Origin of the sequence: Bradyrhizobium sp. CCGUVB14 (assembly GCF_024199935.1) — a bacterium.
Classification (GTDB): domain Bacteria; phylum Pseudomonadota; class Alphaproteobacteria; order Rhizobiales; family Xanthobacteraceae; genus Bradyrhizobium.
On record NZ_JANADS010000001.1, the window covers coordinates 1,699,434 to 1,756,009 of the forward strand.

The window sequence follows — 56,576 nt, forward strand, 5'->3', positions numbered from 1 at the left end:
CGCCGTGTCGGATGTCCACACCGTGGTGTTTGGCAAGATACCAGCCACATAGGTCAACGCCAACGCGCTGATGCTGGTCCGCAGGTCCGTGTTGCAGCCATATCCGGCATCCATCAGCACCACGCCGCGAGGAAGCCCGGTTCTGCAGGCTGCTTCGATCTGTTCAAGCGCGATCTCTGGCTTGGTCTTAAAGCTGATCTCCTTGGGCACGCCCGCTTTGCGCCGACGTTTCTTATCTGCCGCCCATTCCTGCGGCAGATAGAGACGATACATCGCCGGCAGACTGGCGTGGTGATTGGCAAGCGACAGGGATACCGCGACTTGGCAGTTATCCTGCTTGCCGAGCTGCCCGCAATATTGACGCGCCACACCGACCGAGTGCGCTCCCTTCTTGGGAAAACCGGTGTCATCGATGATCCACGCTTCGATCGGTCCATGGCGCTCTATCGCCGGCAGTACCATCTCACCCACTTTGGCCAAAACACCCTCGTCAGACCAAGGCGATTGGCCGACGAAGTGCAGCAGCGACTGATGCTGCGCCGCCGTCCGATCAGGTGCCGTTACCGCTGCCATAGGCTCAACGCTTTTACGCTCCCCCGGCATGATTAAGCCGATGCAATAATCAAACAACGGCTGGGCCCGGTCCGCATGTCCGATCACACTCACAAGTTTCTCGACAAAAGCCGAAAATCGCGATTCACTGCCGCCTGATGTCCGGAGATCCATATCAGCCCCCGTTGCCGATGCCTGAATCTCAACAGGTAACTGATTCTCACAGGATCTCGCCCGCGATCTTTTGAATCAGACACTTTTTCTGACTCAGTAGTACTAGCAGGCTGCTGAAAAAGTCGCTTCGCGCGACGCGCGGATTGTGATTCCCTGCATTTGCTTGATTCCTTGGGGCTGGGGATTGCGATGCGCGGGGCAGATCAGCGGTCGGAAGGCATATTCAGCTACGTGCGATTGGAGCAGCGTGTTCCGGCGGATCATCCGCTGCGTGCGATCCGCGACCTGGTCGACGCTGCGCTGAAAGAGTTGTCGCGCGATTTTAGCAGGCTTTACTCGCGCGAAGGTCGGCCGTCGATCCCGCCGGAGCGGCTTTTGCGAGCGCTGCTGCTGCAAGCCTTCTATACGGTGCGTTCGGAACGGCAGTTGATGGAGCAGCTCGACTATAATCTGCTGTTTCGCTGGTTCGTCGGTCTTTCGATGGATGACGCGGTGTGGAATCCGACCGTGTTCTGCAAGAACAGGGATCGGCTGCTCGACGGCGACATCGCCGCCAAGTTCTTCGTCGCCGTGCTGAACCTGCCGCAGGTGCGAGGACTGCTGTCCAGCGAGCACTTTTCGGTTGACGGTACGCTGATCGAGGCCTGGGCCAGCATGAAGAGCTTCGTGCCGAAGGACGCTGGCGATCCGCCCGCGGGAAAGGATCGCGGCTCCCGCAATGCCGAGCGCGACTTCCATGGCGAGAAGCGCAAGAACGCCACGCATTCCTCGACGACGGACCCCGACGCCCGCCTGTTCCGCAAGGGTGCTGGCAAGGAGGCCAAGCTCTGCCACATGGGGCATCTGATGACGGAGAATCGCAACGGACTCATCGTCGATGCGCGGTTGACCGAGGCCAACGGCACCGCCGAGCGCGCGACTGCGCTCGACATGATCGAGGACAATGCCCGGCCCGGTAGCACGGTCGGCGGCGACAAGAACTACGACACTGCCGACTTCGTCGCCGGCTGCCGCGAGCGCGGCTGCACGCCGCATGTCTCGCAGAACGACACCAACCGCCGCTCGGCGATCGACGCGCGCACCACCCGCCATCCCGGCTATCGGATCAGCACCATCAAACGCAAGCTGATCGAGGAGCCGTTCGGGTGGATCAAGACGGTTGGCGGCCTGCGCAAGACGCGCCATCGCGGCCGCGGCCTGGTCGAGTGGTTCTTCGTGTTCACCGCCGCAGCCTACAACCTCGTTCGCATCCCAAAGCTGCTGGCCGCGACGGGATGAATCCGTCTGGAGCGTCAAAAATGAGCCACCAACCCCACCTATACAGCGCATGCGGAGCTCATCGAGGCCCATCGCTGGCTTCGTTTTCAAGCCGCATATTACGAAAATCATCATCCAAGGCATCTTTTTCAGCAGCCTGCTAGTGTTTAATGGCGGCGTCATCGCCGAGCAGGGTACGCATGCTGCTTTGACCAAGCGGCCCGGCGGGATCTATCGGCGCCTCTTGGAGAGTCAAGCTACCGAGCTCGGCCGAGTCTCTGCGGCAGGCTAGCGAACAGGGGGGCGCTGGGACATCGGTCGTTGAATCGACGCGCAAATTGAAGGTTCAGCCGACGGGAGAGGCGCAATCACGAAAGGCTCTACACGGCCGAAGCTCAAACAGAATCGGTGACGTTAGGCAGGGATACAGATGGCGAGCGCGACTGGCTAGGACCTCGTCGCAGAGGATTTGACACTTTGAGCTCGGCCTAGCTTGGTGATAGGTTTTGGGTAGGTACGGCCCATTTTGTGCGCGGGCTTTCTCGGTTGTGAACATCTATTTTGTCCAGGGCGCGTTCCGCTATGGCGCAGCCCTCAGGATGAGAGCGTCTCACCTTGATCGTCGCCGCCCACAATGCGTTGATCGAGGGTATTTGCGGACCAGAAACGCTGATCTCATTCTCCGCGATGAGATCCAGCTGGCGCGCTTGGGGCCGTAGCGGAACGAGACCGTCACCCTGCGCCAAAGGCTGTTTACATCCAAGATCACGAACACGCTCGCGGTGCCCTTGTGCCGGTACTCACAGTCGTAAGGCTCGATCTGCCCCGGTTTGGGTCTGATCGGCGGGCGCACTTCGCCGATCAGCAAGCACGAACTCCAATCGAGGGGGGCGCCACTTCTGCAACAACCGCTACTTTCTGCCCCCGTCAGCTTCTCGAAAGCTAACGATCGTAGTTTGATAATGTTGGATCTTTCGGTGCCGATACTGCCTTGAGCAGCATGCAACAGCTCGAACGGATATTCATCCGAGCTACGTCAAGCAGCTCGGAATAGTTTGTCTCTCGCAGGTTAGATGAGGATAGAAATGGGCGGATGCATCTCTCGGTTGAGCGGAAGTCATGACACCTCTCAGCACGATCAATACGTTCAGGAGACCGAGTTTGCCGCTCACGTCCGGTCCTTACGGCCAAGCCAGTCTCGATCCATTCAACGCCAGTCGCCAGGGTCATCTCGCCCCACCGACGACGGGACTACATCGACCGCTGATGAGGCCCCGCGCATTGGCGAGAAGCTCCAATTGCTCTCCCAAACGCTGCAGCGTGCGAGGCAAGCGCACCTTTCATCTGGCCTGATCGAATACGGTCAGCAGGTCGCTTCCTATTTGTCTGCCAACAGACAGCCCGACGACCAACTCCTGTCGTTGGACATTGACAATTTTCATCAATTGGCGGCCAGCTATAATCAGCGCTCCTCGGACCTTAACCTTAGGCACATGGATTCGCCCGCCCAGTTTCTCGCTGCGCTGGCCCACCAGTCCTCAGATTGCGCCTGGCGCGCCGTCGTGCGACTGAAGGACGGTGAAATGCACCACGTTTCCGCCGATGTTCGGATGCGCGCGGGTGCAGCTCCGACCATCATCGTGATGGAGCCTGCCAACCTTTATACGTTCATTACTTTCTATTTGGGACTGCGGCAGCAATCGATACAACAGCTTGGAACGGAGCCGAAGTGGGCCTTTATCGATGTCGGTGCCCAGAAGTCTGCTGCAGACTGCGTAATTTTTAGTATGCAGTTTGCGCTAGCCTCATACAGGCATGCGCAAACCTTCGACCAGTGGCATGACAACCTTTATCGGCATGGAACGATAGCGGACAATAGCGGCGATCGCAGCGCCTACATGCCTTCGCCCGACGCCATGCTGGAGTATGCCCAAATCAACTTGTTCCACGGCGAAAGGTTTCTTCCGGCATTGTTTTACAAGCACTCGCACTCCAGCGGAGCAATTGAAGACGTCGCAGTTCATCAACCCCGCATCAAAGAAATAGACTTGAGCACTAGCAGGCGAGCCCCAAAAACGGAGCCATTGAGCGAACGCCTCGAAGCCTTTGCCGTTAGACGGGACTCCCGCCAATATAGCGCATCTATAGAGACGTCGAGAGCAACGAAAATCCGCACCGCGCTGGACGGGATGATGCTACCCGATAGTCCAACATAGGCCGCGGGGAATTACTCTTGATAGGTCGGCGCTAGAGAACTCGTTCTCGGCCTGGCTTGGGCTCACCGTCTCGCACGACAGGCTCTTACGAGCGCTCAGTTTGACCATTTGCCTGCAGCAGTTCCAACGGGAGCGGCCGGCTTGGAGGATTCGAGCAGGCGTTTGTCACCAGCAGTGCTTCTTCCTTGCCCGTGAGGGCCCGGGCCGAAAGCGAGATGCAGGACTATACTATTTTCGCGGAGCTATGGCCGAAACTGGGTGATGACGGGTTGAGAGAGGCGGCGTATCGAGGCGGGTGTCCAGCCTGCCAGAAACCTCTCAAGGAGAGCGATACGCCATGACCGAGACTACCAACGTTCTTGCTTTTCGTCAGCCCTCCACGGTTGACGATCCACTGACCGATATCCTCCGCGCTGGGGCGCGCGAGCTGCTTGCCAGGGCGATCGAGATCGAGGTCGACACGTTTCTGGCCAGCACGTCCGAGCTGACACTGCCGGACGGTCGGGCCCGGCTGGTCCGGCACGGCTATGGACCGGCGCGACAAATTCAGACCGGCATCGGCCCCGTGGAGGTCGCCCGGCCGAAGGTTCGGGACCGCGGCGCCTGCGGGGCCAATCGGATCCGCTTCAGCTCGGCGATCCTGCCGCTGTGGGCGCGGCGCACCAAGAGCCTGGATGCCCTGCTGCCAGTGCTCTACCTGCGCGGCATCTCGACTGGCGACTTCCAGGACGCGCTGTCGGCGCTGCTCGGCAAGGATGCGCCGAACCTGTCGGCGTCGGTGATTGCACGCCTGACGGCCGACTGGCAGGCCGAGTACGAGCGTTGGCAGCGACGTGACCTGTCGGCGCGGCGCTACGTCTATCTCTGGGCCGATGGCGTTTATTTGCAGGCCCGGATGGAGGATCACAGCGAATGTATCCTGGTGCTGGTCGGCGCGACGCCGGAGGGCCGCAAGGAATTGGTCGGCTTCCAGGTGGGCGCCCGCGAGAGCGCCCAGAGTTGGCGTGAGCTCTTGATCGATGTGAAGCAGCGCGGCCTGCGGATCGCTCCTGAAGTGGCGGTCGGTGACGGCGCTCTGGGGTTCTGGAAGGCTCTCGACGAGGTCTTCCCTGGCACGCGACACCAGCGGTGCTGGTGCCACAAAGTCAGCAACGTGCTCGACAAGGTCGCCAAATCCGTGCAGGGCGCAATGAAGAACGACCTGCGGAACGTCTATCTGGCGCCGAGCCGGGCGAAAGCCGAAACCGCGATCGACACCTTCGTCGAGAAATACCGTGCCAAATACGGGCCTGCGGTCGAGTGCTTGATCAAGGATCGTGAGGCGCTGCTCGCGTTCTTCGACTTCCCTGCCGAGCATTGGGCTCATCTGCGCACCTCGAATCCGATCGAGAGTGTGTTCGCCACGGTGCGGCACCGGACGGTGCGAACGAAAGGATCGCTCTCGCCGAAAACCGCGAAGCTGATGGTGTTCAAGTTGATCGACGCCGCATCGAAGACATGGCGCCGACTGAAAGGAACAAATCAGTTGCCGAAGGTCATCGCCGGTGTAAAGTTTACCGACGGCATCGAGGTCACTCCGACCACTGAAAGCCACGCCGCCTGATCAGGCCGCGTCACCCAGAATCGGCCATAGCTCATTTTCGCGTCAGCCCCCTTGGTTCACCAAATGGTGCTGATGCTGGAACGAACTGGCGCCATCAGAAGGCAGCCGAGGACAGCTCGCAGCATCGAGGCCCTCATTGATCCCAAAAGCCTGCTGGAGCCAATCTGACCGCCCTGGACGCAACCCGTCAAAATCACTGTGACGAGCCACTAACAGCTCCCCAACCTCGGCGATCCGTCGCCAGGCCTAGAAAGGCGCGCCTGAAGGATGATGATGCAGAGATCGACACCCTTGGTCTGAGAGCGATATTGCAGTTCGACTTCATCAAATGATCAGCGGTGAGGCAATGACCAGTCGGCGACACAAAGAAGTGGCCGAACATCCCGCGAGACGGCAACGCCGGATCGGCTGCAAGTCAGCGGCCTCGGCGAATGGCTTCATGCTCGCCTGGCATCCGGCGCTTCGGGGAGTTGCCGCATGCGTCGCTGAAATCCGATAGAGGTACGCATGAGTGGAAATCCGTCTAAATGCGCATTCTGCGCCGAATTTCAGCGCCAATATGCGAACCATTGCATCAATAAACATTGTCAATTGGCTACGGTGCAGCGGCAAACGGACGCGCGCTGATTTCGAGGCATGTAGAAGGCGATGTGCCGCTATGGCTTTCTGATCCCAGAAAGTCGAATCGGCTTGAGCCGGTAGGGCAAGACGTTGACGCGCTTTCTGCTGAACTCGTTCGTCGTATTTTTCCTCCCGCGACGAACACACTGGCCGCCCCGTTTTGGGGCGGCTCTTTTTTTTTCTGGGTCTTCGTGAAGTCGTGTGGGTGGATTTCATGCAAATTCAACCGCGAAAGGCATCAAAGCGCTGGCAGCATGCAGGTAAGGATTTTGAGGCGAAGGTACTCTTCGTCGCGTATCCCATAGGCCCGTCGTTGGATAACTCGGATCTTGTTGTTGAGCCCCTCGACGAAGCCCAGCGAGACATTGTTCTCCTGCTTGCGATATGCGGCGATGCCATCCCAATGACGATCGATCATGTCGGCGAACTTCTCGTAGGGTTTCAACCTCTGCCATTTGAGCGAGGCGCGCCATTGCTCGAAGAAGCGCCGTGCCCAGCCCTCGTGCTCATAGCTCCAGAGCTGACCAAAGGATTCCTTGAGCAGGTAGGCGGTATGGAGTCGTTTGTTGGCCCGCAGCAATGTCTGCAAAGCTTGTCGGCCCTGCAACGTCAGATTCTCCTTGCGCGACAGCAGCGTATATTTCTGTCCCTTGATGAAGCGACGGTTCTTTCCCGACAGCCGCGCATACTCGCTCTTGCGAACCTGATCGAGGGCTTCGCCGAGGTGGCGAATGATATGGAACTTGTCGAACAGGATCGCGGCCTGCGGGGCATGCGCGGTCGCGGCGTTGCGAAACGGCTTCCACATGTCCATCACGGCGAGCCGGATACGACCGCTCTTGTTCGGGCCAAGCCATTGATAAAACTGGGTCATACTGGCTTCCGAGCGATCGTTGCCGCCAAACCAGATCGGGCGTTCGCGAATGAGGTCGCTGACCACGATCCGATAGGTGTGGCCCTTGCGGACCGAGATCTCGTCGATGCCGATCACCATCGGTGCCGGCGTTCCAGCCTTGGCGAGCTGAGCGCGCATGGACTGCTTGTCGAGCTCCTTGACCGTGTGCCAATCCAGCTTGAGCTCCTTTGCAATATCCTGGATCGGAGAGCTGCGGCAGCGCCGGCCGACATAGAACGCAAACCGCTTGGTGTAGAGCGGATTGTCCGCCAGGAATTCCAATCGCTCGCGCTTCCTTGTCGCAATGCCGGCACCTGATGCGCCGCACCTCGAACTCCAGAAATATGCGCAAGCCGGCGGTCGGAAGATCCCGAACGCGGCGAAGCTTGCGATCGTACCATCCGGAATGCTCTCGCCCGCATGTGCCGCAGCTGGTTTTTTTGAGCGCCGAACCAGCGTGACAATCCGCGCATGCGGATCGCCAAACACACCACGGATCTGTTCGATTGGTCGAAAGCCGGCAAACCGATATGCATCACGCAACCGCCGCCGCTTCGTTGCAGTAACCAAAATTCTTCCCCCGACGCTGCCAATACCTCGCCTGCGGAATCATCTCCGATTCGCGAACGAAATCCGAGCACCGGTCAAAATCCAAAAAGCCGCTATCCACGGGCCTTTCGCGGTTGAATTTGCATGAAATCCACCCACACGACTTCACGAAGACCCTTTATTTTCGCTACCTTGAGTTTTCGCTTTATTCCTGCTTTTGGAGCATTGGACGTTAGCCAACGCAGCAGCTCGGGTGATATCCCCGTGACGCAGGCAGCCTCGTGTTCACTTAGCTTTTTCTAGTTGGCCGTCACTGTCTCATGTCGTAGTCAATGGCCACCACGTGGACTGCAAAAGTCTATCAGTAGAGTAATGTTGCCTGCGTCGGCAGCTTTGAGCGCCACAATGTAGGTGGTGCGGCGATCATTCATCTTTTGAAGATCGTAGCCGCCCGCCCAGTCGATAGGCTTCGCTCCGTAGACGCGCTCAAGCATCGTATCCGCCATGATCCGGGAATGCCGTCCGTTTCCGTTTGGAAATGGATGAATCTGAACAAGCCGGTGATGAAACCGGGCCGCTGCCTCTAACTCAGGATAAGTCTCATTCTTTGACCAGTACTGCGCGTCATCCATCAGCGTCCGCAGCTGAACTGGGATGTGAATGGGATCGACGCCGATATTCTTGCCTGTCTTTCGGAACGTACCTGCCCAATCCCACACGTCACCGAACAGGCGCTTGTGAAGGGCAACTGCAAAATCGTCCGTCAGAACATCGCCGCGATGGCGACCAAGCCATTGCAGGGCAGACTCAATATTCGCCTGCTCAAGCTCGTCCAGCTCTTCGCGGGTCGTAATGTGCTTGAACCTCACCCCCCCGAGTTCATTGGGATCTAAGGGTGTCGCGCCCTCCGGATATTCTGTCAGTCCGGTCATTTGTCGCTCCAGAAATCAGACGGCATCTCCCGCACAAGATTGGCTGCGATGCGCTCCACTTCCGCAGCCATCTTGTCTTTTGAGAGCGCTTGGTCTTCGAGCGCCATATGTGTGCTTGCCCGACGAACCAACGCCTGCGCCTTTTTTAGCGCTTGAGCAGCTATTGCATCTTGGATGGTTCCGACGGGAAGGACGGCGTAGACAAATCGGCATCCCATTGCTTCGGCTGCAGCCTGCATCGACTTCAGGGTGGCTGCCCCCGAAAGCTCGGCTTGCTCAATTTGGGGAATGCGGGCGCGTGTGACGCCCAACTTCTTCGCTAGCTGGGAGCCGGACATGCCGAGGGCGTTTCGAACCGTGCGAAGCCAGCCCTCCGGGGGTGTCCGTAGGACCGTGTGGCTTGCCGCGCTGTCGACAAGCCGTTGATATTGCTTTTGAACTACGTCTTTGACACCCATTTGTATACTCATAGCTTTGCAAACGGATCATTTCTGTATATCTATAGATATACGAGAATAAGGTATTTGTAAATTTATAGATTTACATGTCAAGTTAAATGTAAAGATTAAACTATACATTCGTCAGAAGCGGTCGTCCCGTCCTATGCGGCAGCCCAGCTTCTGATCGGCCGGTTTGAGTTTCCTCTAGGATCCCTGTGTTCAAGTGCGTCTATCAGGTTGTGGCTGCACCGCAATGAGGTCGCGTCCTAAGTCGGGAGTTCAAAAAGAGCTCTCAGCCCACCGCCACTCCGATTCTTGAGCGTGACATCCCCGCCATGTTCGCGAGCGACCGTTCGGGCAATGCTTAGACCCAAGCCGACCCCCGCCTTTGTCGGATCGCGCGCGGGCTCGCGCCGATAGAACGGTGCGAAAACCTTCTCCTGCTCTCCTTCCGGAATGCCGGGCCCGTCGTCATCGACGACAATGACTAAGCGATCGGCCTCGTGAACGATCTTGACGCGCGCTCCAACTTCGTACCGAATCGCCTCCTACGTTTTGAGGCGATCAACTGCAAGAGGTTTTTCCCGATGAGCAATAACAAGGACAAGATGTACGTTGAGCGCCGCGATCAGGGTGATTACGCGGTTCGCCGCGGTGGCTCCGAGCGCGCCAGCGATGTGTTGCCGACCCAGCGCGAGGCCATCGAGCGTGCCCGTGAACTAAATCCCGGTCACAGCCCCGTCGTTGAACGGGTCAAGCACACCAATGTTGGTAAGCCGGATCAGTGGCGTAAGGCCTAAGTTTCTCAACAAGATGGGCGTGACCGAGATGGTCGGGCTTTAGGCGTTGCCCGGAGCCGCGCGGATCTCCGTTGGAGATATGCTTCGTCTCCGCCCATGCGGGTAACAATCCCTCACGCTGGAGGCCTCCGGCCTACTACGCGCGCATAGATCGCGATATTGCGTCCCGGAAGCTCGCTTACGAGCGAGCTCGCTTTAAGGCCTCAGCCGTCGTACAGGCCAAAATTGAGATCGTGAATAAATTCGCGAGGATCGGCATTAGTCGCCTCGCAAAATAGCAATATCTCTATCCAAGGATTGTCGCCGTCCTTACGGCTCCAAAGTGAAACGTTCCATGTCCGGTACCCGGTCCCTTCGTCGATGCTTCCGAGGCCGTGGTGATCCAATATGCCCATCCTGCGCTTCAGTGCCTCGGCGCCAATATTGAAGGCTCCTTGCACGTCGTCAGTGGGCAGAACGTCGACTCCGCGTCGTTTCATACGTTCGGCTAAGCTTAGTGCAAATTCTCGCTCCGAAAGCGGGACTTCTCGAAGCTTATCGATGAACGCGTGAATTCCCTTGATTTGCTTAGGGTCCTTGTACATCGAATCCCACTGCAACGCAGCAGCCAAAGCCTTTAGATGCTTCGGATACGCTCGGCTGAGCGATCTGTGTTGAATCAACGAACTGGTCAATGAGCTGACGTTCGGCCTTCTTGAACCGATTTTCGTGGTCTCTCTTATGTTGTCTAAGAAGGTCGGGTGGCCAGCCCGGCTCGTTCTTTTTGTCGTCGATGATATCATGATGCTTGCTGCAGATGATGAATAGGTTGGCTTCCGCTCGTCGATCCTCGTCGGTCATCGTGGTTTCGTAACGAGCGCCGCCCGGCTCTGCGGCGCAGATATGCGCGATCTTTCCGAGCATCGGAAGGATCAACAAGCAGTTCTGTACAGTTCGGCATCGCGCACTGGTTGCCGGTGTACGCAAAAAGCTTCTTAATCGTACTGGGGGGGGGGGGGTGGTAGCCGAGCCATTTGGAGATCATCAAAAAAAGAACCCCATTGGGGCTGTCGCAATACACGTACTATTTCAAACCATCGCTTTGCGTGCAATCGCCGGAAGAAGAAACCACAGAAAATAGATCGCGTCCCGTGCTAGCGCGATCGATCTCTAGTACCTCAGCACAGTGATTATGACTCTTTGGAAGGGTTTGGGTAGGCGCGACCCATTTTGGCGCGGGCCTTTTCGGTTGTGAACATCCATTTGATGCGGGAGCGTGCGGCATTTCTCTGCCGTTCCCAGGCGGAGATTTCGCGCCGCAGTCGCTTGGGGTCGTCGATCCTGCGGTCGAGGCACTGTCCCCGCAGGACGCCGATCTCGATCTCGACCATGTTGAGCCAGCTTGCGTGCTTTGGAGTGTAGTGGAACTCGATCCGCCGCAGGATGCGCCGTGCTTCGGCGGGCGGGAACGCCTGATACAGGGCGCCGGCGGAGTGGGTCGATAAATTGTCTTGGACGAGGCGGATGATCTCGGCATCGGGATAATGGATGTCGACGAGATCGCGCATGCATTGGGCATAGTCTTTTGCGGCTCGCCGTTCGGTGACTTTGACCTTGCGCCAGGGGCGATGCACGTCGAGGAGGACGAAGAGATTGACCGTCCCATTGCGACGATACTCGTAATCGTAACGCTCGAGCTGGCCCGGCTTGGCCGGGATGGGCTGACGGACCTCGCCGATGAGCTGCACCGGGCTTTCATCGAAGCACACCACCGGTCGCTTGGAATCGGGTGCCTCGGCGTAGAGATCGAGCACGTCTTCCATGCGGGCGACGTATTCGCCATCGACCTGCGGAATGCACCACATGTCCTTGCGCCAGGGCTTGAGGTCGTTCTCCGCCAGACGTCGCCGGACCGTCTCGCGCGACAGGCTTTTGTGTTCAGTGAGCTTGACGAGCGCACCCGCCAACAGATCGAGCGTCCAGCGGGCACGGCCCTTTGGAGGGGCCGCACAGGCGGTCGCCACCAGCAAGGCTTCTTCCTTGCCGGTGAGTTTGCGCTCCGCCCCGGGACGCGGCTCCTCGCTCAGCGCCCGTTCCAGATTGCCTTCCACGAAGCGGCGTTTGGTCCGGTACACGGTCGAGCCGCTCACGCCGACGCTCCTGGCGATCTCCTCGTCGCCGGCCCCGGCATTGGCAGCCAGCAAAATCTGCGCCCGCTTGAGCTTGCGGGACGCATGCTTGCCGCCGCTGAGCAGCGCCTTGAGTTCGCCGCGCTCGACTTGGCTGAGTTCGACCCGATAGCGTACATTCATGCCTGCCTCCCTGAGAGGCACGCACGAACAACTGAATCGGATGGCCGGCGTGAGTCCTTCGGCAAAAACCTTCACGCCCAAGCAGGGGCAATACCTCGCCTTCATCCACCTCTATACGAGGCTTCACCGAAGGCCTCCGGCAGAAGCCGACATGCAGGAATATTTCCGCGTCAGCCCGCCTTCGATTCACCAAATGGTGCTGGCGCTCGAACGAGCGGGCCTCATCACAAGGCAGCCAAGGATGCCTCGCAGCATCGAGGTCCTCGTTGATCCCAAGTGTCTGCCGGAGCTAACCTGACTGCCGCACGACGCAACCCGTCAAAATCACTGTGCTGAGGTACTAGCACTACTCTGGCAGTTTAGTTTTGCTTGGATCGACGAGGAGTTTCTCACAGTGCGGGCATCGCCGGGGTGGAGGCTGCGCGAAGAGGTCGAGGATGGCTTGCCTGACGGCCGGCATGCTCGGCTGTGGCGGCGGTCCGGCGATTCTTTTTTTTTCGTCCCGCTGCTTTGAGGCGGCGGGATTGGAGGAAGGCGTAGGCGATCATGGTCATCAAGGCGTGTCGGTGTAACCCCGTCCAGGATCTCCCTTCGAAGTGGTCGAGGCCAAGCTCCTCCTTGAGCTGCTGATGGGCCTGCTCACAGACCCATCTGGCTTTGATCGTGGCGACGAGCATCTTGAGGCTCGCATCGGCCGGTAGGTTCGACACATAGTATTTTTGCTCGCCAGTCGACCGGCGTTCGCCGACGAGCCAGACCTCGTCGCCCGGCATGCACTGCACCCGATTATCGAGCATGCGGTGCTTATGGCCATCCGCAACGCGGACACGGCGGGCCGCGAAGAGACATGTCAGTCGACCTTTGGTGCCCCGCCGCCAACTGACCCTTCGCCATTTTCCTTTGGCCAACATCGCTTCAGCAGCGACAGGGGGCTGATCTGGAATGTGGTATTTGCGGCGCTTTCCGGCCTTCGCGACAGGGAAGATCAAGGCAACGTCGGTGGGATAAACGTTCTGGCGTCGCGACAGACCCACCGCCCACAACAGACCGCGCTCGCTCAAAGCCTGACGGAAAGTCCCGCTGGAGCCGTACCCTGAATCGGCAAGCACACAGCCAAAACGTGCACCGGAGGCGATGACGCGGTCGATCTCCGCGATCGCGATTTCCGGCTTTGTCAGTGCAGTCTGTCTATCCTTCGGCACACCGGCCCGCGCCATGCGCTCACGATCATCTGTCCAACTCTCGGGTAGGAATAGCCGCAGGCCCACCATCACGGGTACCTCGCGCGACGCCAACGTTACCGAGACCAGCGACTGGCAGTTGGCCGTCTTTCCGAGCGACGAGGCATATTGGGGTGCCACGCCAACCGAGTGAGATCCCTTCTTGGGCAACGCCGTGTCATCGATGACAAGAAACCCCGCCTCATCACCAACCAGGCCATCTGCCTTCTTCAGCAAAACGGCTTCAAGCGAGGCACTGTCCCAAACTCCGGCGGTGACGAAATGATGCAGCTGATCGTAGCCGACTTCGCGAGCGCGCGTCGCCATCGGCTGAATGCTCTTGCGGTCTCCTGGACCAATCAGCCCGGCGATATAGGCTGGACACATCCGCGCTCTAGTCTTGTGCCGTAGCGCCGCGACAAACGGCGCAAGCCAGCGATCGAGATCAGCCTGCCAGTTTACGTCCATTGATCGGCCCTCCATGAGCCGACCTCCCATGAGTCACAGAAAAACTGATTTGGGAATCTGGAGGGTTCTGTGAGGTCGCGCTCACGCGAGGGCGCGGCAAGCGCTTATAACGCGACCTCATTGAAGCCGGATTGAACGAAGGCGCGGGAGATCATGCACGGTGGTGCGGCTATGGGGATAGTTTGAGATCGCGGGTTGCTATCGGCAGACTGCGGAGCTGACGCGGCGACGTTTTGGTTGCGCAATGGCGGCAACTTGAGACAGAGAGCATTTTACAGGCGGTCGTGGTCGAGGGCCCGCTGCGTCGAATAATCTTCATCGCGCTGTTTGGCCGCACGGATTCGGCAGCGTCTGCGATGATCGAGACGATGGGATCATAATGACGAATGATGATCGTCGTGCACGGCATGAATTGGCTCACGATGTGTCGCACCGGAACGATTGGGTTGGAGCGCCGGAACGATTGAAGCTGTGTCGAAAGCGCTCGATGATGCGCATGACGCCACCACAATCAGGACAGGCGGGAACCTTGGCCCACGTCGGAGCGTCCGAATCCACAGGCGACGGCTCGCCATCGTTTGGCGCTGTCCGCTCAGACTCGAGAAGTTTGCGGCAGAGGGCAAGTTTGATAGCGCGATGGCCGTTGGCCATGAAGCCGAAGTGGCGGATGCGATGGAAGCCATCGGGCAGCGTGTGAAGAAGGAAGCGGCGGATGAACTCGTCGGGCTTGAGCTTCATGATCTTTGTCGCGCCGTTCTGGCGGTAGTCCTTCCAGGTGAAGGCGACGTGATCCTCGTCGAGGGCGACGAGCCGGCTGTTGGCGATTGCAACGCGATGGGTATAGCGGCCGAGATAGGCCAGCACCTGCGCGGGGCCGCCGAACGGCCGTTTGGCGTAGACGACCCAGCTGATGCGCCGCATGGCGACGAGGTGAGCTGCGAAGGCGGCAGGCTCGGCCAGGGATGCGAGATCGCTGAAGAAGTTCAGGGTGCCAGCGTCGAAGGCGGCGGTCAGACGTTCGAGGAACAGGCGTCTGAACAGCCGGGCGAGCGGTTTGATGGCCAGGAAGAAGTTTGGTCGGCTGGCGATCCAGCGCGCGCCATCGGGCGAGAGGCCGCCGCCCGGCACGACGCAGTGGACGTGGGGATGGTGCGTCAGCGCCTGCCCCCAGGTGTGGAGGACGGCGACGACGCCGATCTCGGCACCGAGCCGGCGTGGATTGGCGGCGAGCGTCGACATCGCCTCGGCGGCGGCTTTGAACAGGATCGCATAAACGATGGCCTTGTTCTGAAAGGCGATCGCGGCGATCGGAGCCGGCAGTGTGAAGACGACGTGGAAATAGGGAACCGGCAGCAGGTCGGCTTCTCGCGCGGCGAGCCACGCGGCTCGGGCCGGCCCCTGACACTTCGGACAGTGCCGGTTGCGGCAAGAATTATAGGCGACGCGTGTCGTGCCGCAGTCGTCGCAAGCCTCCATGTGGCCGCCGAGCGCCTCGGTCCGGCACGCCACGATCGCGCTCATCACGCGCCGCTCGACCCGACCGAGATGACCGGCATGTACACGGCGATAGGTGTCGCCATGCTGGCGCAGAATATCGGCAATCTCGATGGCGGGCCTGTTGCAGCGGCTGTCGGGGCGGATCATCACCCGCATCCCGCCGCGGATCATCTAGGTGGCGTCACCTCCAGCGACAGGCGATCGAGCGGGCTCTGCGTTGCCCGGATCGTATCGGTGGCGACCTGCGTGTAGCGCGCTGTCGACGACAAATTATTGTGCCCGAGCAAGACCTGGATGATCCGGATATCGGTTCCGTTCTCGAGAAGATGCGTCGCGAAGCTGTGGCGCAGCGTGTGGAGCGTGACGCGCTTGGTCAGGCCCGCAGCCTTCACCGCCGACCGACAGGCGGCGTGCAACACGGTCTGATCGATCGGATGATCTTGGTCACGACCCGGGAACAGATAAAGCCGCGGCCGGGCAAGCCGCCAGTAGGTGCGCAGGATGCCCAGCAGCTGGGGCGACAGCATCACGTTGCGATCCTTCGCGCCCTTGCCGTGGCGCACCTGGATGACGCCGCGGGCGCTGTCGATGTCTTCGATCCGCAGTCCCGCGACTTCGGAGGCCCTGAGTCCGGCCGCATAGGCCGTGGTGAGCGCGGCGCGGCTCTTCAGGCTGGACACGGCCTCGAGGAACTGAACCACTTCGTCGGCGCTGAGCACGACCGGCAGCTTGCGCGGTTCTCGCGCATAGGGAATGCGCTCCGGGATGAGCGCCTCGCCAAGTGTGACGCCGTAGAAAAACCGTAGCGCACAGACGATCTGGTTCAGCGCCGGCCATGAGATGCCGGTCGAGACCAGATGCACCTGGAAGGCGCGGACATCTTCCAGCTCCAACCGATCCGGAGATTTGCCGAAATAGCGGCTGAACTTCGAAACCGCGCTGATGTAGGATCGTTGCGTCGCCGGCGACAGATTGCGGACGGTCATGTCTTCGATCATGCGGCGGCGAAGAGGGCTCAAATCGGCCATCTCAATACTCCTGTCTGAGGGGGTGGGCTCCAACACCCACATCCTCTCAGCCAGGGGGCGATCTACGCCACCTTGCCCCTCGCGCCGCGGCAGCGGCTTCGTTCAATCCCGCGCCGCTAAAAATCTGCCAAGGTAGTGCTAGACGACCGATTCCATGAAACCGGCACGGAACTGGAAGTGTGTTCGTGGATTCCTCGTTTTGAGATTGTCCGAACGAGGGTTGGTATCATGGCGACATGGCGGCAAGCAGTCGAGTTGGCGATGACTGAGAAGGAAATTGAAACGTTGACGGCTCTTTCGCGGTCTCGAACCGAGCCGGCGAGCCGGGTGTCACGGGCAGCAATGCTGCTGGCCTATCGCGAGAACCCGTCGTTCTTTGCCGTGGGACGAAGACTTGGTGTGCATCATCAGACGGTTCAGCGCTGCGTCGAGCGGGCGGTAGCCTATGGTGCGGTGGCGGCACTCGACGACCGACCGCGACCGGGCAAGGAGCCGGTGATCACGCCGGAGGCCAAGGCCTGGCTGGTGTCTTTGGCGTGCGACAAGGCCAAGGAGCACGGCTACCCGCACGAGCTGTGGACGACGCGGCTGCTGGCACGCCATGCGCGTGAGCATGGCCCGTCGGCGGGGCACCAATGCGTTGCCAACCTGGTCCAGGGCACGGTGTGCAAGATTCTCGGCCAAGAGGAAATCAAGCCGCACAAGGTGCGCTACTATCTGGAGCGTCGCGATGCCGAGTTCGAGCAGAAAATGGCGGAGGTCTTGTGTGTCTATCGCGAGGTCCAGATCCTGAAGAAGAGCGCAGCCAGGTCGAAGAAATCGGGCAAGCGGGTGGCGATCGTCTCCTACGACGAGAAGCCCGGAATCCAGGCGATCGCGACGACGGCGCCGGATTTGCCCCCTGTGCCAGGCGTCTATCCGGCCTTTGCGCGCGATTTTGAGTATCGACGTCATGGCACGCTCAGCTTGTTGGCTGGAATCGATCTGCTGACCGGCAAGGTCCACGCTCTCGTCAAAGACCGCCACCGCAGCCGCGAGTTCATCGAATTCCTCAAACTTATCGATGCTGCCTATCCGGCCGGTACCGCGATCAAGTTGATTCTCGACAATCACTCCGCACACATCTCGAAAGAAACCAGAGCCTGGCTCGATACACAACCGGCAGGCCGCTTCGAGTTTACGTTCACGCCCAAGCACGGCTCCTGGCTCAACCTCATCGAGGGCTTCTTCTCCAAATTCGCCCGCTCCGTCCTGCGCCACATCCGGGTGACCTCAAAACACGAACTCAAGGAGCGTATCATGGCCGGCATCGACGACGTCAATCGGTATCCAGTCATCCACACCTGGTCCTACAAGCTCGCCGAGGCCGCTTGATATGATTCGAACCACGAAAACGCTGACCTAGGTCATGTCGATGAATGGGCCCGATGAGCCCCACGCCAGCCAGGTTATCGGTGAGCATGGGGCGTGGCCTTCGGTCGGGCTTTAGGCGTTGCCCGGAGCCGCGCGGATCTCCATTGGAGATGTGCTTCGTCTCCGCCCATGTGGGTAACAATCCCTCACGCTCGACAATGTACCGCTCGCCGGAGGCACTCGGTCACGCATTTGCCTGCGGGCATCGCTATCACTAATGCGCGCGCCGGGTGCCTTCTTTACCGGTCTCGCGGTTGCACTCGGTCCAGCATCCGCCTGCGGCTATCGCTATCACTGATGCTGTCCGGGTGCATATTCCGGCTCCGCGTTGCTTCGCTGTTTGATAGGCGAGAGCCACACCGGTCCCGACCGCATCAAGGCCAAGCCCTGCGGGCGCTACGCGGCCTTGACCCGGCCGTGCCGGTGAGGCGAGGGGCTTTCCATCGGCTTTAAGCCGGATTCCGGCATGAGCCGGTCAAGGTGAACTAAGCACTCGCGTGACGCTGCAAATAGCGCTCCCGAGTGCGGGCGAAGCCCCAGGGCGCTTTTGCGACCACACCGACCGCATCGGCGCGATGAACAATCCTCACGGGGCCCCTACTTATTTGGCGCGAGTATATCTAAGTAAGAAGCTACAAATTGCTGGAGGGTTGAATGCCGCACAAGCTGAAGGGGCGCGACGGGGTATCGGTCACTATTCCAGACGGCGGCCATGGGCTCCAAGGTCGCGACGGTCACATGGTGGCGATCCCAAAGGGAGGTCATGGCTTGGAGGGGCGCGATGGCCGGATGGCCGCTATCCCCGCCGGAGGACACGGTTTGCAGGGTCGAGACGGCCGGATGGTGGCAATTCCGAGAGGTGGCCATGGCTTGGAGGGCCGAGATGGGAGGATGGCCGCCATACCAGCGGGCGGTCATGGTCTCGAAGGTCGCGACGGCCGAATGGCAGCGATACCGAAGGGATGTCACGGTCTGCAGGGGCCGGACGGTCGAATGGTCGCAATTCATCCTGGCAAACACGGAGTAGCGGACGCGAACGGCCGGATGCGCAACAAGTAGCTTTGCGAGAGTGAAAGCACGCACTAAGCCGCAGTTCGGTTGGACGACGACAACTCCACTTTTAGAGTCCGACGCGCGTCACTTCAGCTTGCCCGCCAAACAACGTTTCCATCCGAGGGTCTGCGCTCACCCTAACCCGTCTTCGCGGATTGGCGGGTTTTTGAAGGGCTCGCCTAAGCCGGATCAATGGGTTAGCTCAAAAGGTCTTCACTACGGCGGCTGCGGTGATCCTGGGTGGCGGCTGCGGTGGCAGTTTGAGCTTCAGCCGGTCGATCAGAAGCTGCAGTTCGGGCTCGGGATGGGTGTAGCGAGTGAGCTTAATCTCGCGGCCGTCGGTGGTCGGCAGATGGACATCGATCATCTGGACGGCGGCAAATTTCTCCAGCGCGCTGCGCGCGGTCAGTCCCGGCGCCAACGCGTGGAGGCGGCGCGTCAGCGTGATCTGCATGCAATAAGCCAGGAAGGCGATGAAGATGTGCGCCTCGATGCGCCTCTCGTCTTGGTGGAAGACGGGGCGGATTGCGAGGTCGCCCTTGAGATTGCGGAAGGCCTCTTCGACAGAGACGAGCTGGACGTAGTATCGCCAGAGGCGGGCCGGATCATTGTCGGTAAGGTTGGTGCGCAGCAGATAGCGGCCTTCGCGTCGCCGGGTTTTGCGCAGCTTCGCGCGATCGAGCGCGAAGCTGAAGCTCGGTCGATGCCTGTCGACTTCAACGTCTACCAGACGCCAGGCCGCCGGCGCATGTGAGCGCGCGCCGCCGAGCTTCATCAAGAGTTCTTCGCGCGTCAGCTCCATGGCGGCGATCTGGCGCAGCCGCTTCCACAGCCACTTCAATTGCCGCCGGCGCATCGCGCGTTCCTTGGTCACGCGATCATGGCTCTGCGCGAAGACATAGAGTTCGCCATCCTCGGCCAGCAGCTTGACCCTGACGCCCTCGCGCGCCTCCTGCCATGGCCTGTCCACGAGGTGCTTCTCCAGCCGGTTCAGGCGGCCCTTGGGCGTGCCCACCAGATACTGCACCGGCGGATCGCTGCCCCGCATCTCGGCCAATACGGCCTCGGTCGGCACGCCGCGATCCATCACCCAGACCCGGCGCGCCTTGCCGTATTGCTGCTCGATCTTGGAAAGGAACGTTCGCAGCGTCTTGCTGTCGGCGGTGTTGCCGGGCAACACGTCATAAGCCAGCGGCAAGCCGTCCGGCGTCACCACCAGCGCGATCACGATCTGCGGGCAGTCCGGCCGCTTGTCACGGCTGTAGCCATGGCGGCGCTTTGTATCTTCCGGCAGGTCCGCGGCATTGACCTCGAAGTAGGTGCTGGTCAGATCGTACAGCAGCACGTCGAAGTCGGCGCTGAACAGATCGCGCCAGCGTCCGACCAGATGCGAGAACAGCGCGTCCTTGTGTGCGAGCAGCAGGTCGTGGCAGGCGTAGAGCTTGTGCTCCTCCGCAAGCCCGAAGTCCGCTCCCAGAAGATCGGCCATCGCGCTGTTGCCGAACCATTGCCGGTGCAGCCGCCACTCGCTGCCCGGCGCAATCAGCCGGTAGGTCGCGAGCACCTGCAGGATCTGATCCCAGCGCGTCTTCTTGCGGCTCGGTGGCAACCGATCGGCCCAGAACCGATCAAGCTGAAGCTCCTGCCACAACTGTCCCGCTAACCAGCAGGCACCCCATTGTCGCGGACGACGAAGCTGTATCTCCGACAGGCGAAGCTGAATGACGGAAGCATCACCGGTCACCGCTTCACAGCGATCCTCCGGGAACAACGCCAGTGTCCGTGCGCGGCCGGCGTCCTCGTCGAACACTTCGATCGCCTTGCGCCATGCCGCTGCCTGAGAGGAATTGATCTCGCCGAGATACAGCACATGCCGCTGCACCACACGGCCGTCATCGAGCCGCTTGTTCTCCACCACGTTCCAATAGTGGTGCGCCTTGCCGTTCTTCTTTCGCTCGGTGCGTCGCAGGAACATGGCGCAGCGAATCTACCCGCAACGCCACGCCCTTGGGAATCGGGTAGGTCTTCACTACAACCGTTTTCGGCCGAAAACGACGATCCAACTCCTTGCAGATCAATCGCTTAGCTCACGAAAAAATCTCAGAATCGCGATTTTCCAACGCGAATCCGCGAACTCGGGCTAACGACAAAGGCGCCGACTGCCGATGCGACGAGGAGTGCAACTTGGTGTTCGCGTTTCCAGCCAAGTGGATTCATCGCGCTTTCGTCTTCCCAACCATGTTGCGGTCATCTTCCTCGGCTCGGCGGGACGCACTCTTTAGCCTGTCCTGACAAAAGACCACTCTGAAATGTCGTCAGGTAGGCCGCACGTGGATGGGTCCAGACCGTTCGAAGGAAAGTAGGTGTGCCCTCCAACGAGGTCGTCCAGGGCGGCCGCAGCTGAGTGATAAGCCCCCAGATCCTCGTCTTCGAAGAACGGATGAAACGACCGCGCTCGCGGGACGATTCGAAATGTGCCGCGCTTGGTCCGGTATTCCCAATAGCCGGACATTATTTCAGCCGCCGCCAATCACGCTCGCGATCAACTGCTTCGTGATCTTCAGTGTAGCGATCATCATACGCATCTTTCGGCGCTCGTCGGACGAGCTCAAGCTTGGCCGTTGACACCCCACGTCGCCTGACTCCTTGAAAATCGATGTCGACCCATTGGCCGACGAGCGGGATATCCCGTCGTGGCTCGAGTACAACACCGGTGACGTAGTCAACCTCCGCGGCTTCCTGCGTGTAGGGTTGAAATCTGACGCGGTCGCCAACACCATATCTCTGAATCGTCATTCGGGCGGGTCCCTTCACGATTGCCCTGCGAATCGGCGGGTGGGTATCGATTTTACAGTCGAAGGACGTCGCTCTGAAGTGGGCGCTTATCGCGAAGTTTCCCTGCAAGGGGATTGATTCTCATCGAATCGAGATGAGAGCCGCATCATCCGCTAGTCGGAGCTAAGGGGGCAGGTTTTGCTTTTGCAAAGCCCGTTCCAGTATCAACGCGCGAATTCTCGGGTCGCCGATTGTAGGTTGCCGTGGTAGTAAGCTGCATGCCATTCAGTGATTATGTCGTTTATGTCGATGAGAGCGGCGACCACAGCCTGCAATCGATCGACCCCAATTTTCCAGTGTTCTCGCTGGCATTCTGCGTTTTCAGGAAATCCGACTTCGTTGAGACGGTCGTGCCAAGCGTTCAGCGCCTCAAGTTTGAATTTTGAGGACACGACGCAATCGTACTGCGCGGATACGAGATCAGGAAGCAACACGGCGACTTCAATATCCTGCGCGAGGCTAAAACCCGCGCCGCGTTCATCGATCAGGTGAATAAGGCTATTGAAGGGGCGCCGTTACTGTCATCGCGGCAGTAATCGACAAAGTCGCTCACAAGAAGAAATACACCGAGCCGCGCGATCCCTATGAAATTGCCCTCGTGTTCTGCATGGAACGGCTTTTCTATTTTTTGCGCGACCTGGGGCAGCTGGACAAGACCACTTTCTTGCTCGTCGAGTGCCGTGGCGCCAAAGAGGATGCAAGACTTGAGTTGGAGTTCCGCCGAATCTGCGACGGAAACAACCAGGCCGGAAAAATGCCGAACTTCGAGATTCGGTTCATGGATAAAAAGCACAACTCGACCGGGTTGCAATTCGCCGACCTGGTCGCACAACCGATTGCCCGGCGCGTCATCACGCCTGACCAGCCAAATCGCGCCTACGATATTATCGAGAAGAAACTGAGGAAAGACGGCAAGGGGAGTGCGACCGGCTACGGCTTGAAAATCTTCCCCTAAAAAGCGAAAGGCCCCGGTTGCCCAGAGCCACGACGCCGACCGAGAAAGCCCGATCCATTTGCATATATTATGGGTATCGAGGGCTGAATCGTCAAGCCCCCAGCTTTTGCGAGCCCTATTATGGCCCTATTCTATGGAGCGCGAAGGGGCCTTCGCCAAGTTGGTCTCAAACTTTAGGCCCTCTCTACCGATTTCAAGCCGGTAATTCCACGCACCCGCCATTCCGGCAAGGATTAGAACCGCGAGGACAAGTATCAGCCGGTTCGGATCAAGTCTCATTGTACTTCCCATCCAAATTCGGCATCCAATAAGGCTGTCCATCCATCGGCTTCAACCGGGATATTGTCGAGCAGCTTACGTTGAAAGCGCTGGCAATAACTTGATGCTTCTCCCCGCCGCGCGTCGCGCCAACGCAGATTGACGCTGTGCCAGGGTGAGTTTTGGGCCCCAGCTTGACCCCCGCTGCGACCGCTCTGGCCCTCCCTTCGTTCGTTCGGGCGCGGATCAGCTCGCGCTCGAACTCGGCCATGCCGCCCATGATGGTAACGATAAGCCGCCCCTGCGGCGTCGTTGTATCCGCCCACGGGTCATTCAAAGACCGGAAACCCGCTTTCTTATGATTCAGCTCGGTGAGGATGTTCAGGAGGTCGCGTGTTGATCGCGCCATGCGGTCTAGGCGCGTCACGACCACCACGTCGCCCGCTCTTACACTGCGAAGCAGCCTCTTGAGGTGGGCCGGTTCGACTCGGCGCCGCTGATTTTTTCGGCGAATATCCGGCTAGCCTCCAGGCCAAGGGCATCGAGCTGGGCCGCCAATGACTGGCCTCCGGTGCTGACCCTGGCATAGCCGTAGATCATGCCGCAGCCCTTGCATTACTCCTGATTTACGCCTTCGGCCCTGAAGCGCACAATAATTCCGAAAAGGAAAAGCGCGCCGATGCTCAACCAGGCATGCAACGTATTGAAACGACTCGGCAAGCGGCGTTGGCGTCTTAAAGATGCCTAGCGGTTTTCCTCGGGGGGACCTTCCATGATTGCCGTAGCTATCCTGCTGCCTTGGCTGGCGCTGTTCATCCGTGGCCGCATCGGCCAGGGAATACTCTGCCTGCTTCTCCAGATCACCGGCATCGGCTGGCTGCCCGCCGCCATCTGGGCGGTGGTTGTCGTCAACAACGATAACCAGGAGCGTCGGCATCGCGAGATGCTCGAGGCCGTGCGCGAGGGCAGGCCATGAAGACCGTCGCTGTCCTCCTCGCGTGCGGCGTTACAACGGCTTTAACGATCGACATGGCGGGCGCACAAGGTGCGCAAAGCTATCCGTTTGAGGGTATCTGGGCTCAGACCGCTACCGCCGACGGATGCAGGATCGCTGGCTACGTCTACAACCGGGCCTATGTGCGCAGCACGTCCGATGACGATGACAGTTGCAAAGTCAACAAGGTCGAAAGTCAGCCGGACCTCGGGCGGAAAACTTGCTCGTCGTCTTTGCTCCATCCTCCCAGGAGTTGGAATCTCCAGCAAACCCGGGGCGGTTCAATTGGTGTGTCCCCGGGAAACGAACAGGCCTCCCGACTTTGCTACTAGATACGGTTTAAAGGGCGAAGGCGGCGAAACCACGCGCGCGTTGCGATGCATTTTGCTAAACCTTTGGTCGGCGCAACGCGCGGGGCAGACTTTGGTGAGGGACGTGAGCCTGGACATGGCGGCGGGGCGAACAACCGGGCAACAACTCCTATCCCACGAGACCGCCGTTCCTTTCTTTGGCTACGCCAGACTACGCTTTCAATTTTCCGGCGATTGAAACGAGCAGCCGTCCTGCCCTTTGTGTCGTCCCATCATCGGTGGGGCAATCACTGTCATTTCGAACCGATTCCGCACGCGCTCAACCATGGGCGTGCTGGACCTGTTCTGTATCCGGGAGGAGCCGGGCATGAGCTTTGAAACAGCGCTCGATGAAGCAAACGAGCCAAATTTGACCCGAGCCGATGCTGCTGAGAGCACGAGGCAGCAAACCCCTGCCGTAACGAGAAAGGTCAGCGTCCAGCTTTCCGAACAGATTTCCCGTCGTCTCGAAATTGCAACGGACCGGCCCGGCGTTGGGAAGAGCACGGTCGTGGAGGCAGCTCTTGAACGCTTTCTTGATCCCGCGCCGCCGATCGAAGGTCTCATTCATGAGGCGCTCGATCGGATAAACGGGCAACTTGAACGATTGGATGGCGAGGTCCGCATGATTGCCGAGACGGTTGCGCTGCACGCCCGTTATCATCTCACCGTCACACCTCAGATACCGCAATCACAGCAGCGTGAAGCGTGTGCACTTGGCCAGGAGCGATTCAGGACGCTGGCCGAACAGGTCGACCGGCGCGTGGGCTCGAACCGGTCTTTACTGCGAGAGACGATCGACCAAATCAACGCCTCGAATGCTCCCAGCTATGCGCCTGACGATGTTTCGCAAATTTCTGCGGACTCTGCCCAGGAGGGCCCTGCCGCCATCATTCCAGACGCAAACGCCGACATGAACGCTGCCGCCGAGGAGGGCGGCAGCAACGGCAACTTTCAACATCTGCCAAACGCGTTCGGCTAAATCGGCCGGCGACCGCGGGATCCGCGCGCAAGAAGGAGCGAACGGCCCGTCCAGTCTCAATGCTTCGCAATCCGACGGCAGGCGACGAGTTTCGACTTGGCGCTTGATCGGCTGTGTTTTCCTTCCTTTCGTGGCCGGCTATTACCTTTCTTATCTGTTCCGGACCATCAACACGCTGATCTCGGGACAGCTCTCAGCTGATCTGGGTCTGGATGCTGCCAATCTTGGCCTGCTGACGTCGGTTTATTTTCTGGTGTTCGCGGGCGTCCAGATTCCAATCGGAACTCTGCTGGATCGGTTTGGTCCACGTCGGGTCCAGAGCGTGCTCCTCATGATTGCCGGCGGCGGGGCGGCTCTATTTGGAGCGTCCTCAGGATTTCTGGAACTTCTGGTCGCGCGTGCCATGATCGGCATCGGAGTCTCGGCTGCAGCGATGGCTGGGCTGAAGGCCATTGTCACCTGGTTTCCAAGGGAGCGTATTGCCCTGGTCAATGGCTACATGATGATGTTCGGCGCACTCGGTGCGGTGACTGCAACAACGCCAGCCCAGTGGCTGTTAGAATATACGGGCTGGCGTGGGTTGTTTGAGCTCTTGGCCCTTGGGAGTTTCGCCTCGGCCCTCCTCATCTTTTGGACGGTTCCTGAGGCCGCGCGACCACGGGTAAGTCAGCCGACCGCAAGAGAGCTAAGTGCGATCTACACGGACCGGCGCTTCTGGCGGATAGCCCCGCTTTCGGCAAGCTGTATTGGCTCAGCCTGGTCATTGCAGGCCTTGTGGGCAGCACCTTGGATGACGAACGTCGAAGGGTTCAGCCGCGAATCCTCGATCACACGTCTCTTCATCATGGCACTCGGGACCAGCGGCGGCGCCTTGCTACTTGGTACGTTGGCTGATTGGCTACGCCGACGTGGAATTGGCTCGGAAGCTCTGTTCGGAGCTGTGACAGTGCTATTTGTAGGGGCTGAGCTTGCGTTGATCCTGCGCCTCCCGTTGCCATCGCTATTGCCATGGATCGTTATCTCGATAGTCGGTGCAGCGACGGTCCTCAGCTATGCGACCGTAGCGGAATATTTTCCAAGAGAGCTCACCGGCAGAGCAAATGCCGGCTTGAACGTTCTTCACTTCGGCTGGTGTTTCATCGTCCAATACGGGACCGGACTCATCCTTGACCAATGGTCCGTTCAGGAAGGCCACTATCCGATCATTGCTTACCAGGTCGCGTTCGCATCCGCCGTTGGGGTGCAGGTTCTGGCGCTAGGCTGGTTCATATTCCCATGGCTTGGTAGTTTGGGCGGCCGGCTCGCCAAATTCTTTCTCCGCGATCCCGAACCAAATAGAGCCCCGGTTGAGGCATCCGCGACATCAGCAGAAGCTGACGTCCTCGAGCCTGAAGACGAGGACTGGTAGCGCGAGCCGTATCGGCTAATTCCACTCCCTCGCCTGATCGGCGAGAGCGTCAACGACTCCGCGAGTCCAAGCATCTGGTTCGATCTTTCTTTTCCTACGCCAACCTACGATCGCCACGCGCCGCGCGTTGCGCCAATGAAGGCCCTGCTCTTCTAATCATACCCATCTGAGGCCGCTTGAGGTGCCTCAGCTCTTGGGGCATCGATGACGATCCAGTCGTTTCAGCCGGAGGTGGTCTCACGCGGAGCGCGCATGCTGCGCACTGCGCTTGGTCCCGCGATCGGGCGCTTTTTGGAAGATCCTTTGATTGTCGAGGTGATGCTCAACCCAGACGGTCGACTGTGGATCGATCGGCTGTCGAGTGGCCTGACCGAGACCGGCGAAGGCCTGTCAGCTTCCGACGGGGAACGGATCATTCGGCTGGTCGCTCACCACGTCGGCGCCGAGGTTCATGCGGGTGCGCCACGTGTCTCGGCCGAGCTACCGGAGACCGGGGAACGATTTGAAGGTCTGCTGCCGCCCGTCGTTACCGCCCCCGCGTTTGCGATCCGCAAGCCGGCCGTGGCTTTATTCTCTCTGGACGACTATGCCGCCGCCGGGACCATGACCACTGCGCAGGCCGGCGCTCTTCGAACGGCCGTCACCGCTCGCCACAACATCCTGGTCGCGGGCGGTACCTCCACTGGGAAAACCACCCTGACAAATGCACTTCTCGCGGAGGTCGCCAAGACGTCGGACCGCGTCGTTCTCATTGAAGATACGAGAGAACTTCAATGCAAAGCGCCGAATCTTGTTGCCTTGCGCACCCGCGACGGCGTGGTCTCGCTATCCGATCTTGTCCGCGCCTCGCTGCGCCTGCGGCCCGATCGTATTCCGATCGGCGAGGTGCGCGGCGCCGAAGCTCTTGATCTCCTCAAGGCCTGGGGGACAGGCCACCCCGGCGGCATCGGGACCATCCATGCCGGCACTGCTCTTGGTGCGCTGCGCCGGCTTGAACAGCTCATCCAGGAGGCTGTGGTCACGGTTCCACGCGCGCTCATTGCCGAAACGATCAATGTCATCGCCGTGCTTGTTGGCCGCGGCGCCGATCGCCGCCTCGCCGAGCTCGCTCGCGTCTCGGGGCTCGGGCCTTCCGGTGACTACAGCCTTTCAGCAATAGGAGATCAACCATGAGCTTTCGATCGCCCCGCAACAAGCGCCTCATTGTCATCGCGGCATCAGCCCTCTCGTCCACCTGTGCGCTTCCCGCCTGGGCCGCTGGCTCGAACATGCCGTGGGAGCAGCCGCTCAACCAGATCCTGCAATCGGTTGAGGGGCCCGTCGCCAAGATCCTTGCAGTCATCATCATCATCGTGACCGGGCTGTCGCTGGCATTTGGCGATACCTCGGGAGGATTTCGGCGGCTGGTGCAGATCGTGTTCGGTCTGTCGATCGCCTTTGCCGCCTCGAGCTTCTTCCTGTCGTTCTTCTCCTTCGGCGGCGGAGTGGTGATCTGATGGATGAAGTTCCAGGTTTTGTCGTGCCTGTCCATCGCGCCTTGACGGAACCGATTCTGATGGGTGGCGCCCCGCGGTCGGTCGCGATCCTCAACGGCACCCTGGCGGCGGCGCTTGGCTTGGGCTTGCGGCTTTGGATTGCGGGCCTCCTGCTCTGGTTCATCGGCCATATGGCTGCCGTCTGGGCCGCCAAGCGCGATCCCGAATTCGTCGAAGTCGTGCGCCGCCACGTCCGCGTCCCCGGCCACCTCAACACATGAATTGTCCCATGATGAATCTCGCTGAATATCAACGCTCAAACACGCGTCTTGCCGACTTTCTGCCCTGGGCCGCGCTCGTCGATGAGGGGGTCGTCCTCAATAAGGATGGCTCGTTTCAGCGTACGGCAAGGTTTCGGGGGCCTGACCTCGAGAGCGCCGTGCCGGCAGAACTTGTCGCGGTTGCCAGCCGATTGAACAATGCGCTGCGCCGTCTCGGATCCGGCTGGGCTGTGTTCGTGGAGGCGCAGCGCCATGCCGCAGGCGCCTATCCTCCGAACACCTTTCCCGACGTGGCCTCCGCTCTAGTCGACGCCGAGCGAAAGGCCCAGTTCGAAGAGGAGGGAGCTCACTACGAGTCGAGCTACTATCTGACCTTCCTCTATCTGCCGCCAGCCGAGAGCGCCGCTGTTGCAGAACGGCTGCTCTATGAGGGGGGTCATCGAACGGCTGGCGTAGATTCCAAAGAAGTGCTGAGCGGCTTTCTGGATCGCACCAATCGCGTCCTCCAGCTCGTCGAAGGATTCATGCCGGAATGCGGTTGGCTCGATGACGAGGCCACGCTGACCTACCTGCATTCCACCATTTCGACCAAACGGCATCGGGTCCGAGTGCCCGAAATTCCCATGTACCTTGATGCCTTGCTCGCCGATCAAGCGCTAACCGGTGGGCTAGCGCCGATGTTGGGCCACGCCCACATTCGTGTTCTAACCGTGGTGGGGTTTCCAACTGCGACGACGCCGGGGATTCTCGATGATCTCAACCGCTTGGCTTTCCCATATCGCTGGTCGACCCGAGCCATCATGCTCGACAAGGCCGATGCGGCAAAGCTTCTCACAAAAATCCGGCGTCAGTGGTTTGCCAAGCGTAAATCGATCGCGGCGATCCTGAAAGAGGTGATGACCAACGAAGCGTCGGCTCTTCTCGACACCGATGCGAACAACAAGGCGATCGATGCCGATGCAGCCCTCCAGGAATTGGGCTCAGATCAAATCGGCGAAGCCTTCGTCACCGCAACCGTGACCGTCTGGGACGGCAGTTCGCGCGCAGCCGACGAAAAGCTGCGCCTCGTCGAAAAAATGATCCAGGGGCGCGACTTCACCTGCATGGTCGAGACGGTCAATGCGGTCGAGGCTTGGCTCGGCAGCCTGCCCGGACATGTCTATGCCAACGTCCGCCAGCCCCCGATTTCGACCCTCAACTTGGCTCATATGATCCCTCTATCGGCCGTGTGGGCCGGGGAGGTGAGGGACCATCACTTCAAGGCGCCGCCTCTGTTCTTTGGCAAGACGGAGGGATCGACGCCGTTTCGGTTTTCCTTACATGTCGGCGATGTCGGCCACACTCTTATTATAGGGCCGACCGGGGCCGGCAAATCCGTGCTCCTGGCGCTGATGGCCCTGCAGTTCCGCCGCTATCCGGGGGCACAGATCTTTGCCTTCGACTTTGGTGCCTCGATCCGGGCCGCGGCCATCGCAATGGGCGGCGACTGGCATGATCTTGGCGGCGCGGTCGCGGAAGAATCCTCCGACTTTGTTGCCTTGCAACCGCTGGCAAAAATCGACGAAGCCTCCGAACGCGGCTGGGCGGCCGAGTGGATTGCCTCGATTCTATCGCGAGAACGGGTCGAGGTCACGCCTGAGATCAGAGAGCACATATGGTCTGCGCTCACCTCCCTGGCCTCTGCGCCTGCCGGCGAGCGCACCCTTACAGGGCTAGCGGTGCTTCTTCAGTCCAATATGGTGAAGCGTGCGCTGCAGCGCTATTGTCTGGGCGGTTCATATGATCGCCTGCTCGACGCGGAAGGCGAGCACCTCGGCGGCTCCTCCGTCCAGGTGTTCGAGACCGATGGGCTGATCGGAACTGCGGCCGCCCCTGCGGTCCTTTCTTATCTGTTTCATCGAATTGAGGACCGCTTTGACGGCCGACCCACCCTTCTCATCATCGATGAGGGCTGGCTCGCGCTCGATGATGCCCATTTTGCCGGGCAACTGCGCGAATGGCTGAAGACGCTTCGCAAGAAGAACGCGTCAGTCGTGTTTGCGACCCAGTCGCTTGCCGACATCGATGGCTCGACGATTGCACCGGCGATCATCGAAAGCTGTCCGACCCGAATCCTGCTGCCCAACGACCGCGCCATCGAGCCGCAGATCACGGCAATCTACCGCCGCTTTGGGCTCAATGACCGGCAGATCGAGATTCTCGCTCGCGCAACACCGAAGCGGGACTACTACTGCCAGTCCCGTCAGGGCAATCGCCTGTTCGAGCTGGGCTTAGGTGAGGTCGCGCTCGCGTTCACGGCGAGCTCCTCGAAGGCCGATCAGGCCCTGATGGATCAGGTCCTGGCCGAACACGGCCGGGAGAATTTCGTGACAGCTTGGCTCAAGGCGCGAGAGCTCGCCTGGGCCTGCGACCTTATTCCACAACTTGCAAAGATGGGGAGCCTCTGATGCGACGTCTAATTCAGCTTGTAGCGGCGGGCTTGATCGCCGCTGCCATCGTCCAAGTGCCAGAACAGGCCACGGCACAGTGGATCGTGTTCGATCCCAATAACTACGCACAGAACGTGCTGACGGCAGCCCGTGAATTGCAGCAGATCAATAATCAGATCACATCGCTGCAAAACCAGGCGCTGATGCTGATCAACCAGGCCAAGAACTTGGCGAGCCTGCCGTATTCTTCATTGCAGCAGCTCGAGCAGTCAATTCAGCGCACCCAGCAGTTGCTCGGGCAGGCGCAACGGATCGCTTATGATGTCGGGCAGATCGACCGCGCGTTCTCAACCACCTATGCGCCGGCTTCTTCGAGCCAGCCGGATCAGGCGCTGATCGCAAATGCGCAAACACGCTGGCAGAACGCGGTTGCCGGCTTGCAGGACTCCATGCGCGTGCAGGCGACCGTGGTCGGCAATCTCGACACCAACCGCACCCAGATGTCGGCCCTTGTGAGTGCAAGCCAGGGCGCCAGTGGTGCGCTGCAGGCCAGCCAAGCCGGCAATCAGCTGCTCGCGCTGCAAAACCAGCAGCTCACAGATCTCACGGCGGCAGTTGCCGCCCAGGGGCGTGCTCAGACCTTGGAGCAGGCAGAGCGGGCGGCCGCCCAGGATCAGGGCAGGGAGCAGCTCAGGCGATTCCTCAATCAAGGGCAGGGCTACCAACCCACAACAGTGCAGATGTTCCACTAATGTCGAAGAACAGATTTGAACGAATCCCGATCGTATTGGCGGTGATGCTTGCTGTCCTGGTTGTTGCGGCTTGCGCGATCCGGCTGCGCGGCGATCAAGATCAGACTCCGTCCGGGGCGTCGATCACCCAAGGGTCCTCTGAGGCGACCGCCTCAAAGCTCGAGCGGTGCCGGACGGTTCAATACGAGCAGAAAGATGATCTGTCCGCGTGCCGAAAGCTCTGGGACGAGAAGCGCCGTGAGTTTTTCGGCTTTGGCAGCGGACCATCAGGGGCTCGCATTAACGAATCTAATCCAGACGCAACATCGCCTCTGCGCGGCAAGGACGAGAGCCGTCTGCCGTCCGGCTATCCCTCCATTCCCAACAATGACGAGTGAACCATGGGCGGCACGGGCGTCATCGACCAATTCCTGGAGACCTTCACCCGCTACATCGACTCCGGCTTCGGGCTCGTCGGAGGTGAAGTCGGATATGTCGCAACGACGCTCGCCGCAATCGACATTACGCTCGCCGGCCTGTTCTGGTCCTGGGGCGCTGACGAGGAGATCATCAGCCGGCTCGTAAGAAAAACGTTGTTTGTCGGTGTGTTCGCATACCTCATCGGCAATTGGAACAGCTTGGCCCGGATCGTATTCGAGAGCTTCGCCGGTCTTGGATTGAAAGCGTCCGGTAGCGGCCTTTCCTCGGCGGACTTTTTCAGGCCAGGAAAGATCGCTCAGGTTGGTCTCGATGCCGGGCGGCCGATCCTTGAATCGATCTCGGGCCTGATGGGTTACGTCAGCTTCTTCGAAAACTTCGTTCAAATCACGGTCCTGCTGTTCGCCTGGATCGTGGTGCTGCTCGCCTTCTTCATCCTGGCGATCCAGCTCTTCGTTACCCTGATCGAGTTCAAGCTGACGACACTCGCCGGATTTGTGCTGATCCCATTTGGGCTGTTTGGAAAAACGGCCTTTGCCGCTGAGCGGGTGCTCGGCAACGTCATCTCTTCCGGGGTCAAGGTCCTGGTGCTCGCGGTCATCGTCGGCATCGGATCGACCCTGTTTGCACAATTCACGGCCGGCTTCGGAGGCAACCAGCCAACGGTCGAAGACGCCATGGCGCTGGTCCTTGCTGCATTGTCGCTGCTGGGCCTCGGAATCTTCGGACCCGGTATCGCCAACGGCATTGTTTCCGGTGGACCGCAGCTTGGAGCTGGGGCGGCGGTGGGCACGGGTCTTGCGGCAGGAGGATTGGTCGCTGCTGGAGCCGGGCTTGCTGCAGGTGGAGTTGGACTGGCCACGGGCGCAATCGGAACTACGGCAAGGGGTGCGACCGCCATCGCGAGCGGAACTTCTAGTGCATTTAGGGCTGGCGGTCTCGCCGGCGTCGCGGAAGCAGGCGCCTCTGGCGCGGCAAGTCCTTTGCGTTTCCTGGCTGCTCGTCTCGGCGCCACGGCTCGTGATGTGAGTGCGTCAGATGCACCATCTGCGACCTCTCAGGAGATGCCTGCCTGGGCGCGCCGCGCAAAGCGTGCACAAGCGATCCACCAGGGCGCGACAGCCGCGACAAATGCGGTTCGTGCCGGCGACCACGGAGGCGGTGGCGCATCGGTCGATCTTAGGGAGCAAGAATAACGATGCCAGTGAAGGCGTCTTTCATCCTTTCCGGGCCCGGCGGCGCTCAAGGCGCGTATTTAGTTTCAGGGAGATCTCCGCATGTTCAAACGATCGGCCGTCCACTATGGCAGCACGCCGGGACCGGTCACGCCCTATCAGAGGGCCGCCCAAGTCTGGGACAATCGTATTGGCTCAGCCCGTGTGCAGGCCAAAAACTGGCGCTTGATGGCGTTTGCATGTTTGTTCTTGAGCGCCGGATTTGCGGGTGCCCTCGTTTGGCAATCGGCGCAGGGAACGGTTACGCCCTGGGTTGTCGAAGTTGATCATCTGGGCGAGGCAAGAACCATCGCTCCGGCAAATGCCGGCTACCAGGCGAGCGACCCGCAGATCGCCTTCCATCTCGCGCGCTTTATCGAGCATGTGCGCGGCCTTCCGCTGGACGCCATCGTACTGCGCGAGGATTGGCTGCGCGCCTATGACTTCACCACCGACCGTGGCGCTGGCGCGCTGAATGACTATGCCCGTAACAACGATCCCTTTGCCAAGGTCGGGAAAACACAAGTCACTGTGGAGGTCTCGAGCGTCATTCGCGCTTCCGTCGACAGCTTCCGCTTAACCTGGACCGAGCGGCATTACGAGAACGGGCAGTTAGCGGCCACCGAGCGGTGGAGCGCGATCCTCACGACCGTCATTGAACCGCCCCGCGATATCGAGCGGCTGCGCAAGAACCCGCTCGGCATTTACGTCAACGCGATCAACTGGTCGAAGGAGTTCGGATCGTGATGCCTCAAGCTTTCATGCCGAGCCCCCGGAAATGCCGACAAAGCGCCGTGTCCGCACTCCTGATCAGTCTATGTATGCTTGGTGGCTGCACCACATTCAAGCCGCCGCAGATCAGCTATGATGACGAGATCCCGCCTTCTCCCGATCTGCCGGCGTTGGGCGATGACCGTCCAAAGCCGCTTCACGTGCCGCCAGCCTGGACGCCGGCGCGGGGCGGCAAGAAGCTTGAGTCCAAGGAGCCTGTCGAGCGGATCGAGAATGCCAACGACGCTGCGCGGGTCGAACCGCGCAAGGCGGGGTATTTCAATGCGGTACAGGTGTTCCCTTATAGTCCCGGCGCGCTTTATCAGATCTATGCGGCGCCGGGACAGATCACAGACATTGCGCTCGAGCCGGGGGAACAACTGATCGGCTCGGGACCCGTGGCTGCGGGCGACACGGTGCGCTGGGTGGTGGGTGATACCGAAAGTGGCAGCAGTGATACACGCCGCGTCCATATCATGGTCAAGCCAACGCGCCCGTCGATTGCGACCAACCTCGTCGTCAACACCGACCGCCGCACCTATCTGATCGAGCTCCGCTCCCGAGAAAAGCCTTACATGCCTTCGGTTGCCTGGTTTTATCCCAAACCTCGAACCGCTTCCGCTCAAACGGTGGCTGCCATACCGTATATTCCGGATCCGGCCGAGCGCCGCTATCGCTATGCGATTTCAGGAGACAGCCCGCCCTGGCGCCCTGTCAATGCTTACGACGACGGACGCAAGGTCTACATCGAATTCTCGGCTGGCATCACTCAGGGCGAGATGCCGCCGCTCTTTGTCATTGGACCTGATGGCAAGACCGAGATCGTCAACTACCGCGTCTACGGCAATATCCTCATCGTCGATCGGCTGTTTGCGGCCGCCGAATTGCGGCTCGGCGGTGAGGGGCAGCAGAAAGTGCGTATCGTAAGAAGCGGCGGGAGGCCATTGTGAGCAATACAAGCGGAGATCCCGCGGGTCCCGAGGTGGCCCAAGCAGATGCACCCGCGGACCTTGCCCAGTCCTTGCGGCTGCGACCCGAACGGCCGCGCGTGATGCGCCTCTCCCGAAAGGCGCTGCTTGCTGGCACCGGTGTGGCTCTGGCCCTCGTCGGCGTTGCAGCGTTATGGGCGCTGCAAAGGCCTGAAAAGCACACCCCAACGACTGAGGAGCTCTATTCCACTGACCACCATACCATTGCGGATCAACTTTCGAATCTTCCGAAGGATTATGCCGGAATACCTCACGACGTGCCACGGCTCGGACCACCGTTGCCCGGCGATCTGGGGCGGCCGATCCTAGCAGCCCAAGCCCGGACGCAATCAGGCTCGCTCGTAGCCGACGCCGAACAGCAGCGCGTCAATCAGGAAACCGAGGCGGCCCGCACCAGCAAGGTATTCGCCTCAACCAACGTTCGCCCATCGGCGGTAACAACACCATCCGGTGAGGCGCCTGCGAACGCGACAACGTCTTCTGATGACGCATTTGCGCAAAATGGGCAGGATCGCAAGCTTGCATTCGTCAACGGGGCTGTGGATCGGCGCACCACAAGCCCCGATCGTCTGGTCAAGCCAGCATCGCCCTTCGTGGTCCAGGCAGGAACAGTCATTCCGGCCGCTCTCATTACCGGAATCAGGTCTGATCTGCCCGGCCAGATCACGGCACAGGTGACTGAAAACGTCTATGACACTCCGACCGGCAGGGCTCGGCTGATCCCTCAAGGCGCGCGCCTGATCGGGATCTACGATAGCCAGATCGCGTTCGGACAGTCGCGCGTACTCCTCGTCTGGACGCGTCTGATCATGCCCAATGGACGTTCCATCGTGCTCGAACGCCAACCTGGCGCGGACGTAGCTGGTTACGCCGGCCTCGAGGATGAGGTCGACAATCACTGGAAGGAGCTATTGGGAGCCGCCGCGCTATCGACGTTGCTCGCCGTGGGGACGGAGGTCAACTCGGGGGCAGACGGCAATAGCTCCAATAGTGACATCATTCAGGCGCTTCGCCGTGGAGCGGGGGACGCCGCCAATCAGGCCGGACAACAGGTGGTTCGGCGCAACCTGAACATTCAGCCGACTCTGACCATTCGGCCGGGATTTCCGGTGAGGGTCATTGTCAACCGCGATCTCGTGCTCGAACCCTATAGAGGATGAAATGACCAAACTGAAGATTGGAGCGGTTCAAGATGACAAGCCTGTCCGGATCGCCATCGACCTGCCTGCGACCGTGCATCGCGATCTGATGTCGTACGCGGAAATCCTCTCCCGGGAAGCCGGTCAAAAGATCAGCGACCCGAACAAACTGATCGCGCCGATGGTGGCGCGCTTCATGGCAACGGACCGGGCCTTTGCCAAAGCGCGAAAGCGACGTCACGCCAAGGATGACGAAGGATAGCGTTCGGCCAGCAATTTGAGGAAATTGGCCAGAGCTGGATTTTCGTTGTCATCGCGCCACACCGCGGAAAAGCCAACGCGGCTTGGTTCCGCGCCATAGCGCAATTCCCGATAGACCAAGCCAGAAGAATTGGCGCCCACGTCGGATTCCAGCACGAGGGTGATACCGAGGCCCATACTCACAAGATTCTGGATTTCTCCGCGGCTGACATCGCGGTGCTCGATCCGCGGTCCCTCCATCGAGGTGATGAGTCTTCCATTTAGCAGCGCTTCGAGGTCGCGCCCGGAATCGTATTGGCTCATCAAGATGATTTGGTTATTCAAATCGGTCCATGAGAGAGCATCCTGCGGAGCCAGAGAATGATCCTGAGGAAGAGCAGCAAGGATCCGTTCGCTCCAGAGGGGAGTGCTTCTGCTGGTGATATCGAACGAATCTCCGGCGGCAACATAGAGGTCAACCATGCCATTGCGGAGCGCGGTTGCTAATCGGCTTCGAGATCGTTCGAGGATTCGAAGCGTTGCCTGCGGAAATCGCGAACAATATTCCAGCAGCGTCGCACGTAGGTGACCTGCGGTAAGCGACGTGGAGAATCCGATGACCAATCGGCCGTATTCCTCACGGTCTTCGGGCTTCGCCCTCGCGACGACCGTATCCATCTGCTCAAGGATTGACCGTGCTATCCGAAGAAAATCAATTCCAGCTGGTGTGGCTGTAACTCCGGCGCGTGATCGCTCGAAGATAACGATTCCGATTGAATGCTCCAGTAGCTGTATAGAGCGGCTGAGCGTCGATTGCGTGATGGAAAGACTGTCTGCAGCTCGGCGAAAGCTCCCACATTCGGCTGCCGCAATGGCTAGCTGAAGTTGGCCGAGATCCAGATTGAGGCGGCGAATTCCGGCCACCAGATCGACGAAGCTTGTGTGTCGCACCATTGCAGCACCGTGGATTTCAAACGTCGACCAAATGGCGTTCCTGAGACATTGAAGAGGAACCACCGGCCGGCGCGCTGTGACCAGGAGAACGAAAGGCTTTACTCGCGCTTGATTCCTCCTGTTTCTTGGCGAGCGTGTGTAGCTAGAACGGTTTCCACTTTATGTGAATCGGAAGGGTACAGGGGATTCCCTCGGTCGCGCAAATCAGATTCGATTGCTCTGGCTTTAACGACGGGGCGAGCGATGGCGAAGGGATATTCGAAAGACCTGAGAGTGCGTGCGGTGGCACTTGTCGAAGACGGCGAGAGCAGACGGGAAGCCGCGCGCGTGCTCGGTCTCAGCGCCTCGACCGCGATCCGCTGGATCGAGCGCTGGACGAGGACGGGCAGTGTGGCGGCATTGCCCGGCACGGGCCAGAGCCGCTCTCCGCTCGAGGCGCATCGCCAGTGGCTGCTCAATCTCATCGCCGCGGAGCCGGACTTGACACTCGAAGAGATTCGCGCGCGGCTCAAGTCCGAGAAGCGGCTGAAAGTCGGGACGACATCGGTCTGGCGCTTCTACGAACGCCACGACATCACGTTCAAAAAAAACTCTGCACGCCGCTGAACAGGATCGCTCCGATGTCGCTGCCGCGCGCGCCGAGCTGAAGGCCGAGCAATCCAAGCTTGAAGCGCCGCGCCTCGTGTTCATCGACGAGACGGCGGTCACGACGAAGATGGTACGGCATTACGGCCGCTCACCGCGTGGCGAGCGTCTCGTTGCGAGCGTGCCGCACGGCCACTGGAAGACGCTGACACTCGTTGCCGCGCTGCGCATCGATGGCTTGACGGCGCCGTATGTCTTCGACGGGGCGATGGACGGGCCGTCATTCCTCGCTTATGTCGAGCAGATCCTCGCGCCGACGCTGCGCAAAAGAGACATCGTCTTCATGGACAATCTGCGTACCCACAAGATCGACGGCGTTCGCCAGGCGATCGAAGCGGTCGGCGCCAAGGTGCGCTATTTGCCGGCCTACTCGCCCGATCTCAACCCGATCGAAATGGCATTCTCGAAGCTGAAGACCGCGCTGCGCAAGGGCGCGGCACGCACCGTCAAGGCGCTCATGAAACTGATCGGCAAGCTCATGAAGACATTTGCGCCCGACCAGTGCGACAACTACTTTCGACATGCAGGATACGGGGCCTGATCCACATCAAGCGGAAAATGCTCTAGGTGGGCGAACATCGTTTTGTTTGCGATTCTGGCTTGCTGCCGATCATATGGACCCGAATTGTTTCGTCTTTCCTGGATGCCACGCGCAGTTCACGATATCTGGGAGCGCAAATCTGACACGCGCGCAGCCACGATGAATCTGCTCTCGATCAAGTTGGACGTGAGAGATGCAAGGACGATCAGGCGAGCTCAATCCGGCCGGGGAGGTCGGGTAATTAGGCAGCGTTCAACAAGACTGGTGTCCAGAGAACCAGCCCGTCGAGACCGCCCGCAGCACATACCTTCTGAAGAGCTTCTGTCGAGATTTCTAGGTGTCCTGCCACAGCGAGGGTGTTGCCGATATTGCAGGGAGCGGCGATGCGGCAAAGTGGCCAGCCCGCGCGTTTCAGTATTCTCTCCATTCGAACGTCGGTCACCGTGACGATGTTCTTAAGTCGTCTCGACAGTCCGAATTCGATCATCCCCGCGAAGAGCTCGTAAGTCGACTTGGCCAGCCCGTGTTCGCCCTTCGGAGCATGGGGAGAAGCATCAACTGCGAACCGGCTGCTCTCCCAGACCAGCGGGTCTGCCGGAGCAGGAAATCCCCCAAGGACTATTGGAAACGTATCGCGGACCATCGTCGGTCCCATGGTCGGCAACAGACGAACCGAGCCTTCCACGTGACCCTCGAGAGACGTTTGAACCAGGTAGGCCGGATGCAGCGCATCGAAATCATCCATTTCGATGTCGCCGCAAGTCTGAACGCTCCACTCCAACCGTTGCTTAAAAACACGATAGCGCAACTTATACATGGATGCTAAGGTGCCGGAAAACGCGTTGTACGATGTCTCCGTGATAAGCTGAATCATGGTCCCCTCCCAAAGGAGACGAGATTTTGGAGGAGGCGCACGCCAACATCATCCCCTATAACTCTGCGGGATCAGAGTCTTAATCTTGCCCATCTCGTTTGGCAGCGGTCAAACGCACGGCGGCCTGAACGACTTTACGAACTCCCAGCTTGTCTCTCGCACTCCTCAAGTAATGAGCCGCCGTGTTGTGGGATATGCCGAGGATCCGTCCAGTTTCCCAGGCGCTTTTGCCCTTGGCGGCCCAGTCCAAACATTCGATTTCGCGAGGAGACAACCGGATTCCGTCCATCGTCAGTTCATGCACGAGCTTGCGGCGCACATGAGAATGGAAGCATCTCGCCATCAGCTGAAGGACAGGAGCATTCAGATCGATGCACTTTTCGAATTGCGGACGCCTTTGGTCGGCGGCAAAGGTCAGAGCAGCAACCGAGCCGTCCTCATCGTGAATTGGGACCGTGAAACCTAACCGAATTCCGAATTCGCTAGCTTCGTCGAAAAATTTTCGTTGCGCCGGAGCGATTGGTCTCGAAGGTACGTCTAAACCCCATTGAAACGGTTCAGTATCGTTCAACGAGCGCGTGATAATCGGATCCAGACGTTCGTAGTGACTGCGCACATAATGTGCAACCCAGTTGTTCGGATACGTTGATATGACCAATGGCTTTTCGCCAGCCCGCCGCGGCATCGCAAGGTATGCAAAGCAAGACAGATCAAGCTCGCTCGCAGTGACCGCCATCGCCTCTGCAAAAGCATCAGCATATTCAGCGCTCGAGAGAAGATCGATGTACTTTTGAAAGATGCGATGCATGGTGACACGCGAGCTAACGGTTTTGTGGGCTTGCTGAATTGCCGAACCTGACCAGATGCGGAATCGATGGGTCCGTGCCGGCGAGCGGGAGCCCAACTGGACGGTAAATATACAGCATCTTTCGGATTTCCCAACGCAGTCTCCGCGCAAGATTGTTTGTGCGCCCGACGCTTACCATGAAGCAGTTGCGCGCGTCAGTTCAGTTCCAGTTGTCGTTGGTATTCGCTCATGCTCCAGAGCCGGAACTCTGCGCTGTTGTCAGGAATCCTTGAGGCGAGCCCCGATGTATTTTCAATGGACAGTCTGGCCCAGCTGATATTCACGTGTGATGGGGCTGGCGGGTTTGCCTGGCGCTAAGCTACCGCTGAACTGGGCGGTGCTACCAGTTCTGGGGCTCGTTCCGCACGGTATTTGCGTCGAACTCAGGATTTAAACTCAGCAATTTATTGGATCCCCCGGTTCGTCACCTCTAGACATTCGAACTTAGTCTTAACCCGTAACAAACTCGAAGTTGGCCAGCTCTACGCAGAGCGTGTTCGGACTTCAATCGATTTTGCGGCTCAAGTGCTAGCCTAGAGGCTGTTAGGGACCAGCAGCGAGTTTAGCGACGTTTTTGAGCATGATGCATGCGAAGGCGATAAGGTGAAGGTCAGCGAGGGTCTGAGCGCATCGCTCGTAGTCTTTGACCAGTCTTCGGAAGCGTGTGGCCCACGCGAAGGATCGCTCGACGACCCATCTCCTTGGGAGCAGCACGAAGCCTCGTTTGGCCTCCGACAGCTTTATGACCTCGAGGGCAATGCCGTGTTCTGCAGCCGCTGTCGCAGGTTTGTCGCCTGTGTAGCCCTGGTCAACGAAGGCGACTTCGACGCTCTGACCAGTCTCTGCCTGAATCGTCTTGGCGATCCGGCCAATCTCGGCGCGGTCGTCAGTGTTGGCGGGCGTGACATGCAGCGCCAGAAGATGGCCAAGCGTGTCGACGGCCAGATGCAGCTTCGAACCCTTCTTGCGCTTGGCTCCGTCGTAGGCGCCGCGGGCGCCACTCTCGGGCGTCGAGCGCAGAGGATGGCGGCGGTCGGCTGGGCGGGTCGTCCAGCCGCAAGGCGCAGGATAACGCGCAGATCCTCGGCCAGGGCTTCAAAGCAACCCGCGCGCAACCACCGCTGCGCCTGTTGATAAACGATCTCCCACGGCGGCAAATCGTTCGGCATCCAGCGCCAGGGCGCGCCGGTCTTCACGATATAGCGCAGGCCGTTGAACACCTCGCGAAGCCCGTGCGTCCGCTGCGAGGCGTCCTCGGGCAAAAGTGTCAGATACGGCGCAGCAAGCGCCCACTCGTCATCGGAAACATCAGAGGGATAAGGCTCGCGGGGAATCGACATCCCGCAAACCTCAACCTCTATGGTTAATCAGTCCCTAGCCTCTAGCCAGGGCCAGAGCTCGGCGGCCGACCCAGAGTACCAGCGATTCAGTTCTTTGCTCGCGCACAGCCAAGCATAGTTGGCATGGAGTCCTGCGCCGGTTCGCAGTGACTCGCCCGGAAGATACAGGCACTTGGTCACAAGGTGCGCCTGATCCCCGCGCAGTTCGTGAAGCCCTATGTGAAATCAAACAAGAACGATATCATCGATGCTGAGGCGATCGCCGAGGCCGCGACACGACCGGCAATGCGTTTCGTCGCCGTGAAGGAAGCGGACCAGGTCGACCTTCAAGCGCTGCATCGAATCCGTGACCAGATGGTCGGCTCGAGGACACGCCTGATCAATCAGATGCGGGCTTTCTGCCTCGAGTACGGGGTACCTTTGCGTCAGGTGCTGGAATATTCAAACTCGAATTGCCGCGCGCTTTGAATGACGAAGAAAACGAGCTGTCACCGGTGATGCGTCGCCTGGTCGGCGATCTCTTCGCCGACCTCCGGCGCCTCGAAGAACGGATCCGCGAAGTGACAAAGGAGATCGAAGCCGTCGCCGACCGAGAGGACGTCACACGCCGGCTGATGACAATCCCTGGTATCGGCGCATTGGGTGCGACCGCTGTACTTGCCGCGATCGGTGATGGGCGGCAGTTTCGCAAGGCCCGCGACCTTGCTGCATGGCTGATTAGTGCCCAGACAACACTCGACCGGCGGAAAACAGACGTTGCTCGGCATCAGCAAACGCGGCAATCGCTATGTGAGAAAGCTTTTAGTGCATGGCGCGCGATCCTGCTTCCGGCATCTGGACCGGACACGCGATCGCTTGGGAAGCTGGCTCGACGGGCTCCAGGCTCGGATGCATCCGAACAAGGCCGTTGTCGCTCTAGCCACCAAAATGGCCCGCATGGTCTGGGTGGTTTTGAATAAGCCCGGAGCACTCTACGAACGCAGAGATCCTGCTTTCACCTGACGCTTCTGGCTTCGATTGCAAGGCTCGGTAACAGTGATGACGAAACAGTGGATCAACACGCCGTAAGCCCTGTGCAAAAAAGCGGGCTTCGTTTATTGGGAACGGCGTGCGCGGATCTCATCATGGCCTGGCTGCAACAGCAGTCCACTCGCGAGAAGCCGGATACATTTATGCACCTGGAAGCGTCATATTTGCTGTTACGACCCTTGCAGGGACGGGGCGGACCATACATTGTTTCCCAACAGGTCCTTCAGCGCGGGGTTGTCCAGCATGGCGTCGGCCAACAACCGTTGCAGCCGCGTGTTCTCATCCTCCAGCGTCTTCAGCCGCTTGGCCTCCGAGACCTCCATCCCGCCGAACTTAGCCTTCCATTTGTAGATGCTGGCGTCGCTGACGCCATGCTTGCGGCACAGATCGGCGACTGACACGCCGGCCTCATGCTCCTTCAAGATCCCGATGATCTGCTCTTCCGAAAAGCGGCTGCGCTTCATGCTCTGGTCCTCGTGTGGGGCCAGAACAAACTTCAAACTGGATTAAGCCCACGGGGCAAAGGTCAATAAGTAAAAGACTTCAACCGCCGCATGCGCCCCACAAAAAGGGGCCACCCCACAGGAGTGGCCCAACAAGTCAGGGAGGAAACGTCCCCTGGGGACCTCTGGGATCAGGCCGCTGCCTGTTCGATCGGTGAGAATGGCAGGCCGAGGCTCTCGGCGACGGCCTTGTTGGTGAGCCGACCTCGATAAACATTGAGACCTGCGCGCAGATGCGGATTTTCAAGCACGGCCGCGAAACCCCTGTTGACCAGAGACAAGCCGAAGGGAAGCGTAGCGTTGTTGAGCGCGTGGCTTGAAGTTAGCGGGACGGCTCCAGGCATGTTAGCCACACAATAGTGAATGACTCCATCCACCTCGTAAGTCGGATCAGAGTGCGTGGTAGGATGCGACGTCTCAAAGCAACCACCTTGATCGATGGCGACGTCAACGATTACTGAGCCCTTGCGCATTGAACTCAACATCTTACGACTGACCAGCTTCGGCGCGCTCGCTCCGGGAACTAGCACCGCACCAATGACAACATCTGCCGCGAACACCTCCTCTTCGACACTGTCAATCGTCGAGAACTTGGTACGAACACGACCTTCAAACAATTCGTCGAGCTCGCGGAGCCGGGTGATTGAGCGGTCAATGATGGTGACCTCGGCGCCGAGTCCTGCGCCCATCCGCGCGGCATGTGTACCGACAACGCCCCCTCCGATCACCACGATACGGGCAGCTTGGACACCGGGAACGCCGCCGATTAACAGACCCCGCCCGCCTGTATATCGCTTCAGGGCTGTGCCGGCCGCCTCGATTGCAAGCCTGCCGGCGACCTCGCTCATCGGTGCAAGTAGCGGCAAGCCACCATGCGCGTCAGTCACCGTTTCATAGGCTACGGCGGTGCAACCAGACATCAAGAGACCCTTTGCCTGTTCGGGGTCGGGCGCCAGATGCAGATACGTGAAAAGGATCTGGTTCTCTCGTAGCTGAATCCATTCGGAGGCCTGCGGCTCCTTTACCTTGACGATCATCTCGCTCGATGCGAACACTTCGCGAGCGGAGTCCAGAATTGTTGCGCCGGCCTTGCGGTAGTCCTCATCCGTTGATCCGATACCGGCCCCGGCATTCGTCTCGACGAGCACCTTGTGGCCAGCCGACACGTACTCGCGGACGGCTCCGGGGGTCAGACCCACTCGATACTCGTGCGCCTTGATTTCCTTGGGAACACCGACATTCATTTGCAACCTCTTTGGTGAGTAGCTCTTTGTAATCGGAAGAGCGGTACAAACCCTCAAATCGAAGGGCCGATTGCGCAGAAAATCGGCGATCTTCCCAGGCCGCGCGCAGTCTTTCGTACCGACGAACCAAAAACACGTTTGCTCGAGTAGATGCTGGGAATATGAAGCGCGGTCGACCCGATACGGCACCCACATCTTGATCCAGTTACAGAACCAAGCCGGAACGATTGGATTCTTTCTTAGGCCCTCACGGGGATGCCCGATCCACTAACGCGAAACAACGCCAGCAGGAAGCCCGGTGTAGCCAAGAATACGTCGATTCGCTGTCAATCGGCTTGCAAATTTGACCCCATCGGCGTCCAATTTTGACCCCTTCGTGCGGCGGGCTTTGCTGGTAGCGCTCGTCTCGTCGGAGCTGGCCGGGATAGCGGAGGCGAGACGAGCGCGAGTGGTGTGATCGTCGTCTCGGCTCTTGAACCGCCAGCTATCGTTGCCGGTCTCGACAATGTCGCAGTGATGGGTCAATCGGTCGAGCAGCGCGGTGGTCATGCCGATCAGCGCGTGCCACTGATCGACGGGGAGCTGGCTGGTGACGATGGTGGAGCGGCGGCCGTAGCGGTCCTCCAGGATCTCCAGGAGGTCGTGGCGGGCCGCGGCATCGAGCGGCTCGAGGCCCCAGTCGTCAAGTCACGTTGAGCTCAACGTGACTTGACTTATGTGCAGCGCGCAGTGATGTGAAGGTGATGTTGATTTCCCCGTTGTTCACAGCCTCTTCAACCGCTTCAACTCAACATAACTGACAGCGGTAGCGTGGGTTCTCCCAACCACCCAAAAGGGGGCAACCATGCTCGAACACTTATTCCGGAAGGTTCACGCGTGTTACACGGGATCGCCCAACGGCGCTTTGTTGGAAGATTTCGCTACTTGGCTCATCTCGGCCGGGTACGCCCGACCTACAGCCCGCCGCCACATACGAGGACTGAAGGAAGTCCTCGACCAGATGAGTTCAGCGCGGCTTGATTGGGATGCCGGCGTTTCAGGAAGTGTCTTGTCGCAAGCATTTGCCTCCGCGTCGTTACAAGGCACCCGACGCACCGCTGAACGGTTTCTCACCGCGAGGAGGCTGCTCTTCAGGGAACCAGCACCAGACCCGCTCTCAGCGCTTCTTGATCGCTACAGGCGGCACCTATCGGAGGTGCGTGGCCTTACCAGCGCGACCATAGAACAGCACATCGCAACGACGAAGAGTTTGCTCGCGTGCACTTTGCCAGCTGACGCCCCGCTGCATGCGTTATCAGCAGTTGCAGTCGAGCGGTTCGTAATGACCCAAGCGCGGCTGGTTAAACGACAGACCCTACAGCACGTTGTCGCTCGCCTTCGCGCTTTTCTTCGATTTTGCTTCGACCAGGGCGAAGTACGAGAGCGGCTCGACGTAATTGACGCGCCGCGTGTCTATCGGGATGAGCTACCGCCTCGAGCCCTGGCATGGCCGCTTGTCCAGAAGCTGCTGCGCTCCATCAACCGATCGAGCCGGCTTGGCTGGCGAGACTATGCGATCCTCCATTTGATGGCGCATTACGGCCTGCGCCCCTCGGAGATCATCACACTGAAGCTTGTCTCCATCGACTGGGAGAACAGGACGCTCCACGTCAAGCAGCGCAAAACGAGATCAGACCTGATCCTTCCCCTGGCCGAACAAACGATGCGGGTTCTCAGACATTATCTTCGCTGCGGGCGGCCCGGCGGGGCGCACCCCGAACTATTTCTCCGCGCAAGCACCCCGGTAGGTCCCCTCACGCACTACGCCATCGGCGATCTCTATCACAAGCGCGCGCGTGAGAGCGGGCTGCCGCTCCAAGGTACGTCCTCCTATTGTCTGCGCCATTCATTTGCGATGCGTCTGCTTGATCGCGGGGTCGGCGTGAAGGTGATCGGCGATCTACTGGGTCATCGTACTCTGGAGAGCACCTGTGTCTATCTCCGGCTGCAGACCGGAGCCCTGCGAGAGGTCGCGCTTCCGCTGCCGACGGCGACCACCGGCATCGAGGAGAACGCCAGATGAGTCCGACATTACAGAGCAGCGTGTTCCACCAGTTGGCCGACCAATATTTGCAGAGGCAACGTTCACTCGGCCGCGCCTATGTCCATGAAGGGAGCACAATCGACGCTCTGCGTCGGTTTCTTGAGAAGAACAGCTGTGCCGACCTCGACCAAGTAAGCTTCGAGGCATGGTGCGCGTCACAAGGTCATCTCTCGGCCAACACACGGCGCAACCGCCAGTGCATCGTGCGCAACTTTTGCCTCTATCGTCAACGGAGCGAGCCCACTTGCTTCGTTCCGGATATCAACCGCCTCCCACATCGGAGGCCGCATGCCCCGCCGGTCATTTTTGGGGCAGCCGAGGTCGCCAGGATGTTGGCCAAGGCCGATCGTTTGACGCCGACTTCAACTTCACCGCTTCGGCCTGCCGTGATGCGGCTCGCCGTGGTCCTACTCTACACGGCAGGCCTCCGTCGGGGCGAACTGGTGCGCCTCACACTGGCCGACATCGATCCCCGCCAGGGCATTTTGCACATTCGTGCGTCGAAGTTCCACAAGCCGCGGGCCATCCCGTTGTCGCCGGATGCCTCTCGGGAGCTAAGGTTGTATCTTAGGGAGCGGCTTCGACCACCCCTGAGCCGTTCGGCGGATTCACCCTTGCTTTGCAACACCAAGGGGCGCCTGCGCGGCTACACAGGTACCGGTCTGCGGGACGGAGTCCAAACGCTGTTCCAAGCAGCCAATGTTCGCGGTCCCGACGGGCGACTCCCGCGCGTGCATGACTTTCGTCACAGCTTCGCGGTCGGATCGCTATTGCGATGGTACCAGCAAGGGGCTGATGTTCAATCCAATCTGCCGAAGCTCGCGATGTACATGGGGCACGTCTCAATTGTTTCGACTGCCTATTACCTGCGCTGGATTCCGCAACTCGCCGCTGCCGCTAGCCATCGGCTCGAGGCGCATTTCGGTCACCTCATTACCGGAGATGCCGCATGAGATCCCAAAGGCCCAACCAACTCGGCAAGAGCATCGAGCGGTTCTTTCGGCAGTATCTGCCGACCCTCCGCGGTACCAGCCAACACACGATGCGCAATTACCGGGATGCGATCATTCTGTTCTTGCGTTTTGCTTCGTCGCAAACAACGAAGGCAATCGAGGATCTCGACCTTGCCGATTTCACCGCCCAGCAGGTCCGAGACTTCCTGGCCTTTCTTGAGGCAGAGCGTCACAATGGCGTCGCCACCCGCAATGCTCGGCTGGCGGCGCTGCATACGTTTGCCCGCTTTCTTGCTACCGAGCAGCCTGACCATTTGGCCGAGCTGCAGCGCGTGCTCGGCGTGCCGTTCAAACGCGGCGCGCGTAGCCAGCCGATCGAATACCTTGAGCCGCTGGAAGTCGACGCGCTGCTCAAATCGATCGATCGCTCCACGCCGTCGGGTAAGCGGGACTATGCGTTGTTCGCACTGATGCTCAACACGGGTGCTCGCGTTCAGGAGATACTTGATCTGAGGCTGTGCGACATACGCACCGATCCTCCTCATCAAGTCCGGCTGCACGGCAAGGGCGGCAAAACTCGATTGTGTCCAATTTGGCCGCAAACTGCACGGCTTCTGCAAGACCTCTCGAACAGTGCTGCTCACTCGGGAGGCTGCGACTCTCCGCTGTTCGTAAACCGCCAGGGCCACAAGTTGACCCGTTTTGGCGTTCGTTACCTGCTTAAGAAGCACATCACAGCCGGAGCCAGCGCAACCCGCACGCTGCAGGAGAAGCGGATCCATCCCCATTCCTTGCGGCATACGACCGCCATCTTTCTTCTGAAGGCGGGCGTCGATTTCGCGACCATTAGCCAATGGCTCGGGCATTCGTCGCTAAACACGACCATGACCTATGCCAGGGCGGACATCGATCTAAAACGCCAGGCGCTTATGCAGGTGTTCCCTGACATCCTCGTGTCGCCTCGTGGCGGGCACGTCTCTTCGCCGACGATCAACATCGTTGATTGGCTGAAGAGGCTATGACCTACGGGGTAAATTATGTGGAGGTGGGGGCTGTCAAAGGCCGGACCAGTGCCGATTATCGACCCTCAACTCCACATCACTGCGCACTGCACATAAGTCGAGGATGAGCAGATCGACGCGACCGAGCGCGCGCAGCAGACGGGGGTGGCGTCCGTCGCCGCGCGCCAGAGCGAGTTCGGTGAACAGTCGCGGCACGCGCTGATAGAGCACCGAGCGATTGTCGCGGCAGGCCTTGTTGCCGAGCGCTGACGCAAGCCAACTCTTGCCGACGCCGGACGGTCCGCAGATCAGCAGGTTGGCGTGGTCGTCGATCCATTGGCCTTCGACCAGCATCGTCAGCAGGCTGCGGTCGAGGCCGCGCGGAGCGCGGTAGTCGATGTCCTCGATGCAGGCCTGCTGGCGCAGCTTGGCGTATTGCAGCCGCTTCGACAGCCGTTTGTCGCGTCGCAGCGAGGCTTCGCGTTCGAGCAGAAGCGCAAGCCATTCGGCGTGGCCGAGGCTGGCGGCCTCGCCGCCGGCTTCGATGTCGGCGAAGGCCTTGGCCATGCCGTGAAGGCCGAGCGCGTGGAGTTGATCGAGGGTCGGATGCGTGAGCAAGACGTGATCTCCTAATTGTAGTAGCGCGGCCCGCGGATGTTGGGATGAAGGATCGGCGCGTCGTCCGCGGAGCGCTTGGGTGAAGGACGCCGATCGAGGTTGTTGGCGAGGATCGATTTGACCGAGCCGTAGGTGCGCGCGCCGATATCGATCGCCCGCGTGGCGGCGGCATCGAGCCGCTCGTTCCCGTAGGATCGGGCGAGCCGGATGATGCCGAGACAGGCGCGGAAGCCCTGCTCGGGATGTGTGCGTTCATCCAGGATCAGGTCGCACAGCGCGGCGGTGGCCAGCCCGATCGCGGCGGCATCCTTGCGGATGCGCTCGATGGTCCAGCCGGCGTAGCGCCGATGGCTGGAGGCCATGTGCTCCGGGACCGTGGTGTGCTTGTGGTTGCCGCTCATGCGCTGATGGGCGGCGATCCGCTCACCCTTGTGGAAAATCTCGACGGTGCGGGCGGTGAAGCGCGCCTCGACTTCGGCGCGGACGAAGCGATGCGGGACGCTGTAGTAATGCGCCTCGACCTCGACGTGATAGTCGATGCTGACCCGGCAGATCCGCCATTCGGCGAACACGTAAGGGCTCTCCGGCAAGGTCTTGAGCGCCGGCCGGTCGATCTCCTCCAATAGCTTGCGGCGGGTCACGCCGAGCCGCCGGATCGGCCGCTCCTCGTTGAGGCGGGTCAGCAGTTCGGCGAGCGCGGCGTTGATCTCGGCGAGGCTGTGGAAGACGCGGTGGCGCAGGCGCCCGAGCAGCCAGCGTTCGACCATGAGAACCGCTTGCTCGACTTTCGCCTTGGCAAAAGTTGTCGATTGCAGGTCATGCGGGTACGACCCAGCAAAAGGTGCGGATCACGCATCCCTTCCATCCGCTTTGCGGTCGCACGTTCGAACTGATCTGTCGGCGCCGTCATTGGGGCGAAGACCGGGTGGTCTATGAGGGCCAGAACGGTCGACTTTGCACGATCGCGAGCGCCTGGACCGATATCGAGCCACCCGATGGGTTCAGGCTGGTCGCTGCGGGTACATGAGCGCTACTGACCCCAAGCACATAGCCTTTGCCTGCCCGACGTAGTTGCTGTTCGATGTCGCCAACACCGTAGACGGTATCACCGGCAACCCACTTGAATGGTACAGACGCGGCTATCGCGCGTGCGATCATTCTCGTCGCAAGCTTTGGTTTGGTCGCAAAGCCGACATCAGCAGGCACATAGGTGGCTTCCAGACGATCTGGATCGTCGGTCCATTCCTTCGGAAGATACAACGCGCGATCGATGAACGCATGGCCATGACGCGAAACGTAGGCAGCGAAGACGCCGATCTGGCAGACCGTATGTTCGTTGTCCGAGAGGTGGCTCGTCCGCAGTATGCGATGAGCGAGGGTTGCGCCGGGTGAGCCGGCGCCGAGCCTCTCACATAGGAGGACGAGCTGTGCGGCAGGATAGCAAAATCTACGTGGGACTGGATACGTCGAAGCTGAAGATCTCGGTAGCCGTAGCCGAAGCGGGGCGCGATGGCGACGTGCGCTTCATCGGCGAGATCGACAGTGCGCCTGATGCGGTGGAGCGATTGATAACGAAGCTCGCCAAAAGGCACCGGGACCTTGCCTTTTGCTACGAAGCCGGCCCGACCGGCTACGGTCTCCATCGTCAGATCACACGGCTTGGTCACGACTGCATCGTAGTTGCACCATCACTGATCCCGAAGCGGCCTGGAGAACGGGTCAAGACCAACCGCCGTGACGCGCTGACCCTGGCCAAGCTGCATCGTGCAGGAGAGCTGACCGCGGTCTGGGTACCGGATCCGGAGCACGAGGCGGTGCGAGAACTGGTACGTGCCCGGGAAGCCGCGATGGAAGATCTGCGGCGGGCCCGTCAACACTTGCAGTCCTTCCTGCTCCGTCACGGCCGGGTCTTCACCGGCCGTCAAGCGTGGACCAAGGCGCATACACGATGGCTGTGCGAGCAACGCTTCGAGCATCCGGCGCAGTATCTCGTGCTGGCTGAGTATCGCCAAGCGATCGAGGCCGCCGAGATCCGTCTCAAGCGTCTGGACGACCAGGTTGCCGAGGCGGTGAGTACATGGTCCATGGCTCCAGTGATCGCCGCCTACCAAGCGCTACGCGGCGTCGCCTTCCTGACCGCGGTCACCTTCGTCACCGAAATCGGCGACGTGCGCCGCTTCGACAGCCCGCGCCAACTGATGGCGTATCTTGGCCTGGTGCCCTGCGAAAACTCCACGGGAGAACGCATCCGGCGCGGCAGCATCACCAAAGCTGGTAATGGCCGGGCGCGCCGCGTGCTCATTGAGGGCGCCTGGACCTACCGCTTCCCCGCCCGGATGAGCCGCCTACTGCAGGAGCGGCAGGCCGGCCTGACGAAAACGGTGTGCGACATCGCCTGGAAAGCCCAAGTCAGACTCTGCGCTCGCTATCGCAAGCTGATGGCACGCGGCAAACGCCAGGCAGTCGTCACCGTGGCCATCGCCCGGGAAATGGCCGCCTTCCTTTGGGCAATCGGCCAAGAGGTGGAGCCGCACGGCGCAACCTGATCGCTTGCTGAATTTGCTACGCTTCCTTCCACCTCAACACAGGAGAACTCTCAGGAGCGACATCATTGTTGCGCATCGCTGGAGGCAGGGCCCCGGTTGGGGAGCTCTCGCACGAATTGTGTGGCCGACATTGTCGATGCCCGCTGGCAGATCGAGACAGCCCCGGACGAACAAACGGAAATGCGGTATCCAACCCGCGTATCAGAGTCTACAAACCGTCGTCTCAGCGGCTCTGCCTCCTGCGCTGCGTAACAATCATCCAATTGACAACTCCGGCACAAACGGAGATCGCCCCCTCATGCCGATAACCCTGGACAACGAACATCAGAGTTCGTGATCTTCCCTGCCGAACCAGTGTATTGCCGCGCCACTCCGCATGACGCCTTGCCTTGTTTGAGAAAGCCGGTCTCGTCAATCACCAGCACCGCATCGTCATCCGCCAAATGCTCGATGACATAGTCGCGCACGATATCGCGCAGGGCATCGGCGTCCCAATCCCCGCGACCCAGGATCGCCTGCTGGCGCCATGGGCCGGGATCGCCAGCCGCTTCCGCGCGCATCCAACCGGTCTTGCGTTGTTCATCTCCAAGCAAGCCTTCCAGGAACAGGCCGGCATTCGTCGCAACACGCTCTTGCGTGAACAACGGACGAATCCGCTTCTTGATCTCCCGAAGCGACGCCGCCCACAACGCAAGCGTTTCCTCTATCGACGCTGCCCGCGTCCACGATCTCCGAATCATGGTTGCCCATAGATTCAGAAGCGCTCCGAAAAAACAACTGTAATGCTAACTAATCCTCAAGGACGGACTATTCCGCATCTCCAGCCCGGCTCGCGCTCCGGCGCAATCTCGCACAATTTGGCATGATCAGCTGCGCCAAGCAACGGCGACTGGCCAAGGGCAATCTGCCTCTCAAGCGCGACGATCAGCCGCGCTCCCAGGGCGCTCAAGGATCCCGGGCTCCTTGTCTGAGCTCAGCGAACTGGCGGAGCATGACAAACAGCGCAATCATTCCAGCTCCCAGCTCAGCGACGGCTTGGCTAGCCAATACTCCGCTGAAGCCCGATATGCCAGGAAATAGGAGTACAGCTGGTATGAAGAGATACCCCTGCCTGGCGAAAGACACCACCGCGCTGAGGCGCGCTCTTCCCAGCGACTGAAGCATTGTCGTCACGAAACTCTGAATACCGTAAAATCCAAAAAAGAGGTGAAAGACGATGCAGCTCAAGACCGCAATTTCTGTGACATTATCACTGTCGCTGAACAACTTGACCAACGGCCGGGCGAAAGCGACAACGGCTGCGGAATACACAACGGACAACGAAACGGTGATGGAGACCATCAACTTCGCGACCTTCACTACACGGGCAAAGTCGCGCGCGCCCCAACCGAACCCCAAGACTGCTTGAGAGCCGATACAGAAGCCAGTGATAGGCAGCGCGCCGATCGTCAAGATTCTTACAGCTATTCCCACCGCTGCGATGAAATCGTCGCCGAACCGCGCAGTAGCTCCGTACAAGAACATGCCGGCAAGAGCAGCTAAGATACTTGTCGTTGTCGCTGGCGCCCCAATGAGCGCGAGCTGCCGGATGAGATCTACTCGTAACGAGACCTGAGATATGCTGACGAGCACAGTTCCGGTTCGCTTGATGAAATAACCGGTGTAGAAGCTTATAGCGGCTATCTGAGACAGCATCGTTGCCAGGGCTGCGCCCCGCACACCAAGACCTAGTAAGAATATAAAAATAGGATCAAGCGCAGCGTTCAAAATGAAAGCGATCAGCATCGTCCACATACTGAACCGGGTGCTTCCTTCAGCTCTTACGATAAAACCGCTGACAATGGTCAACAGCATCAAAGTGGAGCCTGGCAAGAGAATGGTGGCGTAATCGATCGCGATGGGAAGGATGGTCGGACTTGCCCCGAGTGCGATAAAAACCCATCGTAAGATCGCGAGCAAGGCGACTGTCATGATCAACCCGGCCGGAGCGGCGAGGGCGAGTGCCGTACTAGCACCTCGACTGGCCTCTGCCTCATCACCAGCGCCTAAATGCCGCGATATGAAGGAGGCAGTACCTACGCCGATTCCCTCTCCGATCGCCCCAAGCAGGATAATGATCGGCATAGTCATGCTGACGGCCGCAATCGCCTGTGCACCAAGTGAGCCAACAAAGATAGCATTGAGGGCCTGCTGCAACGCGTTAATCGACAACCCGATAACAGATGGAATGGCAAGCCGCAGAAGAAGCCTCGGGAGCTTTTGGTCCGAGAGATCCACATGCCACGTTAGCGCCGTATTGCCCTCATTCATCGTTCGCACGCGTGAACGCTGAGATTTCGTCGATCGCCTGCGACAGCTCCTGTTGCAAGACCGTGCAAAGATTACGCGCCACCTCATAATCAATCGTGATCGGATCATAAGTTGTGTCGATCTGTCGACGCCTCGATAGATATCCCACCTCGGACCAGAAGAGGTAGACCGCCGCTGCTCGATGCATGTGTTGGCCGATCAAAGGTGGACAAGAATCTGTGTCTAGAAATCGGCGAGCGAAATGGCGCTGGAAACCAGCGCGATAATTCATTCCAATTCTGGGTAGTGGCAGGCGATCGAGCCGACGCCGCAAGGCCGGATCTCGATTTAGGAATTTCATTGCCCGAAAGTCTATTCCCCCACGCGGCAGCATATTGCGCTGCCGGCCTATCAGACGAGCTCGGTCGGAACGCGACTCTCTTCCGGTGACCTTCAATGGAAGCGGAACGAGCTCACTGATAAGGCCAATGATCTGAGATGGATCAAAATTGTCAAACACCCGACCTTGTGCCGAGGTCAGGCTATAAAGCCAGAGCGAATAATTGCCTAACAGGGCTCCACACGCACCGGACAGGGCAGAAAGAAACGCGTCAAAGTCCTGGCAATGCGCTGATCTGGCTGGAATACTAACGAGACCTGCTGTCGCCTCAGCGTCGATCTCAAGATGGTACTTGGCCCGATCTACCCGCGAATGGCCGTCCGCATTCTCTCGACGTCCTCCAAGACTTGCATCGTGAAGCTCTCTTGCGCTTCCTTCGGCAACACTCGTGCCGCTCGCCGACGCGTCGCTGACACGCAGATTGAATTGATCGTAATCAATATCCTTCCAGTACTTGAATTCGTCTGGTGCTTCGCTGTCCGCATAATGCTCCAGGCGCTTCAACCAGGAAGAGAGCCATTTTACGGTCTCAGGGCCATTCACATCATGGCCTGCAGCAAGAGCGTTATATACGCTCTCTAATGCTTCCAGGAATAGCCGATAGCCCATCCCATCCGCTACGAAATGATGCATCAGCACCAGCAGATAATAATCGCCCCTTTCCGAAGTACGGAACGCCGCGACGTGAACAATAGGCGTGTGACCGTCAAAGCTGAACATGTGCTGACGTTTTGCCGAGACGATCTCGATCCTCCTGCGCTGGTCCGGACCGGTCAACCGGACGAGGTCGATCTCCTCCACGATGGGCTCAGTCGGACAAGGCCCAATCCCTAGCCGTAGTCCATATTGGGTTCGGGCAACGCGCAGCCTGATGCCTTCGTGCTTCTCGATGACATGGGCAAGAGCGCGGTCCAGGTTCTTGACGTTCAGGATGCTGCCGCGCAAAAAGATCAGATCGCCAATGTCAAACTGTTCGTCGAAACCGAGAAGAGAATTCCAAAAAGATGTTACCGGGGGCTCAGGCAGCAAGTTCTTCGCGGAAAATAGCATGCGCCTCTCTAAGCTTCATGGGAACACGCATATGTGCATCCGACCTGTCCGTAACCTTATGATCAAGTAGCATGTCTCCCAACACCCAGATCTGGTAGTGAGAATTGACAGTCCTCTTACTCTATAATTGCGCGGCGGCGCGCATTAGTCCGCAGCCTCGATGCTGGCGTATCGAACTGATGGCGTTGGCTGCACGTCGGGAAACGGCGTAGGTTATGGTTGCGCGGGCTAGCACTACTTTGGCAGATTGTTGGTTTTGCCGTTCTTTATAGGATTGAACGAAGCCGCTGCCGCGGCGTGAGGGGCAAGGTGGCGTAGATCGCCTCCTGGCTGAGAGGATGTGGGTGTTGGAGCCCACCCCCCTCAGACAGGAGTATCGAGATGGCCGATTTGAGCCCTCTTCGCCGCCGCATGATCGAAGACATGACCGTCCGCAATCTGTCGCCGGCGACGCAACGATCCTACATCAGCGCGGTTTCGAAGTTCAGCCGCTATTTCGGCAAATCTCCGGATCGGTTGGAGCTGGAAGATGTCCGCGCCTTCCAGGTGCATCTGGTCTCGACCGGCATCTCATGGCCGGCGCTGAACCAGATCGTCTGTGCGCTACGGTTTTTCTACGGCGTGACGCTCGGCGAGGCGCTGATCCCGGAACGCATTCCCTATGCGCGAGAACCGCGCCGGTCGTTCTCAGTGCCGACGAAGTGGTGCAGTTTCTTGAAGCGGTATCGAGCCTGAAGAGCCGCGCCGCGCTCACCACCGCCTATGCGGCCGGGCTCAGGGCCTGCGAAGTCGCGGGACTGCGGATCGAAGACATCGACAGCGCCCGCGGCGTCATCCAGGTGCGCCACGGCAAGGGCGCGAAGGATCGCAACGTGATGCTGTCGCCGCAGCTGCTCGGCATCCTGCGCACCTACTGGCGGCTCGCCCGGCCGCGGCTTTATCTGTTCCCTGGTCGTGACGAAGATCATCCGATCGCGATCAGACCGTGTTGCACGCCGCCTGTCGGTCGGCGGTGAAGGCTGCGGGCCTGACCAAGCGCGTCACGCTGCACACGCTGCGCCACAGCTTCGCGACACATCTTCTCGAGAACGGAACCGATATCCGGATCATTCAGGTCTTGCTCGGGCACAATAATTTGTCGACGACGGCGCGCTACACGCA

General features: G+C 59.7%; 47 protein-coding genes and 11 pseudogenes (2 of these 58 cut by a window edge). 30 read left to right on the plus strand and 28 right to left on the minus strand.

Going from position 1 to position 56,576, the window contains the following annotated elements; all coding sequences use genetic code 11:
* Positions 1-726 carry the 5' portion of an IS701 family transposase gene (locus NLM32_RS07885; RefSeq protein ID WP_254128465.1) on the minus strand. It extends 705 nt beyond the left edge of the window, so 726 of the gene's 1,431 nt are visible here — the first part of the coding sequence; its start codon is at positions 724-726; its stop codon lies off the left edge, out of view.
* A 189-nt stretch (positions 727-915) separates the two neighbouring features.
* Between NLM32_RS07885 and NLM32_RS07890 the strand changes: the two genes are divergently transcribed.
* The 3 genes from NLM32_RS07890 to NLM32_RS07905 all read left to right on the plus strand — a co-directional run bounded on the left by NLM32_RS07890 (position 916) and on the right by NLM32_RS07905 (position 5,802).
* The gene (locus NLM32_RS07890; protein ID WP_254128493.1) at positions 916-2,004 is read left to right on the plus strand and encodes an IS5 family transposase; all 1,089 of its coding nucleotides are present in this window, start codon (positions 916-918) and stop codon (positions 2,002-2,004) included.
* 1,277 nt (positions 2,005-3,281) lie between these two features.
* Positions 3,282-4,199 (plus strand): YopJ family acetyltransferase, encoded by a 918-nt coding sequence (locus NLM32_RS07900; protein WP_305884093.1) that lies wholly within the window; start codon positions 3,282-3,284, stop codon positions 4,197-4,199.
* Positions 4,200-4,536: 337 nt separating this feature from the next.
* Entirely contained in the window at positions 4,537-5,802 is a 1,266-nt protein-coding gene (locus NLM32_RS07905) for an IS256 family transposase (RefSeq protein WP_254128605.1), read from the plus strand.
* An 859-nt stretch (positions 5,803-6,661) separates the two neighbouring features.
* Here NLM32_RS07905 and NLM32_RS07910 read toward each other — a convergent pair.
* The 5 genes and pseudogenes from NLM32_RS07910 to NLM32_RS07925 form a co-directional block, all read right to left on the minus strand.
* Positions 6,662-7,726 carry an ISL3 family transposase gene (locus NLM32_RS07910; protein WP_375143632.1) on the minus strand — a complete coding sequence of 355 codons (1,065 nt, stop codon included), beginning with the start codon at positions 7,724-7,726 and terminating at the stop codon, positions 6,662-6,664.
* A pseudogene (locus NLM32_RS46245) lies at positions 7,632-7,850 on the minus strand (transposase family protein); the annotation flags it as partial. The gene NLM32_RS07910 and the pseudogene NLM32_RS46245, both read right to left, overlap by 95 nt.
* Before the next feature lie 346 nt (positions 7,851-8,196).
* Positions 8,197-8,799 (minus strand): mobile mystery protein B, encoded by a 603-nt coding sequence (locus tag NLM32_RS07915; protein WP_254128607.1) that lies wholly within the window; start codon positions 8,797-8,799, stop codon positions 8,197-8,199.
* Entirely contained in the window at positions 8,796-9,257 is a 462-nt protein-coding gene (locus tag NLM32_RS07920) for a mobile mystery protein A (protein WP_254128608.1), read from the minus strand. The genes NLM32_RS07915 and NLM32_RS07920 overlap by 4 nt, the downstream gene beginning before the upstream one ends.
* A 248-nt stretch (positions 9,258-9,505) precedes the next feature.
* Entirely contained in the window at positions 9,506-9,781 is a 276-nt protein-coding gene (locus NLM32_RS07925; RefSeq protein WP_309144877.1) for an ATP-binding protein, read from the minus strand.
* On the opposite strand from NLM32_RS07925, the gene NLM32_RS46040 reads away from it, so the two are divergent.
* Entirely contained in the window at positions 9,743-10,039 is a 297-nt protein-coding gene (locus NLM32_RS46040; RefSeq protein ID WP_254128609.1) for a DUF2188 domain-containing protein, read from the plus strand. The two genes, NLM32_RS07925 and NLM32_RS46040, sit on opposite strands and share 39 nt — an antisense overlap.
* A 203-nt stretch (positions 10,040-10,242) precedes the next feature.
* Here NLM32_RS46040 and NLM32_RS07935 read toward each other — a convergent pair whose 3' ends face one another.
* The 3 genes from NLM32_RS07935 to NLM32_RS07945 form a co-directional block, all read right to left on the minus strand.
* Positions 10,243-10,623 carry a hypothetical protein gene (locus tag NLM32_RS07935; protein WP_254128610.1) on the minus strand — a complete coding sequence of 127 codons (381 nt, stop codon included), beginning with the start codon at positions 10,621-10,623 and terminating at the stop codon, positions 10,243-10,245.
* Positions 10,607-10,942 carry a hypothetical protein gene (locus NLM32_RS07940; protein WP_254128611.1) on the minus strand — a complete coding sequence of 112 codons (336 nt, stop codon included), beginning with the start codon at positions 10,940-10,942 and terminating at the stop codon, positions 10,607-10,609. The genes NLM32_RS07935 and NLM32_RS07940 overlap by 17 nt, the downstream gene beginning before the upstream one ends.
* 266 nt (positions 10,943-11,208) lie before the next feature.
* Entirely contained in the window at positions 11,209-12,330 is a 1,122-nt protein-coding gene (locus tag NLM32_RS07945) for an IS630 family transposase (protein ID WP_254135249.1), read from the minus strand.
* Between the two features lie 40 nt (positions 12,331-12,370).
* Between NLM32_RS07945 and NLM32_RS07950 the strand changes: the two genes are divergently transcribed.
* Complete coding sequence (locus tag NLM32_RS07950) at positions 12,371-12,628, plus strand: LexA family transcriptional regulator (RefSeq protein WP_254128612.1); 258 nt, start codon at positions 12,371-12,373, stop codon at positions 12,626-12,628.
* Between the two features lie 91 nt (positions 12,629-12,719).
* On the opposite strand, the gene NLM32_RS07955 is transcribed toward NLM32_RS07950, so the two are convergent.
* The 3 genes from NLM32_RS07955 to NLM32_RS07965 all read right to left on the minus strand — a co-directional run bounded on the left by NLM32_RS07955 (position 12,720) and on the right by NLM32_RS07965 (position 16,543).
* Positions 12,720-14,048, minus strand: a complete 1,329-nt coding sequence (locus tag NLM32_RS07955; protein ID WP_254128613.1) for an IS701 family transposase — start codon at positions 14,046-14,048, stop codon at positions 12,720-12,722.
* Between the two features lie 387 nt (positions 14,049-14,435).
* Positions 14,436-15,662, minus strand: coding sequence for an IS91 family transposase (locus NLM32_RS07960; protein ID WP_254128498.1), 1,227 nt, complete (start codon positions 15,660-15,662; stop codon positions 14,436-14,438).
* A 20-nt stretch (positions 15,663-15,682) separates the two neighbouring features.
* Positions 15,683-16,543 carry a tyrosine-type recombinase/integrase gene (locus tag NLM32_RS07965; RefSeq protein ID WP_254128499.1) on the minus strand — a complete coding sequence of 287 codons (861 nt, stop codon included), beginning with the start codon at positions 16,541-16,543 and terminating at the stop codon, positions 15,683-15,685.
* A gap of 228 nt (positions 16,544-16,771) precedes the next feature.
* Between NLM32_RS07965 and NLM32_RS07970 the strand changes: the two genes are divergently transcribed.
* Positions 16,772-17,917: an IS630 family transposase gene (locus NLM32_RS07970; RefSeq protein WP_254128614.1), complete on the plus strand. Its 1,146-nt coding sequence runs from the start codon at positions 16,772-16,774 to the stop codon at positions 17,915-17,917.
* A gap of 1,294 nt (positions 17,918-19,211) precedes the next feature.
* On the opposite strand, the gene NLM32_RS07975 is transcribed toward NLM32_RS07970, so the two are convergent.
* Complete coding sequence (locus NLM32_RS07975) at positions 19,212-20,984, minus strand: IS1634 family transposase (RefSeq protein WP_254128615.1); 1,773 nt, start codon at positions 20,982-20,984, stop codon at positions 19,212-19,214.
* A 536-nt stretch (positions 20,985-21,520) separates the two neighbouring features.
* On the minus strand, positions 21,521-21,805 hold the full coding sequence (locus NLM32_RS07980) for a hypothetical protein (protein WP_254128616.1): 285 nt from the start codon (positions 21,803-21,805) through the stop codon (positions 21,521-21,523).
* 257 nt (positions 21,806-22,062) lie between these two features.
* Here NLM32_RS07980 and NLM32_RS46250 point away from each other — a divergent pair, with 257 nt between their 5' ends.
* Both NLM32_RS46250 and NLM32_RS07990 read left to right on the plus strand, forming a co-directional pair.
* Positions 22,063-22,230, plus strand: coding sequence for a DUF3800 domain-containing protein (locus tag NLM32_RS46250; protein ID WP_375143534.1), 168 nt, complete (start codon positions 22,063-22,065; stop codon positions 22,228-22,230).
* Between the two features lie 221 nt (positions 22,231-22,451).
* On the plus strand, positions 22,452-22,799 hold the full coding sequence (locus NLM32_RS07990) for a DUF3800 domain-containing protein (RefSeq protein ID WP_375143535.1): 348 nt from the start codon (positions 22,452-22,454) through the stop codon (positions 22,797-22,799).
* A gap of 268 nt (positions 22,800-23,067) precedes the next feature.
* Here NLM32_RS07990 and NLM32_RS07995 read toward each other — a convergent pair.
* Positions 23,068-23,657, minus strand: a pseudogene (locus NLM32_RS07995) (recombinase family protein).
* A 172-nt stretch (positions 23,658-23,829) separates the two neighbouring features.
* Here NLM32_RS07995 and NLM32_RS08005 point away from each other — a divergent pair.
* From NLM32_RS08005 to NLM32_RS08070, 14 genes are all read left to right on the plus strand, one after another.
* Entirely contained in the window at positions 23,830-24,033 is a 204-nt protein-coding gene (locus tag NLM32_RS08005) for a YqaE/Pmp3 family membrane protein (RefSeq protein WP_254128620.1), read from the plus strand.
* A gap of 654 nt (positions 24,034-24,687) precedes the next feature.
* Positions 24,688-25,383, plus strand: coding sequence for a hypothetical protein (locus NLM32_RS08010; protein WP_254128621.1), 696 nt, complete (start codon positions 24,688-24,690; stop codon positions 25,381-25,383).
* A gap of 103 nt (positions 25,384-25,486) precedes the next feature.
* Entirely contained in the window at positions 25,487-26,791 is a 1,305-nt protein-coding gene (locus NLM32_RS08015) for an MFS transporter (RefSeq protein WP_256568224.1), read from the plus strand.
* Between the two features lie 204 nt (positions 26,792-26,995).
* The gene (gene trbB, locus NLM32_RS08020) at positions 26,996-27,964 is read left to right on the plus strand and encodes a P-type conjugative transfer ATPase TrbB (RefSeq protein ID WP_254128622.1); all 969 of its coding nucleotides are present in this window, start codon (positions 26,996-26,998) and stop codon (positions 27,962-27,964) included.
* Entirely contained in the window at positions 27,961-28,287 is a 327-nt protein-coding gene (locus NLM32_RS08025; protein WP_254128623.1) for a TrbC/VirB2 family protein, read from the plus strand. Before trbB ends, NLM32_RS08025 begins: the two co-directional genes overlap by 4 nt.
* A complete protein-coding gene (locus tag NLM32_RS08030; protein WP_254128624.1) occupies positions 28,287-28,547 on the plus strand; it encodes a VirB3 family type IV secretion system protein in 261 nt (86 codons plus the stop codon). Before NLM32_RS08025 ends, NLM32_RS08030 begins: the two co-directional genes overlap by 1 nt.
* Before the next feature lie 8 nt (positions 28,548-28,555).
* A complete protein-coding gene (trbE, locus tag NLM32_RS08035; RefSeq protein ID WP_254128625.1) occupies positions 28,556-30,994 on the plus strand; it encodes a conjugal transfer protein TrbE in 2,439 nt (812 codons plus the stop codon).
* Positions 30,994-31,728 (plus strand): P-type conjugative transfer protein TrbJ, encoded by a 735-nt coding sequence (trbJ, locus tag NLM32_RS08040; protein ID WP_254128626.1) that lies wholly within the window; start codon positions 30,994-30,996, stop codon positions 31,726-31,728. The genes trbE and trbJ overlap by 1 nt, the downstream gene beginning before the upstream one ends.
* Positions 31,728-32,105: a putative entry exclusion protein TrbK-alt gene (trbK-alt, locus tag NLM32_RS08045; protein ID WP_254128627.1), complete on the plus strand. Its 378-nt coding sequence runs from the start codon at positions 31,728-31,730 to the stop codon at positions 32,103-32,105. Before trbJ ends, trbK-alt begins: the two co-directional genes overlap by 1 nt.
* Positions 32,106-32,108: 3 nt before the next feature.
* A complete protein-coding gene (trbL, locus tag NLM32_RS08050; RefSeq protein WP_254128628.1) occupies positions 32,109-33,341 on the plus strand; it encodes a P-type conjugative transfer protein TrbL in 1,233 nt (410 codons plus the stop codon).
* An 81-nt stretch (positions 33,342-33,422) separates the two neighbouring features.
* Entirely contained in the window at positions 33,423-34,106 is a 684-nt protein-coding gene (gene trbF, locus NLM32_RS08055; RefSeq protein ID WP_254128629.1) for a conjugal transfer protein TrbF, read from the plus strand.
* A 14-nt stretch (positions 34,107-34,120) separates the two neighbouring features.
* Complete coding sequence (trbG, locus tag NLM32_RS08060) at positions 34,121-35,080, plus strand: P-type conjugative transfer protein TrbG (RefSeq protein ID WP_375143633.1); 960 nt, start codon at positions 34,121-34,123, stop codon at positions 35,078-35,080.
* Positions 35,077-36,279, plus strand: coding sequence for a TrbI/VirB10 family protein (locus NLM32_RS08065; RefSeq protein ID WP_254128631.1), 1,203 nt, complete (start codon positions 35,077-35,079; stop codon positions 36,277-36,279). The genes trbG and NLM32_RS08065 overlap by 4 nt, the downstream gene beginning before the upstream one ends.
* Position 36,280: 1 nt before the next feature.
* A complete protein-coding gene (locus NLM32_RS08070) occupies positions 36,281-36,520 on the plus strand; it encodes a DUF2274 domain-containing protein (protein ID WP_254128632.1) in 240 nt (79 codons plus the stop codon).
* Here NLM32_RS08070 and NLM32_RS08075 read toward each other — a convergent pair.
* Entirely contained in the window at positions 36,496-37,452 is a 957-nt protein-coding gene (locus tag NLM32_RS08075; RefSeq protein ID WP_254128633.1) for a LysR family transcriptional regulator, read from the minus strand. The genes NLM32_RS08070 and NLM32_RS08075 overlap by 25 nt on opposite strands.
* Positions 37,453-37,695: 243 nt before the next feature.
* Between NLM32_RS08075 and NLM32_RS08080 the strand changes: the two genes are divergently transcribed.
* Positions 37,696-38,638 (plus strand): IS630 family transposase gene (locus NLM32_RS08080; protein WP_254128247.1). Its coding sequence is split into 2 segments (ribosomal slippage): positions 37,696-38,034 and positions 38,036-38,638, totalling 942 coding nucleotides; the frame shifts between segments, so codons are not numbered across the junction.
* Between the two features lie 241 nt (positions 38,639-38,879).
* Here NLM32_RS08080 and NLM32_RS08085 read toward each other — a convergent pair.
* The 3 genes and pseudogenes from NLM32_RS08085 to NLM32_RS08095 form a co-directional block, all read right to left on the minus strand.
* Positions 38,880-39,512, minus strand: coding sequence for an acyl-homoserine-lactone synthase (locus tag NLM32_RS08085; protein WP_254128634.1), 633 nt, complete (start codon positions 39,510-39,512; stop codon positions 38,880-38,882).
* A 79-nt stretch (positions 39,513-39,591) separates the two neighbouring features.
* Positions 39,592-40,320, minus strand: a complete 729-nt coding sequence (locus tag NLM32_RS08090) for a LuxR family transcriptional regulator (protein WP_254128635.1) — start codon at positions 40,318-40,320, stop codon at positions 39,592-39,594.
* Between the two features lie 582 nt (positions 40,321-40,902).
* Positions 40,903-41,699: pseudogene (locus tag NLM32_RS08095) on the minus strand (IS5 family transposase).
* 84 nt (positions 41,700-41,783) lie between these two features.
* On the opposite strand from NLM32_RS08095, the pseudogene NLM32_RS08100 reads away from it, so the two are divergent.
* Positions 41,784-42,701, plus strand: a pseudogene (locus NLM32_RS08100) (IS110 family transposase); the annotation flags it as partial.
* A gap of 227 nt (positions 42,702-42,928) precedes the next feature.
* On the opposite strand, the pseudogene NLM32_RS08105 reads toward NLM32_RS08100, so the two are convergent.
* The 3 genes and pseudogenes from NLM32_RS08105 to NLM32_RS46255 all read right to left on the minus strand — a co-directional run.
* A pseudogene (locus tag NLM32_RS08105) lies at positions 42,929-43,192 on the minus strand (transposase); the annotation flags it as partial.
* A gap of 170 nt (positions 43,193-43,362) precedes the next feature.
* Positions 43,363-44,475 carry an alanine dehydrogenase gene (ald, locus tag NLM32_RS08110; RefSeq protein WP_254128636.1) on the minus strand — a complete coding sequence of 371 codons (1,113 nt, stop codon included), beginning with the start codon at positions 44,473-44,475 and terminating at the stop codon, positions 43,363-43,365.
* Between the two features lie 326 nt (positions 44,476-44,801).
* Positions 44,802-45,162, minus strand: a pseudogene (locus NLM32_RS46255) (ATP-binding protein); the annotation flags it as partial.
* 157 nt (positions 45,163-45,319) lie between these two features.
* On the opposite strand from NLM32_RS46255, the gene NLM32_RS08120 reads away from it, so the two are divergent.
* Genes NLM32_RS08120 through NLM32_RS08130 form a run of 3 tightly spaced genes read left to right on the plus strand, consistent with a single transcriptional unit; the run spans position 45,320 to position 48,533 of the window.
* Entirely contained in the window at positions 45,320-46,537 is a 1,218-nt protein-coding gene (locus NLM32_RS08120; RefSeq protein ID WP_254128637.1) for a tyrosine-type recombinase/integrase, read from the plus strand.
* The gene (locus NLM32_RS08125) at positions 46,534-47,511 is read left to right on the plus strand and encodes a tyrosine-type recombinase/integrase (RefSeq protein WP_254128638.1); all 978 of its coding nucleotides are present in this window, start codon (positions 46,534-46,536) and stop codon (positions 47,509-47,511) included. The genes NLM32_RS08120 and NLM32_RS08125 overlap by 4 nt, the downstream gene beginning before the upstream one ends.
* Positions 47,508-48,533: a tyrosine-type recombinase/integrase gene (locus NLM32_RS08130; RefSeq protein WP_254128639.1), complete on the plus strand. Its 1,026-nt coding sequence runs from the start codon at positions 47,508-47,510 to the stop codon at positions 48,531-48,533. Before NLM32_RS08125 ends, NLM32_RS08130 begins: the two co-directional genes overlap by 4 nt.
* A gap of 96 nt (positions 48,534-48,629) precedes the next feature.
* Here NLM32_RS08130 and NLM32_RS08135 read toward each other — a convergent pair.
* Together NLM32_RS08135 and NLM32_RS08140 are read right to left on the minus strand one after the other, a co-directional pair.
* Positions 48,630-49,130: pseudogene (locus tag NLM32_RS08135) on the minus strand (ATP-binding protein); the annotation flags it as partial.
* An 11-nt stretch (positions 49,131-49,141) separates the two neighbouring features.
* Positions 49,142-49,924, minus strand: a pseudogene (locus NLM32_RS08140) (IS21 family transposase); the annotation flags it as partial.
* A gap of 47 nt (positions 49,925-49,971) precedes the next feature.
* Here NLM32_RS08140 and NLM32_RS46260 point away from each other — a divergent pair.
* On the plus strand, positions 49,972-50,157 hold the full coding sequence (locus NLM32_RS46260) for a DUF5372 family protein (RefSeq protein WP_375143536.1): 186 nt from the start codon (positions 49,972-49,974) through the stop codon (positions 50,155-50,157).
* Here NLM32_RS46260 and NLM32_RS08145 read toward each other — a convergent pair.
* A pseudogene (locus NLM32_RS08145) lies at positions 50,154-50,459 on the minus strand (transposase); the annotation flags it as partial. The gene NLM32_RS46260 and the pseudogene NLM32_RS08145 sit on opposite strands and share 4 nt — an antisense overlap.
* A gap of 98 nt (positions 50,460-50,557) precedes the next feature.
* On the opposite strand from NLM32_RS08145, the gene NLM32_RS08150 reads away from it, so the two are divergent.
* Positions 50,558-51,676 (plus strand): IS110 family transposase, encoded by a 1,119-nt coding sequence (locus NLM32_RS08150; RefSeq protein ID WP_254128640.1) that lies wholly within the window; start codon positions 50,558-50,560, stop codon positions 51,674-51,676.
* A gap of 320 nt (positions 51,677-51,996) precedes the next feature.
* Here the strand turns inward: NLM32_RS08150 and NLM32_RS08155 are convergent.
* The 3 genes and pseudogenes from NLM32_RS08155 to NLM32_RS08165 form a co-directional block, all read right to left on the minus strand.
* Positions 51,997-52,416: pseudogene (locus NLM32_RS08155) on the minus strand (transposase); the annotation flags it as partial.
* Between the two features lie 205 nt (positions 52,417-52,621).
* Entirely contained in the window at positions 52,622-53,986 is a 1,365-nt protein-coding gene (locus tag NLM32_RS08160; protein WP_254128641.1) for an MATE family efflux transporter, read from the minus strand.
* Positions 53,979-55,415, minus strand: coding sequence for a condensation domain-containing protein (locus tag NLM32_RS08165; RefSeq protein WP_254128642.1), 1,437 nt, complete (start codon positions 55,413-55,415; stop codon positions 53,979-53,981). Before NLM32_RS08165 ends, NLM32_RS08160 begins: the two co-directional genes overlap by 8 nt.
* A 381-nt stretch (positions 55,416-55,796) precedes the next feature.
* Here NLM32_RS08165 and NLM32_RS45990 point away from each other — a divergent pair.
* A pseudogene (locus tag NLM32_RS45990) lies at positions 55,797-56,576 on the plus strand (tyrosine-type recombinase/integrase); it runs 76 nt beyond the window's last position.

What these genes read in the sequence shown, in the direction of transcription:
- trbE (WP_254128625.1), top strand. Translation starts at nt 28,556, where the DNA reads ATGATGAATCTCGCTGAATATCAACGCTCAAACACGCGTCTTGCCGAC.
- NLM32_RS08160 (WP_254128641.1), bottom strand. Translation starts at nt 53,986, where the DNA reads ATGAATGAGGGCAATACGGCGCTAACGTGGCATGTGGATCTCTCGGAC.
- trbL (WP_254128628.1), top strand. Translation starts at nt 32,109, where the DNA reads ATGGGCGGCACGGGCGTCATCGACCAATTCCTGGAGACCTTCACCCGC.
- NLM32_RS07980 (WP_254128616.1), bottom strand. Translation starts at nt 21,805, where the DNA reads ATGACGATTCAGAGATATGGTGTTGGCGACCGCGTCAGATTTCAACCC.
- NLM32_RS08125 (WP_254128638.1), top strand. Translation starts at nt 46,534, where the DNA reads ATGAGTCCGACATTACAGAGCAGCGTGTTCCACCAGTTGGCCGACCAA.
- NLM32_RS07905 (WP_254128605.1), top strand. Translation starts at nt 4,537, where the DNA reads ATGACCGAGACTACCAACGTTCTTGCTTTTCGTCAGCCCTCCACGGTT.
- trbB (WP_254128622.1), top strand. Translation starts at nt 26,996, where the DNA reads ATGACGATCCAGTCGTTTCAGCCGGAGGTGGTCTCACGCGGAGCGCGC.
- NLM32_RS08070 (WP_254128632.1), top strand. Translation starts at nt 36,281, where the DNA reads ATGACCAAACTGAAGATTGGAGCGGTTCAAGATGACAAGCCTGTCCGG.
- NLM32_RS08010 (WP_254128621.1), top strand. Translation starts at nt 24,688, where the DNA reads ATGGGCGTGCTGGACCTGTTCTGTATCCGGGAGGAGCCGGGCATGAGC.
- NLM32_RS07915 (WP_254128607.1), bottom strand. Translation starts at nt 8,799, where the DNA reads ATGACCGGACTGACAGAATATCCGGAGGGCGCGACACCCTTAGATCCC.
- NLM32_RS08025 (WP_254128623.1), top strand. Translation starts at nt 27,961, where the DNA reads ATGAGCTTTCGATCGCCCCGCAACAAGCGCCTCATTGTCATCGCGGCA.
- trbF (WP_254128629.1), top strand. Translation starts at nt 33,423, where the DNA reads ATGTTCAAACGATCGGCCGTCCACTATGGCAGCACGCCGGGACCGGTC.
- NLM32_RS08130 (WP_254128639.1), top strand. Translation starts at nt 47,508, where the DNA reads ATGAGATCCCAAAGGCCCAACCAACTCGGCAAGAGCATCGAGCGGTTC.
- NLM32_RS07945 (WP_254135249.1), bottom strand. Translation starts at nt 12,330, where the DNA reads ATGAATGTACGCTATCGGGTCGAACTCAGCCAAGTCGAGCGCGGCGAA.
- NLM32_RS08075 (WP_254128633.1), bottom strand. Translation starts at nt 37,452, where the DNA reads ATGGTGCGACACACAAGCTTCGTCGATCTGGTGGCCGGAATTCGCCGC.
- NLM32_RS08030 (WP_254128624.1), top strand. Translation starts at nt 28,287, where the DNA reads ATGGATGAAGTTCCAGGTTTTGTCGTGCCTGTCCATCGCGCCTTGACG.
- NLM32_RS07890 (WP_254128493.1), top strand. Translation starts at nt 916, where the DNA reads ATGCGCGGGGCAGATCAGCGGTCGGAAGGCATATTCAGCTACGTGCGA.
- ald (WP_254128636.1), bottom strand. Translation starts at nt 44,475, where the DNA reads ATGAATGTCGGTGTTCCCAAGGAAATCAAGGCGCACGAGTATCGAGTG.
- NLM32_RS08085 (WP_254128634.1), bottom strand. Translation starts at nt 39,512, where the DNA reads ATGATTCAGCTTATCACGGAGACATCGTACAACGCGTTTTCCGGCACC.
- NLM32_RS07960 (WP_254128498.1), bottom strand. Translation starts at nt 15,662, where the DNA reads ATGATCCGCCCCGACAGCCGCTGCAACAGGCCCGCCATCGAGATTGCC.
- trbK-alt (WP_254128627.1), top strand. Translation starts at nt 31,728, where the DNA reads ATGTCGAAGAACAGATTTGAACGAATCCCGATCGTATTGGCGGTGATG.
- NLM32_RS07970 (WP_254128614.1), top strand. Translation starts at nt 16,772, where the DNA reads ATGGCGACATGGCGGCAAGCAGTCGAGTTGGCGATGACTGAGAAGGAA.
- NLM32_RS08165 (WP_254128642.1), bottom strand. Translation starts at nt 55,415, where the DNA reads ATGCTATTTTCCGCGAAGAACTTGCTGCCTGAGCCCCCGGTAACATCT.
- NLM32_RS07950 (WP_254128612.1), top strand. Translation starts at nt 12,371, where the DNA reads ATGGCCGGCGTGAGTCCTTCGGCAAAAACCTTCACGCCCAAGCAGGGG.
- NLM32_RS46250 (WP_375143534.1), top strand. Translation starts at nt 22,063, where the DNA reads ATGCCATTCAGTGATTATGTCGTTTATGTCGATGAGAGCGGCGACCAC.
- NLM32_RS07935 (WP_254128610.1), bottom strand. Translation starts at nt 10,623, where the DNA reads ATGTACAAGGACCCTAAGCAAATCAAGGGAATTCACGCGTTCATCGAT.
- trbJ (WP_254128626.1), top strand. Translation starts at nt 30,994, where the DNA reads ATGCGACGTCTAATTCAGCTTGTAGCGGCGGGCTTGATCGCCGCTGCC.
- NLM32_RS07920 (WP_254128608.1), bottom strand. Translation starts at nt 9,257, where the DNA reads ATGGGTGTCAAAGACGTAGTTCAAAAGCAATATCAACGGCTTGTCGAC.
- trbG (WP_375143633.1), top strand. Translation starts at nt 34,121, where the DNA reads ATGCCGAGCCCCCGGAAATGCCGACAAAGCGCCGTGTCCGCACTCCTG.
- NLM32_RS07990 (WP_375143535.1), top strand. Translation starts at nt 22,452, where the DNA reads ATGGAACGGCTTTTCTATTTTTTGCGCGACCTGGGGCAGCTGGACAAG.
- NLM32_RS07975 (WP_254128615.1), bottom strand. Translation starts at nt 20,984, where the DNA reads ATGTTCCTGCGACGCACCGAGCGAAAGAAGAACGGCAAGGCGCACCAC.
- NLM32_RS07940 (WP_254128611.1), bottom strand. Translation starts at nt 10,942, where the DNA reads ATGCTCGGAAAGATCGCGCATATCTGCGCCGCAGAGCCGGGCGGCGCT.
- NLM32_RS08120 (WP_254128637.1), top strand. Translation starts at nt 45,320, where the DNA reads ATGCTCGAACACTTATTCCGGAAGGTTCACGCGTGTTACACGGGATCG.
- NLM32_RS07965 (WP_254128499.1), bottom strand. Translation starts at nt 16,543, where the DNA reads ATGGCCGATTTGAGCCCTCTTCGCCGCCGCATGATCGAAGACATGACC.
- NLM32_RS08005 (WP_254128620.1), top strand. Translation starts at nt 23,830, where the DNA reads ATGATTGCCGTAGCTATCCTGCTGCCTTGGCTGGCGCTGTTCATCCGT.
- NLM32_RS07955 (WP_254128613.1), bottom strand. Translation starts at nt 14,048, where the DNA reads ATGGGAGGTCGGCTCATGGAGGGCCGATCAATGGACGTAAACTGGCAG.
- NLM32_RS08090 (WP_254128635.1), bottom strand. Translation starts at nt 40,320, where the DNA reads ATGCATCGCATCTTTCAAAAGTACATCGATCTTCTCTCGAGCGCTGAA.